Here is a 57,671-nt window from a genome sequence, read left to right as displayed (position 1 = left end):
GACAGAGCAAGCAATGGCCACATTGCAGGTCCGCCCTTTTTAAACAAATCTAGGATATCCACTGTTGTAGGTTTCCTCCTTTCATTTGTAGTACAATTGTCCTGAAGCAGCGATTATTTTAGAGATTAAAGCACAACTATCATAATCGTTTCCCATTCAAGAGTTGAGATGAGTGCAATAACTTACGAGTAGCATCTTCCAGACCAAGTAGGGCGGTTATTCCCACAGGAAGTGTAAGTGATAATTTGCCAAAATTAAAGGTAACTGAAGGTAAAAATCTATGAATCCAATCCAATCACTTTATACTTGGTATCGCAATGTACTTCGGAACCCTAAATACCGCTGGTGGGTAATTTTAGGAACACTGCTTTATTTTGTCAGTCCAATTGATGTTGTTCCAGACTTCTTACCGATTGTAGGAGAAATTGATGATGTCTTTCTATTGACACTGCTAGTTACTGAGGTGTCTGGGCTAATGATTGAAGGCTTTAAACAGCGTAAAGGTCAGGTTGACGCTGAAGTCGCTAGTAATACTCAGGATTCTACCTCTAGCGCGAATGCGAATACAATCGATGTGGACGCTGTTTCTATCAAGTAAAATTTTTCACATTAGAAAACCTGACAACCCCCTCCTTTTTATTTGTCGCAGCTGACAAATGCACTTTTTAGGAAGGGGGATATTTTTTTAGTTATTAATTATTTAATTTATAGGTTGCGTGCTATTGTGTGTTGCTATGTAGTTAAAATATCTACCAAATAGAGGATAGACAATTTTTAACAATTTATTTTTCATAACCTATGACTCAACGCCAAATCATCGGACTGCTACCTGCTGGTGGACAAGCAACCCGGATTTCTCCTTTACCACTTAGCAAAGAGTTATATCCGATTGGTTTTCAAGATTTTGGTGTTAAATCTAACTGGCGTCCCAAGGTTGTTTCTCAATATCTGCTAGAAAAAATGCAACTAGCAGGCATTGATAAAGCATATTTTATACTGCGTTCTGGCAAGTGGGATATACCAGGATATTTTGGAGATGGCACGATGCTTTCCATGAGTTTGGGCTATCTCATTATGGGCTTGTCTTATGGTGTACCTTTCACCTTAGATCAGGCTTATCCTTTTGTTCAAGATGCGATCATAGCCTTGGGTTTTCCTGATATTTTATTTCAGCCTAAAGATGCCTACGTACGAATATTGACACGCCTTGAAGTTAGTAACGCCGATGTCGTCTTAGGATTATTCCCAACTGATAAACCTCACAAAGCAGGTATGGTTGACTTTGACGATCAAGGTAAAGTACGGCTGATAACTGAAAAACCTCCCCAGTCAGATTTGCGATACATGTGGGGTATTGCAGTTTGGACACCTGCTTTCACACTGTTTTTGCACGAGTATCTTATGACTCTTCAGGTAAATAGTAACCTATCGCTGCGACCAGAAATACCGATTGGCGATGTGATTCAAGCTGCCATTAATAAAGGTTTTCATGTAGAAGCAGAAGTATTTGCCGATGGTACTTACCTTGATATTGGTACACCGGATGATTTAGTACGAGCTGTGCGGCAATTTGCGGCTTTGGCTGGTGAGGAAGATAAGCTTAGATGATTTGCTTTAATTCATCCACACTATTCACAGTTTTAATTGCTTGCTGAATTGCCTTTAATCTCTCTAAATTAGATATTTGAGAGATTTCTGGCATTAATTGCAGTCCCTCGCTACCGAATTTTAGCTCTAATCCTAGTTCAATACCAGACAGCATCTCCTGTCGCCGTCCTCGTGCTTCTCCTTCTCTCAAAATTTGCTGATACCAGGGAGATTCGCTTAACACTGCCATATCCCACCTCATGATTTGCTGAACTAATGCACTGTCTAATACGAAGCTAGCAAAAAATGCTAGAACAGTTTCTAACTGATTCAATTGCTCGTCTGCGCGGAGAATTTGCAAAGCTTGCTGTATGGTGTTTTCTTCTGCGCCACCCTTAAGGATTGGTACAAAGGGAAGCAAAGATAGCACGGGTTGTTGAAAAGCTATTTCCACATCGACTTCCCAAAGATTTATTACGCGGTAGTCTTGACGGACTAGTAAACCTGCAAATTCTGATTCATAGCGCGTGGGAATTTCGGCGTCACCTTCTTTGTCTTTAAGGATATTGATAAGTACCGGGTAGGTAGGCAAATCAAATTTCTCTTCTGCTAGTGCAGCGTATGCCCGCATCCGTTTAGGCATTTCCGGCTTGTAGCGTAATTGTAACTCGTTGAGTACGAGAAATTGCCCATATTGGGGACTTTCGGCGCAGATTAATACGTCACTTTCACGGCTAATCCATTGGAATTCTGAGTTGAGAACTTCTTGGGCTGTAATGTCGGGAAGTTGTGTTACCCATTTTACCCAGTTATCAGGTGCGAGGCTGATTAATTTTTTGGTGCTGATGTCAGCGGATTTTGGTATGAGGGAGTTGATGCACTGTTGTGGCGATGACTCATTTTAGTAGGTTATGGGTAAAAAGGCGATCGCCACAACAGTGCATCCGATTACCCCCCGATTTATGCTAATTTTTAAGCAATATTGCTTATTGACAAATGCGCGTCACTTTAAGCCCTAAAATTTAGAGCGTTAACTTTTTGGCGGTAGTCTCTATAAGCCCGGTTAATTGCTTGCATTGCAGCTTTTGCACTAGTAGAGCTATTGACATCAGGATGATACAGCCTTGCTAATCTCAGGTAAGCACGTTTTACATCCTTTGGATTGTCAGTCTTTTCTACACCCAAAACTTCCCACCATTCTCCAGATGGTACAAACTCAAGTATCGATTCATTACTGGCAGAGGTTTGACGCCAAATCTTGATGGTGCCGCTTTTTTCACCACTTACCAGCGTCTTGCCATCATAACTGAACGCAACGGGACTGCATCCAGAAAGAGTTTGTAGTAGTTGCCCAGTTCGTAAATTCCAAATATTAATGATACCGTCTGTGCTGCAACTCGCAAGAGTTTGTTCATCTGGGTTTATGGCAAGAGATACAACTGAAGCTGAGTGTCCGCTAAGAGTTTGGAGCAATTCTCCAGTGTGGAGATTCCACAGTTTAATTGTAGTGTCTGTGCTACCACTAATTAGAGTTTGACTGTCAGGACTGATGGCAACTGTGTTCACTGCTCCTGAATGTCCTCTGATAATATAAGGCTGCCCCCAATTTTTTAAATCCCAAATTCTGATAGTTTTATCAGCACTTCCACTGGCAAGAATTTTGCAATTAGGACTAAAAGCAACAGACAAAACAGCGTAGTCGTGTCCATTCAAGGTACGTTTTACCTCTTTTGTGTATCGTCCCCAAATTTTGATAGTCTTATCAGCACTACCACTTGCCAGGATTTTTCCGTCAGGGCTGAAGGCTACTGAGTAAACAAAGCCAGTATGACTGTAGGGAGAGTTCAAACAAAAGAATGTACCGAGAAATTTTTTTGTGTCTAAATACCAACTGCTGATTTTGCAAGCAACACTCCCACTGACAAGTGTCTTACTATCGGAACTGATAGCAACAGATAAAACCGCCTCTTCAAGCCCCGCGAAAGTGTAAAGCCATTTTCCTGTTTTTAAGTTCCATAGACGAACTGTTGTGTCATTGCTTCCACTAGCTAGGGTTTGGCTGTCGGGACTGATGGCGATCGCATTCACTGCAGCTGTATGTCCCCTAAGAGTGTGTACACATCTCCAAGTTTCAGGTGATACTCCTTTGAGGGATACAACTTCTGTTTCAATCTTAGGAGGAGAAGTTTGAGCTTTTTTGTGCAATTCTTTCTTGAGCATCTGTAACTCATCCTCAACTTCCAGAGCGGCAAATTTTTGATTGAGATCCTCACCAGTCAAAAATGCCTCTAACTCGAACACTGCTGTAGAATAAGCTTCCATCTGCAAAATTTTCTCTTCCATCCTGTCGAAAACCTGTGCTGGTGTTTCTCTTGTTCCGGTTTCGTCTAGCAACTTGGCAATACCGTAGGCGGCGAGTCCAACCACAGCACCAATTCCTGCCATAGAGACTGTGCCAATACCAAAAGCTAAACCTATTTTGGGTGCGACTAATCCCATACCACCAACAACCCCAGAAACACTAGCACCGCCTACTGCCCCAATTCCCATTGCACCATAAGCAGCAGCATCTCCCTCTCCTATTGCCTTAAAAACACCATAAGCAGCTGCACCTACGACAGCGCCAGCACCAACAACAGGAACTGCGCCAATTCCAACTGCTCCAAATCCTCCGGCTAATCCCATCCCGCCTACAGTTGTGGAAACACCAGCACCTGCTATGGTTCCTCCTGCAATAAATGCTGCACCAGTTGTGGAGTTGTGTGTCACTTGTTTTTGTCCTTAGCTTTACTTTTTCAACAAACGCGCTTCTTTACCACGGTTGCAATCTGTACACAGCGTTTGCAAGTTGCTGAGGTTATTACTGCCACCTTTGGAAAAAGGTACAATATGGTCAACTTCTAATTGCACTTGCTGACTACTGCGACCACAAAAAACGCACTTATAATCGTCTTTGTCTAAAACCGACACACGAACTGATGCGGGAATGTGGCGGGAGCGTTTACTACTATCTTGCTTTGCTTGAGCTAGGGATTTGGTAGCAGCAGACTTTTTCACCTTTGGCTTTTTAGATTTATCAGCCTTTTCACTGTTAGCCTGATGAATCAAATCCCGAATAACACCACGCACTAATTTTTGGACAGGATTGAGGGACTGTCTTGTCATTACTTATCAAACAGCTTTTTCAAACCATAAGCAGCTAGTCCAACTACTGCACCAGCTGCTACAACCGGCGCAGCACCAATAGCGACAGCAGTTCCTCCAACTGCTAAACCCATACCTCCAACGACAGCAGAAACTCCGACTCCAACTGCTGCTCCTCCTGCGACTGCACCTATAGCTGTGGCGTCTCCCTCTTCTATTGCCTTCTTAGCTCCATAAGCAGCGGTGCCAACAACTGCACCAGCAGCAGTCACAGGAGCCATGCCAATTGCTACGCCTCCGAAACCTCCAACTAATCCCATACCGCCAACGACTGCGGATACACCAACACCGGCTATAGTTCCTCCAGCTACTAATGCTGTACCTTCTGCTTTATTTTTTAGTTCTTCGTTCTGATTATCTGTCATTATTTGACTTACGTATGCTTAAGTATATTACATCTAACCTAAACAACCAAATTGTTACTGTCCAGGAATAATCAATAAAATATTGTCTAATCTTCTTAAAGTTTGTTTAAAGCGCTCCACTGCTCAGGATAGCAACCCGTTATGGATGAAACCAACACTTTCCTCACTCCCTCACCCAAGAGTGTTTATTCAGAATTTGAAAGTACTATTTTTTACACTTCTACCAAGCTTGGCATAGATGAATTTGAAAATTCCAGACATACCTTGCAGTATAGTCTGGAATTATGTCAACTTATTTACAAGAAACTCTAACAACAATCACCGTGAGCATCCATTCCTAGGTAGACAAGAAAATTAAATAAAAATAGCTTCTAGCTCTGAACAATCTCCTCATATTGAGTTGAATGTGACATTTTATTTCCATTATCCTGTTCCTCATCATCACTGTGGTTAAGAGCGCTATGGTTAGTCTTACTAATCATGTAATCCATGTGTGGTGTCTTAGCACAAACTAGCAGTAGCGCACCCAGAATCAACAGTAAACCACAAATTGATGCAGCCTGAACCCAAGAAATTTCCAGTGCTCCGTGAACAATGACTTCTCGTAGTACAGATACTATTGATACCTCCACTGCTACTCCTACAGCAATACTATGCTCCTGCAAGTAAACCATTAGGAGTCGGAATAATTCGACCAAAATCAACAAAAATAGTATTTTTGCAGTCACTTGTTGATGATTTAATGGCACTGCAAGCTGGGTAAATATCTCCCACAGTTGCATAACCATGTAGGCAAACAAGCCCAAACACAGGACAATCACAATTAAGTCTTGGAAAGCCTCCATGTTGCGAACAATTCGTTGTCTGTCAATCCAGCGATTGTGAAATAAATATTGGCTTTTCTGGCGCTTATGTATTGGTATTTTCATTTTCACCGGCACAACTACAGAGTAAATTAGTCAGTCCACCTAATGTTATTAACAAGAATTAGAGTTTTTTTGAGAATTATGTGAGTGGCAAACCTTGGACAAAAATTATTTGCCATTGCTTGCAAAATATTCCCAAACGATCTTTTTCGTAATTTTCTTTAGGTAAGAAAATCATGAAAAGCTTTTAAAATGTAGCTGGCACAATCTCACAACAGGATGTTTGAGAAGTATTGTTGTCAACAAATACACCATTTAGATTTCCCTTTACCTCCCAACCGCATCCGGGAACATCCTAAATGCAGTGCGAGCCGGAAAGCTCGTGTACTAAGCGCGAGTTTTCCGGCTCGCATTAGGTTCACAAGATTGGAATGCTCCCAAAGCATCGAGGATTTAGGGAACTCGCCGATAAATCTTGGTACAAGACGACACTTTCCAAACATCCTCACAGAGGTGTGGTGGAATAAACATTTTTTATATTTTTTGATAAATTATTTTATACCAAAACTTGGGTTTAATCCCCTTAATGTTATGGCTTGCGCAGGTGCATTTGGTCAGTGTAGCTGAGGTAATATGTTTCACAATTGCCCTGCAAGGCGTAAAGCATTCTGGAGTAAATCCAATTGTTCTATTGTTAGTTGACTCATATTTTTGTTTATTTCAAGGGAGAGTCTTTAATTCACAGCTTTTGCTTTTAGAAGGTGCGTTACCGCAGCGGTAACGCACCCTATACCCACTTCAAACTTAAGCTGCTATATATTGCCCAAACTCTATCAAGAACCTGAACGCCTTGACAATATAACTGGCGCAGTCTCTGGGAGAGGTGTTGTAAAACGATCGCCATGCACTGGCTTTATCTTCATCATAGCGATCGCCCCTTTTCGGATGACTTTCTAACCATGCTAATCGCACGGCGTGACCGATTAACACATCCAAGACGATGTATTCTTCAATTTGTAAGTTGGGGTTGTTGGATGCAACTGCTGCTAATTCCGTCAACGCCTCAATATTAACTTGTCGGTACTCGGGAGATCCAATTTTATTTAGCAAATGTTCTACTTGCAAGGCAAAATTCTTTTCTCCTGCTGTCATTTCTGACAAAATAACTTCGCTATCCAAACGGTTACGGCGTTCTAGTTTATCGCCAATCACCAAGCCTTTGCAATGTTCCATCACCAGCCAAACCTGCTTAAAAAAGTCTTTTGGAACACGTCCTGTTGCTCCCTCAGCTTGGCGGAACCGTCGCCAACCACCTGATGGTACATCTATTTCATCTCCTGAAGCTGGTACCACAGCCCAATCTATGTCACTTTCTTTTTGTTTGAGGTGCAGAGATTCTTGCTGACGTAATAGCTGACTTAAGTTGACGTATTCAAATAATACCTGACGGACTCGTGTTTGAACTTCCGAAGGTGACAGTTGCATTAGATGTTCATAAGCCTCATCTTGAGTAAGATTTAACTCTTGCACCAATTCGCTGGTAATCAACAGAATCATAAAACCAATTCTGAGGGTGAGTAGTCCTTTAAACAGTTCTGGTTCTGTCTTGATCAAAGCACTCAGATAAATCAGAATTTCTTGAGTCAGAACGCGATCGCTTATATCTTCCCGACAATAGTCATTTATTTTCTCAACAATTTCCCTGTGCGACAGAGGAATAGTGATGAGTGAATCTTCGCTGTAAGACTTACCCACAGCAATTTGCTTACCCCGCACCACAATACTTGTCACTACGTCCGACAAGCCGATATCGCTCATTTGTCGCAACCCTGCTGCACGACGCACAACTGCCCAAATGCCGGAATCGCCTGCTTTAGTGTAAACTTCATCCAGCAAATCTGCCACAGTTACGGGATTTTCTGGTCCGCCAAAGCCTGTATCAAATTCTAACCCTTCCAAACGAACCAAAGTCTGCAATAATTCTATTTGCTCGTAGAGATTTTCCGATGAACGCAAAGAGGAGAGCAACAATTCTAAGTTTGTTTCACACTCCATTTGAAATTCTTGAGTATGTTTTAAGGGCCAATTTCTTTCTGGATTGTAAATCAGATACGAGCAGCGAGGCGCAGTATCTTTGATGGAAGATAGAGAATATTCAAAATCGTCTTGAAGAAAATCAATCCGTTGTGTTCCAGCAGTCAACATCAACTGATTAAGACGCCCCAATTTTACCCGTACACCGTTACAAACGCCTTCTTTCAGTTCTTGCATCAGAGCAAGTAATGCCTCACTACCTGTTTCTAACATGGTATGAGTCAACATTAAAGTCAGGATAGGACGCCCTAAATCAATCCAATATTTTTGGATGTAAGCAAGTTCACTTCTGATTTGATAAACCAGAAAATGATAATCAAGAGTTAGGTAAAACACTTGAGAGTCCAAAACCGAGGGTAGAAAAACAACTGTCTCCCCACGAATACGAAAAATCTTAGATGTTGTCAGACTTCTCAAACGTCGCACTGGACGTCCTGTTAAACCAAGTTTATCGTTGCGTCCAACTTGGGTATAAATAGCTGAAAGATCCTCTGCAAGTCGAACCTGAATTGGTTCGACTTGTTTGGGTGTTTGTGTCTCAATTCCATGAACTGCCAGTTTTGCTTGTAAATCTTCATCTTGTGCAAGTAAAGCTATTTGTACGACAGCTTGCTGGTTTTTTCCTACGCATAAATATCTTCCCAAAGGGTCAATATCTCCAACTGCTATCAATCCTTCACTTAACATTTGACCAAGAAAATACAAACTCTGTGCCCATACCAGCGGAACATTTTCGTTAGGTAAACGCGGCTGAGTTTGAGGTGCTAACTTCTCTGCCTCTATAGATTCTTCTGGGAGATAATAAAGTTCTGGAACTAGATGCAAACCATCACGCTCAATCAATAAAGATTCTAAACGCTCTTGGTAATATTTGACTTGTTCTTGTTCACCGCGAAACAAACCATCTAGAAATAAATAGGTGAAAAATAAAGGCCATTCACACTCAATTTGCTCAAATTGTTTGAGTTCTAATGGTTCGTAGTGTAAGCGGTTTTTGTCTTCTAAAACTGTTTGGTGTCCATCACGCAGGAAGCGCTTGCAGCCGTATTTTCCTTCGAGTTTATTGATAATATCGTTGTGGGTACGTTCCCGCAGATCTACATCTTCTACAGCAAATGCTGGAAAACCAATAACGCTCAACAACGCGGCATCGATTTCTTTTGAAGACGATTCTCTAGGTAATAGAGATTCTAGCGTAATCCTGGCACGAGCAATTTCATCTGGCAGCGCATGAATCACCGATGCTTGACAACCATATACACCAAATAAATCCAAACCATTAATCGCTTCCAATGCAGCTTTTGCCATACCTATAGAACTGGCATTCAATTCCGCATTGCCATGATTAATTTTATTACCTCGTTCCCAAATACCGAAATCTGGAGTACGGTACGCTCGTCCAATATAGTAAACCAAATTTTGGACAAAATTCACTTCGTCAAATGTGTAAATGATCTGCAATCCTGAAGCAGTCATTTGCGCCAATATTAGTAGATATATTGATGTGGCATCTAATTGCAAATGTCCCCATTCGTCATCACCAACAACAATATCACCTGTAGAAGTGTTGTACTTGGCATGTAAAGCATCCAACGAAGATTGAGTGTGCTTGAATTGCTCTAATTTAGCGCTTTGGCGCATCATAGCAAATAACAAACCCCGCATCAACTTAACGACGCTGTGTTCTAGCTCATATCTGCGTCCCTTGTCATCATCAACTTTGCGGTAGGCGATCGCCAACCCCCAAACTGCCAGAATGCTGTAAACGTTATCACGTACCCAAGCATCAGTGTAATCTCCGTGGGCAGTTATCGCTGTGCTTGCTGGTAGCAAACCTGTAATTGGGTTTTGACGGGCAAGGATAATTGTCTTGATTTGCTGATAATAACATTCAAGACGAGCTAGTAGTTGAGTGACTGTTTTCATAGTTAATTTGTTACGTTGTTTCCGGAATGCAACCCTGAGACGGTGAAGTAAATTATGTCAGCAAAGCCAAAACTACCTTTGTAGTAGGCACTTGTTTTGTGGCTCGAAATGATAAATTAGTTTTTGTCTCCTATCAAGATACAAACTAGCTTTTCCATTCTTAAAGAAAGATACTCTAAATCTCATTTTTTTTCAAATCTTTATCAGCAACTAGGTAACTTTTTCTTGAGATTGAAATTGGTTTTGTTAATACTCTATAAGAAGAAACTTCTACAGGAAAGTCATTCTACGCAGGAATTCGCTAAGAAATTGTAGTTTGTCAAAACAGAAAAAACATCTTTAATTATTCTTTTTTCAGAATGAGTGCGTTTCTGCTTATACCTAATAACCAAAAGAATTCTCCAATAGTAAAATTTGTTTACTTCCAAGTTAAAAGTCAACGGCAAGACTGAATTGATACCAACGGAGTTATATGCCGATGGCTCACTTGGAAGGATAGTTGTATAAGAACTATAGGACTCGTATTTGATTTTTGACGAAGCTAGGTACACTTTTATTGCTTCTTAAGCGTTAAGCGTCTCTACTTTGTGATTCACCCTAGTGGGAACGGCCACGCCTTACGGTGAGTCCAGCGCTGCGGGAGGGTCTCCCTCGTGCCGGCTCTGGCGTATGCGCAAAGCGCACGCCAGATACCTAGGTCGGGAAAGCCGTCATTCGCACTGGTCTCACCAAATCAAACCGGATTCCTATAAAATTTAGTATTGCTCCTAAAAGCATGCTTCCACTATCTTTGGCTGTGAGAGGTTACTTATAAATGTCTATTACACAGGCTTTTATGGATAATGCCCAACGCCAGATGCTAGCCAACTAGTGCGTCATCCTCCGTGCGTATGCAAGTGAGGAAACTCTAGTCGATCATTGGCTTTCCTTGTATTTGTGGTCTAATAACAAGAAGCGCTATATGTAATAAAAAGTACAGAAATAAAGCCAACTCCAGAAAAAGTACGCGAACGCCGCCTTTGCGATCACAGCCAAAAGTGAGAATTTTTCCAAAAACAATGATATTTAAAACTAGTCTCCAGTAAATCTTTTTACTTGAAAAACTTTCTACTTAAATAAACTTGTACGCTTGACACAGACACTCAAAGTAGTAAAATCTACAGAAATCAATAGGCATCAGGGTGAGAAAAAATTCAACTCAAGTGGAATAGAACTTTCTTTTTCTGACTTTTGATATCTACCAGATTACACTGTTCCAGGCTAGGATTATAAATTAGCGATGCCATTGTATTGGTAATCGATGTTGAATTTCTGAGATTTTATGGACAAAAGTCCACAAGACGACAGTACTAACCTCCTCTGATCTGGCGAGTTTGTCTCCCAGCGCGGGGGAGGCATTTGGAGGTTTTATCATGCTCTTACAAGATGTTCGCAATTCGGCTTTTGACATTGGCGACTTAAATCAACTCAAGTTGGATTTGAATAGTACACAACCCGTAGATGTGGGAGAGTACATTACACAATTGCCCAAACAAGATCGGGCGATCGCATTCCGTTTACTGAATAAACATCAAGCAATTGATGTATTTGAATATCTGCCTCCAGAAGTACAGGAAGAAATCATAAATTCCCTGCATGATGTTCAAGTTGCACAAATCATTGAGGCGATGAGTCCGGATGAACGCGCAGAATTGTTTGATGAATTACCGGCTGGGGTTGTCAAACGTCTATTGCAAGAACTGAGTCCAGAAGAACGGCAAGCAACAGCAACGATTCTCGGCTATGCTGAAGGCACCGCTGGACGCGTGATGACAACAGAATACGTGCGATTGCGAGATGGGTTAACAGTTGGAGGAGCTTTGAGTAAGATCCGCCTCCAGGACGAAGACAAGGAGACAATTTACTACGCCTACGTTACGGACGATAACCGCAAGCTGGTGAGTGTTGTCTCCCTACGACAGCTCCTGTTCACCTTTCCTGATGTTCTCATCACAGATATCGCTAGCACTCGCGTCATCAAAGTCAGAACAGAAACGCCTCAAGAAGAAGTTGCCCAAGTCATGAAGCGATATGACTTAATCGCCGTCCCTGTGGTTGACCGAGAAGAGAGACTGGTGGGTATTGTCACGATTGATGATGTGGTCGATATTTTGGAAGAAGAAGCCACAGAAGACATTCAAAAACTGGCAGGTGTGAGTGGTGGTGATGAACAGGCTTTTTCATCTCCTCTGATAACTCTTCGCAAGCGCTTACCGTGGCTGTTTGGAGTTATGTTGCTTTATATTGGCGCATCTAGTGCGATCGCCCCCTTTCAGTCAACAATTTCAATGGTGCCAGTGCTGGCTGTCATCATGCCGCTTTTCTCCAACACAGGCGGTACTGTAGGTATTCAAGCCTTAACAGTGACAATTCGTGGACTTGGTGTGGGAGAGATCACACCCCAAGATACCTTCAAAATTCTTCGTAAGGAACTTCAAGCAGGACTGGGTACAGCGGTAGCACTAGGACTGACTATGGTTATGCTTTCCTTGATTTGGGCACCACCTCAAGAGCGTTGGGTGTCGTTAGTTGCTGGAACAGTCATGGCAACAAATACTCTTGTGGCTGTCACTTTAGGAACTACATTACCAATGGGCTTGAAGCGACTAAAACTTGATCCCGCCTTGGTTAGTGGACCTTTGGTGACAACGATGCTAGATGCCATTGGTTTTATAATTTTCTTAACCCTGATTTCTACAGCTTTGCATATTTTTCATTTCAAACCATAAGTTAGACAAATCAACAAAACAGGACGCAAAACATTTTCTTGTCTTTGTGATGCGTCTTCTGTGAACTCACTGGAGTTGGTCAAATCTTCTGTGGCTGCTTTTTTGGCCAACGTGATTGTTTTTTCGCTATAACCAACTCAAGTAGCACAACAGTCTAAGATTGAGTCCAGCGGTTTGCTCAACAGTCAATCTTCTCACTGCTAGTGGTGTCTGGAGCAAGCGAAAATCATGCAAATCGACCAACTCAAACCCAATGTCATCGTTACAGGTTCAATCTTCAGCGAACCCGTACAGGTATTGATAATCATCCCGATGGGTGCATCAGTCAAACTCATCGGTCAAGGACTCAACACAAATCAAGTTCATCAACTCATTCTCAATCCTTCTCAAGTAGCACAACTTCAAGCAACTCCAGACAAAGAACCTTTTGATGGTGACTCGCTGCATTTTCGCTTGGGTGTCGAAGCTTTGCGCCTGGGTTTAGCCTACGAATACGATCCCTTTTTTGCCCTCGCCATTGCTCGTGTTGATCCCCTACCTCACCAACTTGAAGCAGTATACAACTATTTTCTTAAACAACCGCGCATCCGTTTTTTACTCGCTGATGACCCCGGTGCTGGTAAAACTATCATGGCAGGGTTGCTACTGAAAGAACTTAAAGTTAGGGGGTTAGTTAAGCGTACTCTAATTATCACCCCTGCTAACCTGACATTTCAATGGCAGCGGGAACTTAAAGAGAAATTTCGCGAAGAGTTTGAGGTGGTTCGTGGTGATGTGCTGCGGGCTAATTATGGTTCTAACCCTTGGAAAGAAAAACATCAGGTTGTCACCTCAGTGTCTTGGGTTTCCCGTATTGAAGATGCTAAAGATAGTTTATTAAGAAGTAACTGGGATTTAGTTATTGTGGACGAAGCGCACAAGATGAGCGCTCATAGTTCAGATAGGAAAACTTTGGCTTACAAGCTGGGTGAAGAACTTTCAAAACACACCGACCACTACTTATTAATGACAGCAACGCCCCATAAAGGTGACCCGAAAAATTTCTGTTTATTCCTCGAACTTTTAGACCGCGATGTATACGGGGATGTCAAAAGTTTAGAAGAAGCAATGCTGCGCAACAGCGCCCCATTTTATCTGCGTCGCACTAAAGAAGCACTGGTTACTTTCCCGGAACCAGAAACAGGTATTGTTAAGAAACTGTTCACTAACCGCAAAGTCGAAACAATTGATTTTCAGATTGATGCGGATGAGTTTGACTTTTACGACGACTTAACAACTTATGTTGATGACCAGTCCATCAAAGCCTCTACTGATGATTCAGCGCGTGGTCGAGCTTTGGGTTTTACAATGGCAATGTTGCAACGTCGTTTCGCCTCCAGCGTTTATGCAGTGCGACGTAGTTTGGAGCGAATGCGAGACAAACGTCAAAGAATATTGGAAGATCCAAAGGCTTATCGCCAAGAGCAGATTAATAAGAAAATACCAGAGGATTTTGATGAACTGACTGAAGAAGAACAGCAAAAAATTCTGGGAGATTTAGAAGGAGTTGTCGCTTCAATTGACCCCATAGCGCTCAAACAAGAAATACTGCAATTAAATAAATTAATCATCCAGGCTAAGAATTTAGAAGAGCGAGAAATTGAATCTAAGTTGGTGAGACTTAAGGAAGTTATTACCCAAAAAGGAATCTTCCAAGACAAGAATATGAGACTGCTCATTTTCACTGAGCACAAAGATACCCTGGATTACTTGGTGGGTAAGTTACGAGACTGGAAATTGTCTGTTACACAGATTCATGGGGGAATGAAAATTGGCGACAGGGACACCCCCAATACTCGCATTTATTCTGAGCGGGAGTTTCGGGAAGATTGTCAGGTGTTAGTCGCCACGGAAGCTGCGGGGGAAGGTATAAATCTGCAATTTTGCTGGTTTCTGATTAACTATGACATTCCCTGGAATCCCGTGCGTTTGGAACAGCGGATGGGACGCATCCATCGTTACGGACAGGATAAGGATTGTTTGATTTTTAACTTTGTTTCTACAAATACCCGTGAAGGGCGGGTACTGTGGAAGTTATTTGAGCGCATCCGCGCCATTGAGGTAGACCTTGACCCGGAGAGAACGGGTAAAGTTTTTAACGTTTTGGGTGATATCTTTCCTGCCAATCAACTAGAGCGGATGATTCGCGATATGTACGCCCACAACTTGACTGAAGATGTGATTAAGAACCGCATCGTCGAGCAGGTGGACACCGATCGCTTTCGGCGGATTAGCGATTCGGCGTTGGAAGGTTTGGCGAAGCGCGAATTAAATCTAGCACCAATTGTGGGTAAGGCTGCGGAGGCAAAAGAACGACGTTTGGTGCCAGAAGTTATTGAGGACTTTTTTATTCAAGCGGCTCCTATTGCGGGAATTCATCCCAAGGAAAATGCGAAAGGTCAAAAAGTTTACCGGATTGGGCGAGTTCCACGGACTTTGTGGGCGATAGGCGATCGCCTCGAATCCCGTTTTGGCAAGTTGGGACATGAGTACAAAAAGATTACGTTTGATAAAAATATATTGACAAATGACGCAACACTGGAATAGGTAACGCCAGGACATCCGTTATTTGAGTGCGTGAGGGATGATGTCTTGGTGCGGGTGCAGGAAGACTTGCGGCGAGGTGCTGTATTTTACGATTTGTATCGTCATCAGCCAGGGAGATTGGATGTGTTCAGTGCGGGAATTTCTGATGGACGCGGGAATAAGCTGCACGAGCGTTTGTATGTGATTCAAACTGAACTGGACGGTACAATGACGGTGCGCCAGCCAACGCTGTTTTTAGATTTGGTTCTTGCGTCGGGGAGTGCGGAGTACAGGGTAAGCGGTGCCGAGTTACCAGATGATAGTGCGCTACCCAGCCGCGATCGCGCAGAACAAGCTTTGATTGAACAGGAGTTAAATCGCTTTTTAACAGAGATTCGGACTCAGCGCCAAAAGGAAGTAGAGACGATTTCTCAGCACATGGAAATTAGCCTCAACACGATTATTGATAAAGTGCAGTGTCAGTTTGCTGAGTTGATTGAGCAAAAAGAATCCGGTTCTAAGGAAGCGGGGTTAGATGGACGCATCAAGCAGTCAGAAGACCGTTTGTTTGAATTAAACGCACGCCTAGAACAGCGTCGGGAGGAATTGCAGCAGGAGGGTAGCTGTACCATCACGGATATTCGCCATCACGGACGTGCTTGGGTTTTACCGCACCCAGAACGCACAACGCCTGAAATTGCGCGGATGGTTAGCAATGATGAGATTGAGCGCATTGCAGTTGAGGCGGTGATTGCATATGAAGAAGCTAGGGGATGGAAGGTGGTGAGTGTGGAGAAAGAAAATCGCGGTTTTGACTTGATTTCGCGTCAACCTCATCCCGAAGATCCACAGACAGCGATCGCCGTGCGGTTTATTGAAGTTAAGGGAAGATCTACAGTCGGTGAGGTGGCGCTGACGACTAATGAGTATAAAACAGCCGAAAGATTAAAACAGGATTATTGGTTGTACGTTGTGTTTAATTGCGCTTCTACCCCAGAAGTTCATCCTATAGAAGACCCAGTACGATTAGGATGGGAGCCGTTGGTGAAGATTGAGCATTATCACGTTTCTGCCCAGAAAATTTTAACAGCACAATAGGTTGTATATTTATGCAAGTACAAACACAAAAACGCTACTACACACCTGAAGAATATTTAGAACTTGAGGAAAAAGCAGAATATAAAAGCGAATACCGCGATGGAGAAATCGTTTCACTGACTGGAGGAACTACAAATCATAATGAAATTGCACTGAATTTAGCAGCTTCCTTAAAATTTGCAGTGAAAGGGCAAAATTATCGAGTTTATATTGGTGATGTACGTTTATGGATACCGCGTTATCGTCAACATACCTATCCGGATGTGATGATAATTCAAGGACAACCTGTTTATACGGGAACAAATACAACTACCGTCATGAATCCTTTGCTGATTGCAGAAGTTTTATCTAAATCGACTAAGAATTACGACCAAGGTGATAAGTTTCTCTATTATCGGTCTATCCCTGAATTTCAAGAATATATTTTAATCGACCAATATCACTATCATGTTATGCAGTATGTAAAAACTGCAGAAGGTCAATGGTTATTTACTGAACTTGAAGGGGAATCTGCAACTTTATCACTTCAAACGATTGATTTTGAAATTCAACTGAGCGACCTTTACGAGCAAGTAGACTTTACTGTCAGCAGTGAAGAAGATTAATTGTTTTAATATTATTAACACATAATTATTAATGTAATGCCGACGACACAATACCCCAAACGCCTCATTGAAGTTGACTTACCCATCAAGCGAATATCCGCCCACGCACGGCGAGAAAAATCAATTCGCCACGGGCATATTTCAACGCTACATATTTGGTGGGCACGACGACCTTTGGCGGCGTGTCGGGCAGTCATTTGTGCTGCATTATGGCCAGATCCTGCTGACCCATTGTGTCCGGAGGCGTTTGTCAGTACGGCAAAAAAGCTGATGTTAAATTGGGCAAAAAATCATCCAGAAAAAGCTAGTGCTGATTCTTTCAATCGCTTAACAGCTATTAATAAAAATCCTCAGTTATTACACGACCCAGTAGAACTTCGCAAGACTCTGCTGGATTTTATAGCTGACTTTGCCAACTGGGACAATTCTACTGATGCAGATTATTTAGAAACCAGTCGTACTTTAACACAAACGGCACATGAAGCATTAGGCGGAATTCCCGGAACAAAACCGTTAGTGGTTGACCCATTTGCTGGTGGTGGGGCAATACCTTTAGAGGCGTTGCGAGTGGGTGCGGATGCGTTTGCTTCTGACATTAATCCTGTGGCGGTTTTGTTGAATAAAGTGGTGTTGGAATATATTCCCAAATATGGGCAGCAGTTGGCTGATGAGGTGCGAAAGTGGGGACAATGGATTAAGGAAGAAGCAGAGAAGGAATTAGCTGAGTTTTATCCTAAAGACCCAGATGGGGCGACACCTATTGCTTATCTTTGGGCGAGGACTATTACTTGTGAAGGTCCTGGTTGTGGAGCGGAAGTGCCGTTAATGCGGTCTTTGTGGTTGTGTAAAAAGAGTAATCGAAATATTGGTTTAAGGATGATTCCTAAACCGGAAGATAGGCGGGTAGATTTTGAAATTATTGAAAAGCAGAAGAGTAAATGGGTAGTTGCTGATAACCCGGAAGTTGAAATAAAAAATCCTAGCTTGGATGGAACTGTAAAAAGAGGTTCGGCTACTTGTCCCTGTTGTGCTTATACTACTCCTGTAGCTTCGGTGAGAACACAATTAAAAGCCCGTCAAGGTGGGACGAATGATGCAAGATTATTTTGTGTGGTGATAACTAAACCCAAAACTCAAGGAAGATTTTATCGCTTACCAAGTGAGGATGATTTAGAAGCAGTAAGAAAAGTAATTGATAAGTTAGAAAAACGTAAACAGGAACATAAAGGAGTATTAAATTTAGTACCGGATGAAATTTTACCAGTAATGAGTGGTGTATTTAATGCGCCCATTTATGGACTTAATACATGGGGTAGTCTATTTAATTTTCGGCAATCTTTAGCGTTAATAATATTAGTAGAACTAGTACAAGATGTAGGAAAACATTTAACAAGTGAGCATGAGCAAGAATTAGTTTCCTCTGTTCAAACTTGTTTAGGGTTAGCTATTGATAGACAAGCTGATAAACTTTCTAGAATTTGATGCTGCCCGGAAAATCGCCCAAGGACTCGGCGCACATTTAGAAAATCTCAACCGCCTAGTAGAAGTTAAAGGCAACAAAGCGCGACTTCTACCTGTATCAGAGCGCACACACTACCTTTTTGGGAAAGACGAAGCCAAAGCACCTACCAAACGTAAAAAGAAAGATGTCAAGCAACTAAGCTTATTTGATATTGCTGGTAGCATAGAAGACGAGAACAATTCTTGGGGTGAAAAAACTGTACCCCCACTAGGAAACACTATATTAGACCGCATTCACCAAAGCATGATTTTATTTGCAGCCGGGCGCAGCGAAGCCCTCAAACGTTTCTTAGTAGAAGAAGGTGCTGGTACTGACCAACGCTTTTGGCGATTAGCTCAAGCACTTTCAGCATTGTACCCCAACGGCACAGACGAGAAACGCTGGGTTGATGGTGTGTTAGCAAGAAAGAAGGGATTGGGATTTTAATTAAGTGGAGCATAACTCTATGACCAGAGTGAGTCTAGATTTACCCGAAGAAGTATTCTCAGCCCGTCGTCTTCCCCCAGATGATTTTGTGCGTGATATGCGCCTTGCTGCCGCTATATACTGGTATCAAAAGGCTGAAGTCTCTCAGGAAAAAGCTGCCCAAATTGCAGGTTTAAACCGCCGCGATTTTCTTTGTGCACTTGCGCGGGAACAAGTAGATGTGTTTTCTGTAGACTTTGATGACTTGCAACAAGAGTTAAAGCGCGTCCAATTTTAGAACAATTGCGTCTATGTGGAATGTATCTTTCTGACCGAGTGATGAATCAAGCACTAGCATTAGTAGGGGAATAAACGATGGCAGCAATCAAACCTTGGTATAAAATCGACGGTTTAATACCTCGTGAAGACTTGCGGGAAGGGAAACCCCTTGATGCTTCTGAGTTTGCTGTCCACCTCGACAAGGTACGAGACGAAACCGCCCCTTCTGATTATAAAGAGCCAGAACGTTTTTTTGACCGTACTTATCTCACTAAATATTTAACCGACCTTGCAGCCCAAGTGGTGCGCCGTCTTTCAGGCGAGAAAACGGAAACTTCGCCAGTGTTCAATCTCGCTACCCAGTTCGGCGGCGGTAAAACTCACGCCCTGACTTTGCTTTATCACTTAGCCAAACACGGTGCAGCGGCTAACAATTGGACAGGAGTCCAGAAAATACTGCAAAAAGCGGGAATTTCATCAATACCAGAAGCTGCGATCGCTGTGTTTGTCGGTACAGAATTTGATTCTATTAAAGGACGCGGTGGTGACGACGGTACACCTCTACGCAAAACACCGTGGGGAGAAATCGCTTACCAGCTAGGCGGTGCAGAAGCTTTAGCTGTGCTTGCTGAACATGAAGCTCAATTTATTGAACCCAAAGGCGATGTCATCCGAAAATTTCTCCCCAAGGATAAACCCTGCCTGATATTAATGGATGAAATTATTAATTATGCTAGTACTTATCGCCGTAAGGGTTTTAATAACTACCTATACAACTTTATTCAAGCACTATCTGAAACAGCGAGAAGTTTAGATAATGTTGTTTTAGTGGTTTCGATTCCTGCCTCAGAGATGGAATACACCACGGAGGATGAAGCGGATGAGCAACGTTTCAAGAAAATGCTCGATCGCGTGGGCAAAGCGATAATTATGTCCGCCGAGTCAGAAACATCCGAAATTATTCGTCGCCGTTTGTTTGAATGGGAACCTGGTGCTGTCACCGCCGATGGCAGAATTCTCTTACCCAAAGATGCAATTAACACCTGCAATGAATACGCTGAGTGGGTAGTTGAACACCGACAGCAACTTCCGAGTTGGTTTCCCCTAGACAATGCTCGTGAAGCTTTTTACACCACATATCCTTTTCACCCAACAGTACTATCTGTCTTTGAGCGCAAATGGCAAGCCTTACCACGCTTCCAACGCACTAGGGGAGTGCTGCGACTTCTGGCACTTTGGGTATCAAATGCTTATCAGCAGGGTACCATTCGCGCACACCGTGATGCTTTAATTAGTTTAGGCACAGCACCACTGGATGACCCCCAATTTCGAGCAGCGGTGTTTGAACAATTAGGCGAAACCCGTTTAGAAGGTGCGGTGACAACAGATATCTGCGGCAAAAGAGATTCCCATGCAGTGCGTCTGGATGCTGAAGCTGTGGACGTAATAAAAAAACCCAGGCTGCACCGCAAAGTCACAACAACGATATTTTTTGAATCTAACGGTGGCTGTACGCGCACGGAAGCCACTGTTCCTGAAATTCGGCTAGCAGTAGCGGAACCGTCTTTGGATATTGGGAATGTGGAAACCGTTTTGGAAACACTTTCAACTGACTGCTATTATCTCTCGATTGAAAAAAACAAATACCGCTTTAGCTTGTCGCCCAATCTAAATAAAATTCTGGCAGATCGCCGTGCTAACGTCCAAGCAGCCAGAATGACCGAACGAGTCAAAGCCGAAATTCAGAAAGTTTTTGTCGCAAGTCTTGGAATTCAACTCGTTTATTTTCCCGAAAATTCCAGTGCTGTTCCCAATCGAGCAGTGCTAACAATAGCTATACTAGCGCCTGAGCATTCCATGCAAGACAGTGAAACTGTAAAATTTGTGGAAACGATGACGCGGGAGTATGGCACATCAGACCGTACTTTTAAGAGTGCCATAATTTGGGCAGTTGCTGACTCTGATGCCCAGCTACGAGAGGAAGCACGTAAGCTGCTTGCATGGGAAGACATCCGCGACGAAGAACGCGAACGACTCGACGACTCCCAGAAGCGCCAGTTGGATGAGAACCTGAAAAAAGCGGAACGTGACTTAAAAGAATGTGTTTGGCGTTCTTACAAAAATATTGCACTGCTAGGTAAAGATAACAAAATCCGCACTATAGACTTGGGCATGGTCACATCCAGCATGGCACGTACTATGGTTGAGTTGATTGTCAACCGTTTGCGTCAGGATGGGGATGTTGAAGATAGTATCAGCCCTCGCTTTATTGTACGCAACTGGTCGCCTGCATTTACAGAATGGAGTACTAAGGCTGTCCGCGATGCCTTTTTCGCTTCACCGCTGTTTCCTCGCTTGTTGAATGGGGATGGGGTAAAGGAGGCGATCGCCCGTGGTGTAAGAGATGGTATCCTCGCCTATGTTGGTAAAACTAGCACTACACACTACGAACCGTTCCAATATCAGTGTACCATCAGTTCCGCCGATATAGAAATCTCTGACGATGTATTCATCATCACCCAAGAGACTGCGGAAGCTTACAAAAAAGCCGAATTGGCTCAAGATGCTGACACACCAATCCCATCATCCCAGACTCAAACGGGGGAAACAAACACTAGCACCCCTGCTACCACAGTCAGCGTGACGACTTCTACAACTCATGTTGTCAGAGATGTTACCACTCCCTATGTCACAAACACTGCTACTCAACCAACAGAAATAACTCCCCCACCTGCTGAAGCGCAAGTGCTGAAGTGGAGTGGCGCAATTACACCTCAGAAGTGGATGAACTTCTACACAAAGGTTCTTTCTAAATTTACTACCAATAAAGATTTGAAATTGACTATAAAAGTATCCGTTTCCGTTGAGGGGAATATTTCTACTCAGAAGATTGAAGAAACTAAAGTGGCACTGCAAGAATTGGGATTGGAGGGTGATATTGAGACGGATATAAATTAAGATTCAATTAAGGGTAAGGTAAGGGTTTGTGTCAGGGGTAATTGATCATACACAAGTTTGCTAAACATCCAAACCAACGACTGTTAACTCAGGTGGATGTTCAACAACAAACTGATAATATACCTCACATTGTGCCTGCGGTGAAAGAGCTAAAGACCATTCCAATATTCCCATCTCGCCAAGTTGAATTTGTGGATTACTACGGTTGAGACGGACTTTAATTTGTTCGTTGCGGCTGATTGGTAATTGTTCAATGACTTTTAAATTTGCTTCTTGATTTTGTAAGTTAGTTATAACTATCCGATAACCATAAGTAATCCTGCGATTGTTGCCAATCAATTTTTTCTCTACCTGACGTTCTACTAAATCACGTTCAATTTTTAAACCTTCATCAATTCCTAAGTTGAGCTTAAACTCTTGCCCTGGCGCAACATTTTCTAATTGAGTTGTTCCAACAAAAGTATTATCTCGAAAAATATTCGCTTTTCCTGGTAATAGAGTGACACAATTAACAGTATTTTTCACATTTGCTTGTAGATAAGCAAAGCTAAGCAAGCGTGGTATTGCTACATACTCAAAACTACAAGGGAAATCGTCGTTAAAAATTGTCGTTTTATGAGGTGTGCCGTCACTGGGAATCTTTCCACTGCTGTTCACCTCAAAAGTGACTGTATTTCCTTGTCTAGAAACTTCTGCAACAACAGTTTCTGCAGTGACCAAATTTTCCTGTAATTGTTCGGTTTCTGATGTTGGATTATCTCCACTAGGAGGAGTAGGCATAGCTGCTAGTCTTTGCATACGCAAAAACTCTGGGGGACGCAGTACGTCAATGTACCAAGGTTCCAGTAATGGTGGTAAAGTTCCCAACCCAGGTTTTGCGGTAGACAAAGTCAGAGATACGTTCGTCCAATCTTCACCGGTACTTTGGGTGACTTCAGCGAGATAGGTAAGATTGATGGAATTGCTGCTTGTATTGACTCGCAAGTCATACAGCGGAGTCCAACTAGCGTAATTGACTACATAACAGACTTCTAGCTCAAACTCTCCAGCACCCGCAGGCTCAATCGCCACACTCAAGGTAAAACTTTGCTTGGGTGATGGTGTTTGTAGTTGTTGCCACTGTTGACGCAGAACCTGTAGCTGCTTGTCTAATTCTTGCTGTTGGACTTTGCACTCCGTTGTCGCAATAGCATACTCGCTGTACTGGCTTCCTAGAAAGTTGAGAAAATCCAAAGTTTCGCTCAAGCTAAGATTTTTCCGCGACAGACTTTGTGCAAAAGGTTCCTCTGTTTTCTCACGTAAACCTTCAATAAACTTTGACTGCAAAGCTAAAGCATCGATTTGTGCTTGCAGAAGGTTCCATTCTGCTTCTAATTGCTGGATTTGCCTTGTCAAATGGCTCAACCGTTCGGCGAAGGGTTCGCAAGAGAAGACTCGCTCTGTGCTGACTCCCAGTAGTTGTACTGCAACTTCACCTCTACCACTAACCCTGACTGACTCAGTTTCTACCGTAACTGGCAGTTGGACAATTTCTAATTCTCGTTCTTGTCCGGTTAGTGCGATAAGCTGGAGGCTTGACGCTTCCTTGATCGCACTTCGTCGTGTCACCAGGGCTTGTTCAGTATACACTATCACAGATACAATCTTGGTTTCTACTGTTTTTCGCACAGCCGATGCTTCCTTAGTTAGTCACTGTCAGTTTTCTCTGATTGTGAATGCTTTTGCTGCTTATTTAATGGTATTGGTGAACTGTCCCTTAACTAAGCGCAGTCTTAAGCCAGATATATCCTCGATGTTTGCTGAAATGGGGAATTGGTAAATATAGCAAGGAACGCTTAACGCTTAACAGGGTTGAAAATCCCGTGATGTACGTATTTTCTCATTAGTTCATGTCTTAATCTACCTGGCAACGGTTATAGTTGATGATCTCAATCCAAAGGCAGATGTTTTAGTGCTTAGAAAATGTTTTTAGCTAAGTCATTAAAAAGAAATTTATACCTCTCTAACTATTTTTGTCTGCGTGAAAAAGACTAGAATTTAGCGTTTGATCTGCAAATTGCTTTGCAGCATCTAATAGATACTCAAAATAGGTACGAGCAACGATAGAGAGTTGCTTACCAGCTAAGTAAACCATGTACCAATTCCGTTGGATGGGAAAGTATTCTACATCCAGAATGGCTAAATCTTTACTTTCTGTCACTAAAGTATGTCGAGACAAAACCGAGATTCCCAAGCCACCAGCAATTGCTTGCTTAATCGCTTCGTTGCTGCCCAGTTCCAGCTTAACCTTCACCATCACTTTCTGATCATCGAATAATTGTTGCACTGATCGCCTTGTTCCTGAACCTGGTTCGCGCATAATAAAAGGTTCATCCGCAAGACGTTCAATCGAAATATTTTTTTCCATTGCCAGAGGATGATTAGCTGGTGCTATAACGACCAAAGGGTTTTCTAAAAATGGCTGGCAATTGACATCTAAATGTTCTGGAACTTGGCTCATGATATACAAATCATCCATATTACTGCTCATACGTTCCAGAATGCCTTGATGATTTGTCACTTGCAGGGCGATATCAATTCCTGGGTAAAGTTGGCAAAATGGACCCAATAAACGTGGTATGAAGTACTTAGCTGTTGTAATGACTGCCAAGCGTAACTGTCCTTGCTTTAACCCTTTTAAATCTGCCACTTTCATTTCAAGTTGGGCAATTGTGTCGAAAATCTGCCGACAAGTGGCAAACAGTTCCCGTCCCGCTTCTGTAAGATAAAGGCGCTTTCCTACCTGCTCAAACAACGGCAACCCAACTGATTTTGTGAGTTGCTTAATTTGCATGGAAACAGTGGGTTGAGTGAGAAAGAGTTCTTCAGCGGCACGAGTAAAGCTACTGTGACGCGCCGCAGCCTCGAACACCTTCAACTGGTGCAGCGTCGCTTGGTTCAAGGGCTATTCTCCTTTAATAGTGATTTTATAGATATAAATCTAGTATCACTGAACACTTGAAATTGATATAGCTTTGCTCATCTAAAAGTTACAAGTGTTGACGCTCTGACTTTATCTAACGGCTCTTGCTGGAGATAGTTGCTTCGGAAATATAAGGCTGATGCTCTAAACATAGATAAATATCTATTAAAACTATTATCATAATGATATTTTCTTTATCATCAGGAAAAGTTATGCTTCAAAGAAGCACTCAACAGCGTAAGACACCTTCCAGCCAAGGTTACAGACCTTGATGCTAAGTAGCTCAAGTTACGAGTTATGAGTGATGAGTGATTCGTCATTTGTGAGCCCGTGGGGTAAGTCCAGCACTGCTTTGGTGGGTAACCCGAAAGAGGGTGACTGGTGAGACCAGCGCTGCACAGAGAAGTACCTTGCGCGGGTTCCCCGCGTTGTGGCAACTTCGGAGAGGGTCTCCCGACCTAGGCGACTGGCGGAGCGCGTTAGCTCCGGCCCCCTTAGGGGCTAGCGGAACCGCTCTTCGCAGTGTGCCCGCAGGGCATAAGTTCTCCCCGATAGCCATAGGGCGTGCCCCCAGGGCGAACGGACAGACCCGGAGGGTCATTTGTAAACCCAAAAGACAAAGGACTCATTATTCAAAGCCAATTTGCTTAATCAGGGAAATGTCTACACAACTGGCTACTCTTAGCTCTTAACTCTTAACTTTTTCACTGGCAGTCATTCTTCGGTCATTTTTAGAGGTAACCTGGTTAAATCTGGCAATTCTACTAACTCTGTTTCTGCGACTTGCTCCTTGATGTTGATAGGTAACTTTAACGGTTGACGTTCTTCTATCCAGCAACTTGCAACTGGCAAGGTTTGCTCTAATTCCTCCAATGGTCTTGGAATGACCATGACTGCGTTCAACTCTCCAATGCGTTCTGCTTCGTACATACCAGCTTCTACTGCCACCGCGACATTTGCCACGGATCCACGAATAATGGCTGTACACAAACCCGCACCAATTTTTTCGTAAGCTGCCAATTGGACATCGGCAGCTTTCAACATGGCATCAGCTGCTCCCACCAACGCTGGAAATCCCCTCGTTTCTACTAAACCAATAGCTTGGTTGCTCAGGCGGTTGTAGCTGTCTTGAGAAAGTGCACTCAGGCGGCTGTTGATAGGCAGTATCACTTCTAGGTTGGGATAAGGACGGGCAATTACCAAGCTAGAAACCAACTGACCAAACTGTTCAGCAGTTTGCACACCAGACTCTACCGCCAGACGTACATCAGCTATCCCACCCCTGACGATCGCAGTACAGTGACCACTGCCAATTTTCTCATATCCAATCAGGTGAACTCCAGCGGTTTTGAGCATCATATCCGCTGTGCCAACCATTGCTGGAAAACTGCGGGTAGACACTAATCCCAACGCACTTTCACTGAGTGTGTCTCGACGGCGCGATGCCTGGATATTGCTTATAGACCTTTGACTGTATGCCTCCATTTCAATTCTCCAGGGTACTCAATTGTTAGTTGCTCTTTGATTGCTGACAACTTAACAATTAACACTTATTCAGCTTCACCGTCAGATATAGGTTTGTTTAAGGATTGCTTATGGGGAAACAACGTAACTAGCAACTTTTGTATGCTTTGTTGCCCATAAATGTAACTACCGATTTGAGAGTCTTGAGTGGAAGCTGGTGGGGATAAGGAAGATGAGGAGGGAGATATGGCAGATGATTCCTCCTTGCCTGCCTGTCCTTTTTGTCTACCTGTCCCATTTTCTGACTCTGTAGTACTGGAAGTAGGGTTAGTTATGGATGATTCCTGAGTTGTTTGTTCCGTTTGTGTAGGAGATTCAGAAATACGGCGACTTGTATCTCCCAGAACAGAACCTGCGGGTAGAACTTGTCCCGGATCAACAGAACAATTAAAAATTGTTGTTGCTGCCCCAATACAAGCATTTGCCCCTATTTTACCTTTACCAACCATCAAAAAACCGGCTCCCAGGTTTGCTCCTGCTTCTACCTCTAGGGTTCCTTCATGGACTTGGAGAATTGACCCCATACCAATACAAACACCCGAACCAATAATTATTTTGCTGTTTGGAGCTGCTTGGAGTATCACACCTGGTGCAAGTACTGCACTTGGATGAATTATCACCTCGCCACTTATGTAAGAATCAAAGTCATAACTTGGGCGCAGTGGCGGCACAGACATGATATGTAACCTCGGAAGCCTTTGAATAGGAGGGAGTGAGGGAACCAGAGAGTAAGGGAGTGACAAGGCAGTGCGCCCTTGGGGGTTCCCCGCGTTGAGTGCACCTGCCGTGGAGTGAGGGAGTAAGTGAGTGGGGGAAGTTTTTCAAATATCTTCGCTCCTGTTCTCCCTTGTCCCCAGCTCTTTTTGTTTGTTTGTCCCTTTGTCTTATGGGCGTTGAATAATTGTTTCCACTATGCGGCGTTTAGCTTTTGGCTCAATACCAATAAGTCGCACGTACTCCCCTTGGTATTGATCTAAATAGTTTTCTAATGCTGCGGCGGCTTGTTGTGCAGAACGAGTCTGAATTTGCCCAGCGCTTGACCACGAATTTATGCGAAAACGTCGCTGGTCTACGTGTTCTACACTAATGTTATACCCACCATTGATGAGTTGCTGTAGCTGTTCTACTACATCGGAACTGAGGCGGTTACTGGTTGCTGTTCCTGTTGCTCTGGCAGAATAATTTACCGGCACCCCCGCTGAAGCACTGCCTGTAGACTTATAACTGTCGGATGAGCCAACTGGACCGTTAGGACGTTGGATAATGCTTTCTAATACGCGCCGTTTTGCCTTGGGGTCAATACCAATCAAGCGTACGTACTCACCTGGATGATTTTCCATACATTGTTCCAATGCGCTAACAGCTTCTCTTGTGGAAGTGACGTCAATGGACTGGCAGCTTTGCCATGAACCTGTACGGAAGCGACGCTCATCTACGTGTTCTGTACCAATTTTATAACCAGAGCCAAGGAGTTGTTGTACTTGGTCTACAGTTTCGCCACTGAGTTTACCACTACCACTGCCGTTGCTGTAGCTATTGCTGTAAGTATTATCGTTATAGCTTCTGTTTGTTTGATTGGTATGACCTTTGAAGTTAGTAGACGGATTATTTACGACTCCATCTGGGCGTTGGATAATGGTTTCTAACACGCGCCGTTTACCCTTGGGGTCAATGCCAAAAAGACGAACATACTCGCCGCTGTGACTGGTCAGACAATCTTCCAAAGCTGCGATCGCCTCACCAACTGACCTTGCTTCTATTGGTGTACAACTTTGCCAAGAGCCAGTACGGAACCGCCGCTGATCTACGTGCTCTGTACCAATTTTATACCCTTGATTTAACAGATAACGTACTTGATCGACTGTTTCAACACCCAAGCTACTTCTTGCCACGTCATTACTCCTTTCAAACCCATTATTGCTTGTATAAGATTTAGTCAATTCCTTCCGAACAGTATTTATACACATACTATCCTCAGCACAGATGTAACCAGAGCGTAATGCCTGATTAATCCCAACGACATGATGAGCAAATTGTTTATCGTTTGCTTGCACATCTGGTAAGCGATCAGCTTGCTGCTGGGTCGTTATTATTGCTCCTGAAGGTACGTATTTACCTGGTGGAATTTCCACATCTTGAATCAGAGCATGCATCATCACGATGCAACCTGCTCCTACTCTGGCGTTGAACACTGTGGAGCGAAAGCCAATGAAGCAATTATCCCCAACATAAGCTGGTCCATGAATGAGCGCCATGTGAGTAATTGATGCACTAGTGCCAATCCATACCGAGTACTCATTTTGGTCATCACCAATGACTCGACCTTGGTCCAACCCATGAACCACGACACCATCTTGAATGTTAGTGTTTTCACCTATGTGAAAGGGTGTACCTTCATCAGCTCTAATGGAAGTTCCCGGAGCAACCATTACATTTGCGCCTACAAATACATCCCCAATAATGTTGGAAAAGGGATGCACAAACGCTGTTTCATGGATGTTTGGCTCAGCTAAACTTTTTGACCACGGGGTTGGGGGTGCCGCCGTGCTGCGGACTACCATCGTTAGATTCCTCCTCTGTTCTCCTTTGTAAAAACTCATTTGTTTACAGCTAATGACCCAACGGGAAAGTCCAACGGGAGAGCCAGTTGCGCCCGCAGGAGGAGCCAGTACAGCAAGCGCGTAGTGTGGTACGAAGTGCCATAGGAGGGGAGCGTCGATTGCGAAGATCGAAGTTCCTCTGAAAGAGACACCCCCGCTCTATGGCGTTCCGCCACGCCTTACGGTGAGTCCAGCGCTGCTTTGCGGGTCTCCCTCCGGAGCCACTTCTGTGCGGGGGTTTCCCCCGTTGAAGAATGTGGCGTCAGGCGACTGGCGGAGCGCGTTAGCTCCGGCCCCCTTAGGGACTAGCGGAACCGTTCGGCACGGAGCCGTGCCCGTTAGGCGCAGCCGTGGCGTTAGCCATAGGGCTCAGGTTCTCCCCGGAGGGCTATCGCAGCGTGACGGTTAGCGCACCGGGCAAGGCAGTGCATAGGTCATCTCCGGAGGGCTTCCCGCAATCTGTCGCAGGTGGCATTTTTCCTCACTTGTATCTAGCGTTGGAAACCCTTAAAGCAGCGTGCGCTGCCCTTACCAGTCCCCAAAGCGGGGGAAACGTTGGTGCATAGCCCTGGCTCACTAATGACTCATAACTATCATGATTATCTAATACTGGTCTTTTTTGCTGTAAATCACGCGGTCTTTAACATGGACTGTATCAATTATTGCCACCACTGCTGCGTCTACTGGACGTTGTTCGTTGCCCAGAACTTGACGGGCGGCACTACCGCGACTAATAAGTACCCACTCATCTACTCCCGCACCCACACTATCAGCAGCTACCTCGTATTCAGGCAAAACTTGTCCTTCTTCATCTACTAATTGCAACAGCAGTAGCTTGACACCTCTTAGACTTGGGTCTTTTTGAGTGCTCACTACTGTGCCGCGAACTTTCGCAATTTGCATGACAGATTATGGTCTTCTGCCGAAAGGACGAATTGCGTTCACATTCTCCCGGAACTGTTCTACATCTTCTGTATAACGAATTGGCAACACATATTCCAGGTTTTCGTGAGGACGAGCAATGATGTGGGTAGACAGCACTTGTCCACCATTGACTCGCTTGACTGATTCAACCCCAGCAGCAACTGAAGCTTGTACTTCCGAAACATCTCCCCGTACAATCACGGTTACGCGACCGCTACCAATTTTTTCGTAGCCTACTAAAGTCACGCGGGCAGCTTTCACCATTGCATCTGCTGCTTCTACTACCGCAGGAAACCCCAAAGTTTCCACCATTCCTACTGCAATTGACATAAGTTTAAATCCTTTGTTTTTAAGATTTGAATACAACCAAAGCCCAATACGACAACCTCAACAATAATTTCAGATTTTTCAAGCCGTCAGCACTTGGGCTGTTGGCTGAAAGCTTGATTCCATGCAGTTGCTTTTTGCCGCTTAGTCCGACCGTTGCACTGCTGACGAAAATCCAAAATTGCTAAGTACGGAACTGCTCCACGGCTTCGGTGTAACGAATTGGCAGGACATATTCCAGGTTTTCGTGAGGACGAGCAATAATGTGAGTGGACAGTACCTCACCGCCATTCACTCTTCTAGCTGCTTCCACTCCAGCCGCAACAGAAGCTTGCACTTCAGAAACGTCTCCTCGGACAATCACAGTCACCCGAGCGCTACCGATTTTTTCATACCCTACTAGAGTAACGCGAGCGGCTTTCACCATCGCATCAGCAGCTTCAACGACTGCCGGAAACCCTTTTGTTTCAATCATTCCAACCGCAATTGGCATCGCATAACTCCCACAAATTTACTGCAATATGTACTCTCAGGTGGAAAATTTTCTACGGGGATGCTCATCTTGAGATCTAAAACCTTTCCCAAATTAAGCATAGAAAAGCTTGGCGTCCCTGACAATATAAATTACCATAATAGTTTATAATAAAATCAATTAATAAAAATTAATATTACTGGATAACGGCAATTCTGCTCAACCGAACTTCACAGATTCCTAGAGCAGACACTTCTGTTTTATAATTTTTTTATACTATCTGTAGCAAACAGGTTAATAAAGGTGCAAATTCTGCCTCAAGAGGAATGACGCAAAACTTAAGGAGTGTTAGGACAGTTCTTCCTTGGCTGTTACTCTTTGTACAGACAATCAGAATAAAGTATATAATTTTTTATTATCTACCTGCTCAAATAGATGATCAAAATCATCTATTTTTGCTGTAAAAATAAAAACAAGTAAGGATAATAAAAAAAATATTATGAATCTTATTAGATTTTTGTTTGTGTTTTAGATACAAACAATGAAATAATTAACTGTAAAAAAACAATGTTTAAAAGTAGAGAGTAGGAGAAATCATTTCCTAAAGTGAAAAAGTAATTCTTGCTCGCAGTTATAAAGGAATATTTGAATGAATCAGATTCTGTTTTCAACAAGTTGGTGTATACCTTTTTATGGGTTAATAGGTGCCCTGTTGACTTTACCGTGGGCAATAGGATTAATTCGGCGCACAGGACCAAGACCAGCCGCTTATATCAACTGGTTAATGACTTTTTTCGCTTTCCTCCACAGCTTATTCGTATTCGTTGATATTTGGAATACAGAATCACAAACTTTTTTGATTAACTGGTTCAAAGCAGGGGATTTTGACATATCCTTCGCTTTAGAAGTTTCGCCAATTACTGTAGGGACAACAGTTTTAATTACAGGGTTAAGTTTACTGGCTTTAACTTACGCCCTTGGTTACATGGAAAAAGACTGGGCGATCGCGCGTTTCTTTGGGCTGATGGGATTTTTTGAAGCAGCGCTGTGTGGCTTAGCTATCAGTGACTCTTTATTTCTCAGCTATGCCCTTCTTGAAATGTTAACTCTTTCGACTTACTTGCTGGTGGGTTTCTGGTATGCTCAACCGTTAGTCGTCACAGCAGCACGAGATGCATTTTGGACCAAGCGAGTGGGAGACTTGTTGCTGCTGATGTCAGTTGTGACGCTCTCTACCATAGCAGGTAGCTTAAACTTTTCTGACTTGTATGAATGGGCGCAGACGGCAGATTTAAATTCAACAACATCAACTTTATTAGGTTTAGGGCTGATTGCAGGACCTGCAGGTAAATGCGCTCAATTTCCGCTACATTTGTGGTTAGATGAGGCGATGGAAGGTCCCAACCCAGCTTCAGTGATGCGAAACTCCTTGGTGGTGGCTGGTGGGGCGTATGTGTTGTTTAAACTACAACCAATTTTAGCGCTGTCGCCAGTCGCATTAAATGCTTTAATCATCATGGGTACAGTCACCGCAATTGGTGCATCGTTAGTGGCGCTGGCTCAAATTGACATCAAACGAGCAATGTCTCACTCCACAAGTGCATACATGGGGTTAGCGTTTTTGGCAGTTGGGATGCAGCAAGGAGGAGTTGCTTTGATGCTGCTACTAACTCATGCCATTGCCAAAGCACTCTTATTTATGAGTTCTGGAGCAGTTATATTTACGACCAATACTCAAGATTTAACCGAAATGGGGGGTCTGTGGTCAAGGATGCCAGCAACCACCACAGCTTTTGTTGTCGGTTCTGCTGGAATGGTGACACTGCTACCACTAGGAAGCTTTTGGGCAATGTTAGGATGGGCTGATGGCTTGGCTTTGGTTAGCCCTTGGGTTGTTGGTGTGTTAGTGGTGGTCAATAGTTTGACGGCATTAAATTTGACACGCCTATTTCGCTTAATATTTTGGGGTCAACCACAACCAAAGACCCGTCGCACTCCAGAAGTAGGTTGGCAGATGGCATTGCCAATGGTAACGCTGACGGTAATGACTTTGTTATTACCCCTGATGCTACAACAATGGTATCTCTTACCTGATTGGGAAAGTATAAATTGGATTGTCGTGACATTGTTAGTATCCTCTGGAGCGCTGGGGATAGGGGTAGGGTCTAACATCTATCTGCACAAAGCTTGGTCGAGATCTAGAGTTCTTACTTGGAGATTTTTGCAAGACTTGTTAGGTTATGACTTTTACATTGACCGACTTTATCATGTGACAGTCGTTAGTATAGTCGCGGTGCTTTCTAAAATTTCAGCATGGAGCGATCGCTATCTGGTAGATGGTTTCATTAACTTAATTGGGTTTGCAACAATTTTTGGTGGACAAACCTTAAAGTACAGCATTTCTGGTCGTTCTCAAGGATACCTGTTGACCATTCTTGTAGGCGTTAGTCTCCTAGGTTTTCTCGTCAGCTGGTCATTAGGCTTACTGAATATCTTGCCATTCTAATCCCTTGTTCTGTGTTCACCTTACCTACTTGTTGCCTATGCTCAGTATTTTGCTTTTGGTATCGTTGCTAGGTGCGGCTTTACTCGGTTTCTTGCCTTTTGGCATGACAGCAAAACTTTCTCGTAGAGTCGCTTTGGTTGTTGCGAGTATCGCTTTCTTGTGGACTATAGTCATTTCAAGCCAGTTTAATCCTGGAGAAATGAATAAACAGTTCACCGAATTCCTACCTTGGATAGATGCGTTAGGATTAAATTATTCTCTTGGAATAGATGGTCTGTCATTACCGTTGCTGCTATTAAATGGCTTGTTGACTTGGATCGCCATTGACAGCACTGACGAAAATATTGCGCGTCCTCGATTTTATTACAGTTTGCTCCTGCTGTTAAACGCTGGCGTGACTGGAGCCTTTATGGCACAGGATCTACTGCTATTTTTCTTGTTTTACGAAATTGAACTGATTCCCCTGTATTTTCTGATTGCGATTTGGGGTGGTGAACGGCGCGGCTATGCAGCGACTAAATTTTTGATTTACACCGCTGTTTCCGGGATAATGATTTTAGCAAGTTTTCTGGGCATGGTTTGGCTGAGTGGATCTTCTAGCTTTGCTTTGGATGCCTTGAATACGAGCGTTTTGTCTGTAGAGACACAAGTCTTACTCTTGCTGGGAATATTAATTGGTTTTGGCATCAAAATTCCCTTAGTTCCTCTGCATACTTGGTTACCAGATGCTCACGTTGAGGCTTCCACACCAATTTCTGTACTATTGGCTGGGGTACTGTTGAAGTTGGGAACTTACGGCTTACTCCGGTTTGGGATGAACTTGTTGCCGAATGGTTGGAGTTATGTCGCTCCCGTTTTAGCAACGTGGGCAGTTATCAGCGTGCTGTATGGTGCATCGTGTGCGATCGCCCAAAACGACATGAAAAAAATGGTAGCATACAGTTCCATTGGACACATGGGCTTTGTGCTTTTAGCCGCCGCAGCTGCAACACCTTTGAGTGTCTTGGGATGCATCATGCAAATGATTAGTCACGGCTTGATTTCAGCCCTGCTGTTTTTATTGGTAGGGATTGTGTATAAAAAAACAGGTACCCGTGATTTAGGAGTTCTTCAGGGACTTCTCAACCCAGAACGGGGTATGCCTGTGATTGGAAGCTTGATGGTTTTGGGAGTGATGGCTAGCGCGGGTATACCGGGAATGGTGGGATTTATTTCCGAATTTATCATTTTTCGGGGCAGTTTCGCAGTTTTCCCAGTCCAAACTCTGTTAGCTATGATAGGTACTGGCCTAACTGCTGTTTACTTCTTAATTCTCATGAACCGTGGCTTTTTCGGGCGTTTGTCTGCACAAGTCGTCAATTTGCCACGTGTCTCTTGGGGCGAGCGTATTCCTGCTGTCGTTTTAGCTGTGCTGATTGTAATTTTTGGAATCCAACCCAATTGGCTTGTGCGTTGGACTGAACCGACAATGACGACGATGGTTAATATACCAACTCCAGTGGCAACAGTATCGTTTGTTAAGGAAAAAACCAAAACTTAAAAGACTGTTCTTAGGTTTGTAAGATGTGCCCAAATACATACTACAAACCTAACTTTTAATATGTATTTTAAGTAGGAGATATAGCAATGGTAAACATAAAAGATAAACCTGTTGACTATCCATTATTTGAATATATCGAGCGATTAGAGTCAGGAGGGGCATTACTTCCTGATACCGAAGAAAATCTGATAGAAGTCGTCGGTATTCTGAAAAGTTACGGCATCGTTTTAGATGCTTACTCTAAAAATCTCATTTATGTTGCTGAACATCAATTTTTAGTATTTTTCCAATTTTGGAAATACTTTAATGGAGACTTTTCTTTTAAGAAACTATTTCGGCATTGGTGGCATGACAGAATAAATTTTGAATATGCCGAATATTGCATGAAAGGCATGATATGGCATGGTGGCGGTGGATTGGATCAATACTTAGATTCAAAAGAATTTGAAGAAAGAGCACAAGCTGTTATTGCAGCAAAATTTAAAAATAATCCTATCATCAAGGGAGTTAACCAACTTTTCCCTGATTTCTTAACAGAACAATTGCGTCTCAGTTCTTACTCCACGGGTTTAGGTCAATTTTGGCGTGTGATGGCTGATATTTTCCTCACTTTATCAGACCGTTATGATCAAGGTGAAATCAAATGTATTCCTGATGTTGTAGAACACGTCAAAGCAGGTTTGGTAGCAGATGCCAATAAGCCTATTACCTACGCCGTTAAAATTCGGGATAAAGTTTACGATATCATTCCTAAATCTGCTGGTTTGACATTTCTTGCAGATACAGCAATCCCTTATGTAGAAGCAGTTTTCTTCCGGGGAACAGCTTTTCATGGCACAGTTTCATATAACGCCCAAGCTTATCAAATTCCCGCAGATCAATCTCGATTTCAATATGGTGCTTTGTATGCCGATCCTTTACCAATTGGCGGTGCGGGTATTCCTCCTACTTTGTTGATGCAAGATATGCGTCATTATCTTCCAGATTATTTGCACGAAGTTTATCAGCGCAGTCGTCGGGGAGAAGATGATTTGCGAGTTCAAATTTGTATCAGTTTTCAAAAGTCGATGTTCTGTGTGACTACAGCGACGATTTTAGGACTTATGCCTCATCCAGTGGATACTCAAAATCCAGATGAGCAAAAAATGAATCGAGTCTTTCTGCAAAAGTGGCTTGATAGGTTAAAGACTTCGCGTTTGGAACAGGTGAACGATCAGTCTAATTTTTGTCTTATCTCTGTACCTAAGATGATGTAGATGGCAAGATTTGGGTTTAGAGTTTTGGAACTGCAGATGAACGCAGATAATTTATCTGTGTTTGTCTGTGTTTCTTTTAGGAAAGGGCTATGCATTCTTTAATCTGTGTCTGATAGTTGGGTGCAAGTTATAAAACAATACGGTTTAGTTAGAGCTAAAAACCTTAAATCGTAGCGGACATTTTTGGGATGCTTGGTGTCCAGAGTCTGAAATATTAAGAATATACAATTAATTCAATCCAGTAAATAGAGTGATCCGCCAAAAGCGTGGGTTTTTTGTTGGAAAGGAACCGTGGTTCCTTGTAAAAACCAAGCATTCTTGCCGAGGTGCATAAGCCGATCGCACTTGCCGCTAATTAATGATATAAGGACTATTTCTGAGGTGGCTAATGGATAGTTTGCATAAAAAGCTTGTCGATTGGGGTAAACCTTTGGCTGTTGGGCGAAAGCTGCTGATGCCAACTGCTATTTTACTTGCCCTAATAGGAATGCTCGCAGCTTTTGCAAACTTATATCCCTTTGAAGGGATTGGCGAGTGGACTGGCATTGGGAAAAACTCAAATAAATCAGAAACTATAGAAGCGGAATTTAATCCCAAAACAAAAGAAATTATTAAGTTGACGTATAGAACCCATTTGACATCTTTACATTTCTGGATTAAAGTACTCACGCCCCTTTAATCCAATGCTGATGGCATATTCTAGCGACCTCACTGACTCTGAATGGACAATTCTTGAACCCCTGTTGTTCCAGAGATTACCCAAAAAGAAACGGACAAGACCGTCTAATTGGACAAACAGAGAAATTCTCAATGGCATCCTCTATCAACTTAAGAATGGGTGCAACTGGTCTGATTTGCCCCTCGACTTTCCGCCTTATTCAACCGTCTATTGGCACTACAAGCAGTGGCGAGCAGCAGGTGTGTTTGAAACACTGATGAACACACTACATGAGCAGGTGAGAGAACAGATAAAAAAAAACCGAGGTGGACAACCTTGATCATCATTGACTCTCAAGCAGTCAAGAACACCTGCAATGCCAGTGTGGACTCGAAGGGCTTTTGTTTCTACAAATCAACCAACGGGATTAAAAGGCATCTAGCCGTTGATATCCTGGGGTTTCCCTTCTTTACCCATTGCACTAAAGCAAACATTACAGATGATGCTGGATTGATTGAGATGTTAACACTAAACATCGACTACTTTAGGTCGAAACCAGTCAATATTCCCAAGATTACCATCCTTCTTGATCATGGTTATCACATCGACTACTTGATTGAGGAATAAGAGTTGGTGTATCCCCAAATCATGGCGAAGATCCAGTTTGAGCTTTCAAAAAAGCCCTCTAAACAGGAGAAGCGGGCACAAGGCAAATCTGGATTTGTGCCAGCAGTCGCTCGTTGGGTGATTGAACGATCAAATGCTTGGATGGAGCGGTGTAAGAGTCTAGTTAAGAATTTTGAGCGAACGTTGTCTCATGCGACGACCAAGATCAACCTCTGCTTTGTCAGACTGATGCTCAAGCGGCTTGCATCTTCTTCTTAAGATCTCAAATGGGCTCTATAAGGAAACCGAGAACTTTCAATCTGCCAAGACATTGTGGGATTGGTTGCTGTTTGGTGGTGCGATCGCTATTCCTTTTGCAATATTTTATTTTGAGCGAAGGGAACAGAGGCGATCTGAGAAGCGTACCGACGAGGAAAGAGAAATAAGTAGCTCAAGCTAATTAAACGTGAAATGTCATTGCGAGTGGAACGCAGTGGAACGAAGCAATCGCAAGAATCGTATCTTATGTTTTTTTATGTTGACCTACTTAGCAGACAACAATTTACGTGAGCAGGCACTAGAAGCATATATGGACCGAATGTCAGAGCTATTGATTGATAAGCAGTGAAAAGAGCTAATTAGTAAAAAACTAGAACAAGAAAACCTTGAAAGCCTGTTGATATCAGTGTAGGCGATCGCTCCAGTCAAGAAAAGCTAATTCTTCATACTTTCACAACCTTTAGAGTTCTCAAACTTGTATCAGCACAACCGCTGATAAATCCACCCAACTCCTGAATATGTTGTAAATACTCTAAAGCATATGGGGAAATAACTTCTCCAGGCATCAAGATGGGAATTCCTGGTGGATATGGACAAATAATTTCCGCACAAATGCGTTCTGAGGTTTCTTTGAATGGTAAGGTTTCTGTAGGAGCAAAAAAAGCTTCACGAGGTGAAAGATGTATGGAATTTCCTGTGATACTAAACAAATCCTTGCTTTCCCTCATTAATAAAGAGTAGGCAGGAGATGAAGTTTTTCGATACTCTTTACTGAGGGTAGTAAAAGCTTGCACAAGTTGTTCAATATCTTTTTGGGTGTTACCTAAACTGATGATGAAAGTCAGATGTTGTAGTGATGAAAATTCAGCCGTAACACTCAGCTTGTCATTAAGAATTTCCTCCGCTTCAAAGCCAGTCAAACCTAAGCCAGAAACAGTGACGGTTAATCGGGTTTTATCTAAAGCAACAAAACCAGGTGATGTCTCATTAACAGGGATTTCCAAAACCGATAAACCGCGAATTTGGTTGATACGAGTTCTCGCTTCTTGGGCTAGTTCCAATGTGCGAGACATCAACTCTTCACCATAAAGCGCCATCTGTTGACGCGCTGCATCCAGAGAAGCTAAGAGTAAATAACTAGGACTCGTGGATTGTACGAGTTGTAAAGCTTTATTAATACGGTCAATATCTATCCTGTTGCCTTGAACATGCAACATTGATGCTTGAGTCAATGCGCCTAGTACTTTATGTATGGATTGTACGCTGATGTCAGCACCTGCGGCTAAAGCTGGAGTGGGTAGTTGGAGATGAAAGGCGAAATGTACACCATGTGCTTCATCCACAATTAAGGGGATGTTATGTTGGTGGGTGAGAGAAGCTATCGCCCTCACATCTCCACACACACCGTAGTATGTGGGGTAAACCATAAATACTGCTTTCGCATCAGGATGCTGTTCTAAGGCAGCTTGTACAGCCGTGGGAGTGATACTGTGAGCAATATCTAAAATTGGATCATATTCTGGATGGATAAAAATTGGGATAGCGCCGGAGAGAATTAAACTTGCGATCGCACAAGAATGAACATTCCGAGGCAAAATGATTTTATCTCCTGTATTGCAAGTTGCAAGAATTGCCGCTTCAATTCCACAGGTAGAACCATTGACAAGAAACCAAGTTTGTGAAGCGCCAAAAGCTTCAGCCGCTAGCTGCTGCGCTTGCTGAATAACGCCATTTGGTGCAAAAAGGTTGTCTAATTCTGCTAATTCTGGCAAGTCAGCACGAAACACTGCTTTGCCAAAAACATCAGTTAAGGATTTGGAAATCCCTTGTCCTCGTTTGTGTCCTGGGGTGTAAAAAGGAGCATGAGGACGTTCTGCAGTGGCTTTTAAGGAGTCTAATAAAGGTATTTGGTTTTGATTGAGCATTTTGACATTTTTTATAGATGTAACCAAATGTGGCAATCATGATAGAACCAAAGCATAGTTAGGAATAGCCATATCGGAAGATGTCGCCAGCATCTGTTGTCATCTAGGTTAGTAAAAGTCGAACGATTTCAGTGAACATACCATGATTTATCCCAATCCTGGATCCTTACCCGAACCACAAACTCCAAATCCATTACCAAATCCACTACCAAATCCTGAACCGTCACCAGAACCAAGAATTCCCCAGCCCATACCATCACCAGTTCCAGAACCAGTTCCAGCACCAGTTCCAGAACCAGTTCCTACTCCCATTCCGCAACCAGTTCCAGCACCTATTCCCCAACCAGTTCCAGCACCTGTTTGAAACTCCTTGCCAGTAGTTTTGTTTTAAGATAGCGTTTGGTACCAAATCCAGAATTTTAAATCTAAGATGCTACGAGCCGGAATTGTCGGACTCCCCAACGTTGGAAAATCGACTTTGTTTAATGCCGTGGTTGCCAATGCCAAGGCAGAAGCAGCCAACTTCCCTTTCTGTACTATAGAACCGAACGTCGGTGTTGTCTCTGTGCCGGATGAACGGTTAAATGTTTTATCGAAGATTTCTTCCTCAAAACAAATTGTTCCGGCGCGTGTTGAGTTTGTAGATATTGCCGGTTTGGTTAAAGGTGCAAGTCAAGGTGAGGGACTAGGTAACCAATTTCTCTCCCACATCCGGGAAGTTGATGCAATTGTTCATGTCGTGCGATGTTTCGAGAATGATGATATCATTCACGTTGCTGGTTCAGTTGAGCCAGCACGAGATATTGAAATCATCAATTTAGAGCTTGGTTTAGCCGATTTAGCACAAATTGAACGGCGGATTGAACGCACCCGCAAACAAGCTCGTACTAGTAAAGAAGGACAGATTGAATTAGCTTTGCTGGAAAAATTAGCTGCTGCATTAAATGAAGGGAAATCAGTACGGCAAGTTAGTTTGACTGAAGAAGAAGCCGAGATTATTAAACCACTAGAACTGCTTACCAATAAACCAATCATTTATGGTGCCAATGTGTCTGAAGATGAATTGGCAACGGGTAATGAATACGTAGAAAAAGTGCGAAAAATTGCATCAACTGAAAATGCACAAGTTGTCGTCGTTTCTGCCCAAGTTGAATCGGAATTAGTTGAATTACCAGAGGAAGAACGATCTGAATTCTTGGCCTCTTTGGGTGTAGAAGAAGGCGGTTTAAAATCTTTAATTCGCGCTACTTACACTCTGTTAGGTTTGCGTACTTACTTCACCACAGGAGAAAAGGAAACTCGTGCTTGGACGATCACAGCAGGAATGTCAGCACCACAAGCAGCCGGTGTGATTCACAGCGATTTTGAACGAGGATTTATTCGGGCAGAGACTGTTGCTTATAAGGATTTAGCCACAGCAGGTTCAATGAATGCTGCCAAGGAAAAAGGGCAAGTACGCAGTGAAGGAAAAGATTATGTCGTCCAAGAAGGCGATGTGATGTTATTCCGATTTAATGTGTGATTTTGTTGAAATTAAAGTAAATATAAACCCGGTTTCTTCAAGAAACTGGGTTTATTAATTAGGCTTGAGAACTAACTCCATATATATCCTAGACGTCAGTCATTATCAAATAAATAACAAAATAACATGCTTGAAATTCCAGTTATTGACTTTTCTCCCTTCACCACTGGTAAAGCAACAGGGAAACAAACTGTCGTTCAACAAATCTATCAAGCGTGCCATGAAATAGGATTCATGTACTTAAAAAATACAAACATATCACATAACTTAATTAACCAAGTACTTAAACAAAGCAAAGACTTCTTTGATTTACCTTTAACAGTAAAGCAACAGTTAGCTTGGACTAATGAATTTAGCAATCAAGGTTACGTTGGTTTTGAAAGAGAACGGCTTAACCCCAACAACCCAGGAGACTTGAAAGAGGCGTTTAATATTGGTAAACAAAAGCTAACAGATATAGATGTAACACATAGATTATCTTCTCCTGCAAAAAACCCTCATATTCTCAACTTTTACCAAGCTTGTACAGAACTTGCTAACAAGGTGTTGCAAGCGATCGCTTTGGCTTTAGAATTACCAGAAGATTTTTTTGCCACAAACCATAACCAGCAAAATCATACTTTGCGACTGCTGCACTATCCATCTTTATCCCAGACACCCAAACTACGACAAGTTCGCGCTGGTGAACACTCCGACTATGGCAGCATTACCTTGTTATTTCAAGATGAAGTTGGGGGCTTGGAAGTACGAACAGTATCAGGAAAGTGGATTGCAGCTTCACCAATTCCTCATACTATCATTGTCAACACTGGCGATTTAATGGAACGCTGGACAAATCACGTGTTTTGCTCAACCAAGCATCGAGTGATGATTCCAAATGATGATACACTCAAGCAGTCAAGGTATTCTGTAGCATTTTTCTGTCATCCTAATGACAATACAGAAATTGTTTGTTTAGAAAGCTGTCAAAGGGATAAATCACCTATTTATCCCCCTATTCTTGCAGGAGAATATCTTTTGAGCCGTTTACAGGCAAGCTATTAAGCGGTTCTTGAATAACACCTACCACCTGACAAAACGTCCGCCTTATTTCCTCCTTCTCACTCTATCAGTTCGCCCATATTAAAATCTATTCTTATCCAACCTTTGAGTCTTCGTAAATTGTCGAAAATGAGCAAGGGAATCTGCCAGTGATGTACCATCAGGAAGGGTAAGGGATCACTCACCTCAAAAATTGCTTCTTTCCCTCGCAAAATGTTTGCTACCCAAGTTTGCAGTTGCTTAAACGATCTAATCTCATTCAGCCGCCAAACTTCGTGGTACAGCCAATAGGTTGGCTTACTATCAGCAAGAGGCTGCAAAGATTCAGCCAGAGGTTCTTTACCAAGATAGGCATCCGCTACTCCTGGATGATTGTAAAACATAGTAATGGCGGAGTGAGTACGGGGGTTACACTCAATCGCGTAAACAATTCCGTCTTCTGCCTGGATGAAGTCAAACGAAAGTTGCCCGGTTTTTCCGAGTTCTTTGGTAAAATGACTCGCCCATTCCATTATTTCTAGCTGATCAACGTTTTCGTAGTTGACTTGAAAGGCGGATGACTCACAGCAGCAGTACATTCTTGACTCTCCATCTCGTGCGGTAGTGTGAGTGCAGTATTCCTTTCCAGGGATGAATTCCTGCATAATCCAGGGGTTTTCCTCACTGATAGGCAGACTCTTGACAAATGCTGCTGTTTCTGATTGTGTATTGCAAGGTAGCTTGGTAAGATTCAAGCGACGTATTTGATCGTAGGGGATGCTTTTAAGAATGTATTTGCGCTTCTCCTGAGAAAAGTCAAAGTTGATGACTTGTTCGGGATCGGTAATTTTGAAAGATTTGGGGACTGATAAACCGAACGATCGCGCTGTTTCAGCAAAGGCAAACTTGTCATCCAGAATCTTGGTGACATCAGCATCAAAGTGGAAAAACTCTACATCGTCTGGTAATGGTGGCTTGCCGTGAGAGTCATAGTGGATGACGGAAAAAATGGCTACGGGGATAAAAAAGTCGATCTTTTCTTTTTTGGCGATCGCGTGTAGGGTTTCAACGTAGCCTTCTAAGTCTTTGCTTGGATCGGGAACGGTATAAAAGCCTGCAACAGAGTTAGAATATTTATTACCGCTTGGCCAGAATTTCTCGATGTCAATTATAATAACCCGATGCCCTGCAGCATGAAATGAACGCGCTAGCTGAAGAGTTTTCGTCATTCTCGCGCCAGCGATCAAGATATTTTTGGAATTGGGGTTGACAACAATTGACTTGCCAAATGGTTGCTTGAGAAAATTCCACAATAGTGAAGTCAAAACGACGATGCAGTTTAAGGGAAATGCGATCGCCAGTAATACAAGAGTGCCCAAGTTTTGGAACACTATAAAAATCTGCTCCTTCATAATTATAATTGTGACATGATAGTGGAATCTGTGGCTGGTAGTTTATAAAAATGAAGTGGACAAACAGATGCGATCCTGCCAGTAAACTTACTATCACTTAGGGGTTGCAGAGATAGAGGTTTTATATTTTACATCTTCTCCAAACTGTATGAGTTTCCCGATGTTAAAATCAATCCTCACCCAAGTTTTTAAGGAGCGCAAACTATCGAGTAATAGTAAAGGAATGTGCCAGTGATGTACCATTAAGAACGGTAGTGGATCGTTAACTTCAAAGATTGCATCCTTTCCTCGCCTAATATTTTTAAACCACTTTTGCAACTGCTTTAATGATCTAATTTCATTAAGTCTCCAAAGTTCGTGATAAAGCCAATAAGTAGGCTTACTATCACTCAAAGGTTGCAGAGGTTCAGCTGAAGGCTCTTTACTAAGATAGGCATCGGCTAAACCAGGGTGGTTGTAATACATTGTAATCGCAGAGTGAGCCCGAGCGTTGCACTCGATCGCATAAATCGTCCCATCTTCCGCCTGAATGAAGTCAAAACAAAGTTGTCCAGTCAGTTGTAGTTCTTTAACAAAATGACTCACCCACTTTTGAATTTCTGGGTGTTCAAAGTTTTCGTAATTGACTTGAAAAGCAGATGATTCACAGCAACAGTGTACCGTTAATTCACCGTTTCTCACTGTATCGTGAGTACAGTATTCTGTTCCGGGAATAAACTCTTGCAATATCCAAGGGTTATCTTCACTAATTGGCTTACTTTTAACATAAAGCGCCATTTTGTCGGGACAATCCATTGGTAGCTTAGTTAAATCCAAGCGTAAAACAGAGTCATAAACAATACTTTTGAGAATGTACTTGTGCTTTTCGTTGGAAAAGTCGAATTTAAGAACTTGTTCGGGATCTGTAATTAAGAAGGTTTTCGGGACAGATAGCGAGAGTGAGCGTGCTTTTTGGGCAAACGTAAACTTGTTATCCAGCATACTCATTGTATCAGCATCGAAGTGGAAATTCTCGCAATAGCCTGATAAAACGGGCTTACGCTCGGAGTCAAAGTAGCTGGCAGCAAAAATGCCTACCGGGACAAAAAAGTCTATGTTTTCTTTTTTGGCGATCGCACGCACGGCTTGAGTATAGCCCTCCTTGTCTTCGTGCGAGTCCGGAACTGTGTAAAATCTAGACACAGAGTTAGAAAATCGATAACCACTGAACCAGTATTTGTCCAGATCGAATAAAATGACTCGATGCCCCGCCGCATGAAATGATCGCGCCAGCTGAAGGGTTTTGGTCATTCTACCACCACCGATCAAGATATTTCTCGGATTCTCGTTTAAAACCACTTGTTTGCTAAACCGTCGGCTGAAAAAATTCCACAGCAGCGATGCGAGTACGACGGTGCAGTTAAAGGGAAATGCGATCGCCAGTAATGCAAGAGTGCCCAAGTTTTGGAACATTGCAAAAATCTGTTCTCTCATAGTTGTAATTGTGACATGATAGCGGAACCAGTGGCTGGTGGCGAGTCAGAGGTTAAGCGGACAAACAGATGCGCTCCTTGCCTTGTTAAGACGACGATGCAGTTGAAGGGAAATGCGATCGCCTCCCCATTTTTGGCTCGCTCCTCTGGCTGCTTCTAGCTTGTGGAGTTTTTCTAATGCTGGTCCCAATTCTACACGAATTTTGCAACTGGGGCGCTCGCAAAACGTCGAACACTCAAGTAATACCATGTCCGCCTAATTAGTTATAATTCGGTGCATCTGTGCCAAAACCTGAAAACTCTTTCTCCGGTGCTCCCTACCCCCTGCTCCCCAAGAGCCTTAATGATAAGTCTTTAACCGGACACGATATAATATCAAATCCGTTTGTATCGGAATTATTTTTCCTTCCTCTTTCTCTGTGTCCTCTGCGCCTCTGCGGTTTTTTTATCACTCAGATGCTACCGGATTTGATATAACTCCCAAGCGGTTATTGAATAAACTTCTTGCAAAAGTCAAATTTCTGAAAATCAAACCACAGATATGCACAGATAAATTATTTGCGTTCATCTGCGGTTGTAAATTCATTGATCATATTTGCAAGAAATCTCATAGTTGAAGTATATCTAAAGGCATACAGAACGCACAACTCAGAATCAATTCTCGCTTACCGAGTTCTGCGTTCTGAATTGCTTTAGAAGGTGAAAGTGGTGCGGAGTACGCCTACAGTTGTTGTATCGTTTCTACTATTTCCTTCAGGATTGAACAAAACAAATGCTCCAGGAGTAATGCTGATATTGTCACTCACTTTAAAACGATAGTAAGCTTCTAAATGATAAGGAACAGCCCGCCGCTCACCATCAGGAGTCAGTCTAGCATCACCATCTGCAGAAGTCCGATAAAGTGGCTGTCCAAAAATAAGCCCCGCATTGTTTCCTGGTTTAAATAAATCATTAAAGTGCAATCCAACCATCCAACTTGTGAAGGTGGTAGAAGCATTAACACGCCCAGAAGAATCATCAACAAACATTGCTGCACCGTAGCCAGAGAAAGCAACTTTTGGAGACAAACGCCAAGTTACTGTACCGCCAACAGAGTTTAGTTCAACAGGTATTCCCAATGGAACACCAGCCAAAGCACCAATCTCACTACTGATTAATCCTGTACCCAGGAAGTTGATTTCGTGATAGCTGTGGGCATAGTTTAGAGCAAGATCTATGGAACTACTTGGTCTAAAGGTTACTTGTGTTGCGATAACACTACTACCCCCAAAGACGCCTGCTCCCAAGGGTGTGCCAGAAACTCCCGGCAGGATATCTGCGGCTGAAGTAGGAATATTTGCATTTACACTGCCATACAAAGCTCTCACATCGAACTGCTTTGATATGTCAAAAATGAATCCCGCAGCCGATGCCAAACCAGTTCCCGAAGTACCACCGGAGACACGTACCACGGGGTTCAAACCTGCAAAGCGAGAAATCGCTTCTTGTCCTTCACCAGAAAAAGGTATGATGCTAGGAAAGGCATCCGACACTTCCGCTGCAGTCCCAGCAAACAAAGTTAATTTTTTAGCGACGGGAAAGATATAAAGCAGCTTATAAAGCTCAATGTCATTGCTACCAGTGCTCGACAAAGTTTTAGGATCAATGCCAGGAAATTGTGGTTCAAAACCGACACGAGCGCTACTAGAACTCAGTATAGGCGAAGCTAAGCCCAAAGATTCTTGAATGCTACCACTACCAGTTAAACCGCCTGAAAAGTTATAAGCTTGCAAACCAGTAATTAGTGAGTCTTTGCCTGTGAAGCTCGTGGTGAGATTCAACCGCACTCTATTTGTGAGGATGATATTTGGATCTTTCCTACCAGGAGCGCCTCCCGTGGCACCAATGCCTGCTATAATGATCTCACCACTCAGTTTAGTGGTTGTAGAAAACTGATTAGCTTGCAATTCGGCTGTGCGAGCTTCTAAAACATCTACCCGACCTCGCAGTGTCGCCAGTTCTGCGGCGAATTCTTGTTGCAGTCTCTGCAAGGTGGCTAAATCCTCTCTTCTTACCAAATCAGCAGTCGCAGTGGCAACAAGTTCGTTGACTCGATTGAGACAGGCGTTTAAGCCAGCAGCAAATTCATAGCGAGTCATCGCGCGATTGCCTCGATAAGTGCCATTCGGATACCCAGCAATACAACCGTAACGCTCAACTAGAGATTGCAGTGCTTGAAACGCCCAGTCCGTAGGCTGTACATCAGATAATTGCGATACAGATGTGACTTGTGCTATCACATTTGATGCAGGGACTCGATTTGGAAATTTTGCAGTTAGCCCTAAATTGTTGCTTTCCTGCTTCTGATTCAAAGTAGGTGAACCTTGTTGTTTGCTATCCGTAGATACAACGAATTTTCTCTGACTCTGGCTGTCTTTTAGTGTGTCATTAACACTACTTGTACTTTCAGTTACAGTACTGCTGTTTTGTGATAGTTGTTCTACCGTGTAATTGATTTTAGATGTGTTATTAGCAATATCTGGATTCGGTATTACTTGTGCAGATAATGGTCTGGCAATTAAACATAGAAAACTGGCTCCGCTGGCAGAAGCTAGTAAAAATCTTCTCATGGCAACCCCCACACACTGAAATAGAGAAATTTAGACTGCGATCTAAAAAAAACAATCGTTAAGTAAACTTAAGGCAAAAATTGCAACACGGTATTGCTTATTTTGCCTTTCTTGTCCCTCAAAAAAAGTTTTCTTTTAGTGAACTTACCAATCAATTTATGAGTAATTATCGCAAGTGTTTAATTATCATAAATCTATTTATGTCAAAAATAGATATAACCTGTTATTTGTAATTTTTATAATTATCATTTGATCAAGTCTTGTCCCATTTATGATAATGGGAAAGTTTGTATTACAAATTACAAAATCTGACTATACCTACTTCACACAAAAGTTTACTGTATGTTTGCGGTATTTTTTTGATATGAATTGTATATTATTTGTAAATTTTTATCAAATTTTGAGAAATCTTTAAATAATTCTAGATTAAAAAACCTAGTGTTTTTACTATAACGAAAGTTTAAAAGATAACCTATGCTTCAGACAGAGGGATAGGGTGAAGATCTTTTTATCATTTTTTGATACAGAGGTAGATTTTATGTAGCTTTCGTAAAAGTAGCCTGAGAATTACGGAATCGCGATAGTTCCTTTTGTATCTCTGATCAAGAGTCTCGCAACACAGAGAAGCAAACTAAATATTAAGAGGATTTTATGAAGCAATATCTGAGATTTGCCAAGCGGTTTGGGCTACTGTTTACTCCCTTGGTAGCGACTTCTGTGCTTTTCACCTCACCCAGTCAAGCTGCTACTTTTGCTTTTTCTGATGGAGAATTAAATTTGACAGATTTCAATGGAATTCTTTCCACAGAATTTAACAGCCGCAATCATGGTGAGACTGAAGGTATTGCTATGGGTAAGAATAGTTTTGTAAGCTTGGAAAATTATCTAACCGTAGAAACGTCAGATTCTCCACTAAGAGCATTTACTGATGTTGCTAGTACAGTGAGTGGTGAAGGTAGAAACTACACAGGAGTTGTACAAAGCGATTCGGAAATTGTTGCTAATTTTGATATAGATGCTGGTAAAACCTTTTCTTTCAATTTCTCCTCTTTTCTAAATTTAGGGACACAAATAGATGCATCTCCAGTAGAGAATGCTCAAGCAAAAGGCGATATTGCCTTTTATCTGTTCGATACTTCAGATATACCAGAAGAAACTCTTTCTGACATTCTTATTGATTTATTAGACAATCCAGACAGCATCAAGAAAAGTCCGCTTTCTTTCTTTTCTATTAGTGGAAATATCAATACTCTTGGGAATGATTCTTTGAGCTATCAGAATAGTTCAGATATTACCTTAACCGAGAATTATAAAGAAACTGATTTTGAAGGAAATGAAGAATACACTCTGGCTGAGTATCAGGGCTTTTTCCAACGCTATTTTGAAAAACAAACAAATCTTACTTTGATTGCGACTAGGAGAAGTCAGGCAAGAGTGACAGCACCTGAACCTTCAACGAGTTTAGCTTTAGTACTATTTTTGGGATTACTAGCTATAGCTAAAAAAGGTAGATTTAGAGCAAAGATTTTAAAGGACTCTTCAGGAATGAAGATGGTTAAATTGTAGATATAAATGACGTCAAGCTCTATACTAACAAATTTGCAAAGAGGTTTTTTTCATGGCTACTCCAAACACAGTTACTTCTGAACCCTCCGTGTCACCTACTCAGGCGGCGACTTCTGCTCTTTCCTATGGAGATTTCTTTTTAACAAACTTGAGTCAAAGCTTTTCCACTGTGAATAGTAACAATCAGGCTGATACTTCAGCTCATGCGGATGGTGGTACAGCGACTGTTTACAATAATGCAGTCGTGGAAACTGACGATACAGTAGTATCGACTTTTGCAACTAGTTCAGCTTCGGGTGAAAATAGAGATTATTTTGGATTCGCAGAAACTAATGCAACTATTGTTGGTAATTTCTTGATCAATGCAGGAAATACTTTATCTTTCAATTTTACATCTGCCTTAGATTTAGAAGCATTAATAAATGCGGGACAGAAAATAGAGAATGTTAGCGTAATTAGGGAAGTTTCCTTCTTTTTATACGATACTTCTGATATACCGAAACAAACTCTTCCAGACTATCTTGCTAATTTATTATCCAATCCAGATAGTATTGGAAAAAAACCTTTAGTGTTCTTTTCTCTATCTGCAAGTTTAAACACGTCCGGGAATGATAACTTTTTGACAAGCAAGAAAAACGAAAATGTGACAATCACCTCTGAATTGAAAGATTCTAATTTTGCCGGAAGTCAAAAATTTGCTAGTACTTTTGTTCGTGGTTCTGTAAAACGCTCTTTTAATAATCAAGCAAATATCACTTTAATAGTTTTGAGAAGGGGTCAAGCCAGAGTTGCCGTGCCAGAACCTTCACCTACCTTAACTTTAAGCTCAACAAAGCCTAAGTTACTGAGCGTTCCTACCCAAGCAAGAGGTCAAAATGCGACTTCAAATCGTTCTTCAGATAGAAAGACTATGAAGGTGACTGTTGGCAAATAATTCCGGTAGCATGACAATCTCATGATTAAATTGGTTAGAGTTGGAGTAGCACCAAGGAGGGAAAATATCTTTTAAGTCTGTTCATAAAGATATTCAATGAAAACCTACGACTGGATTGTTATTGGTGCTGGTATTACGGGTGCTGCACTCGCCTACGAACTGGTAAAAAAAGACTGCAAAGTGCTTTTACTAGAGCAATATGCAACGCCACACAATGCAACTCGTTATAGTTATGGTGGTTTAGCGTTTTGGTCTGGTACCACTCCACTCACTCGCCAATTGTGCGACGAAGGTATCGCACGTCACCGCATTCTGTCGCAAGAGTTGGACGCTGATACTGAGTTCTGGGAGCTAGATTTATTGTTGACCATTTGGGCCGATACAGATCCAGCAAGCGTGGCGGCGTCCTACACTCGTTTTGCTATCCCTCCCAAATTACTCAATCCAAAAGAAGCTTGTGAATTAGAACCTCTGTTGAATCTGGAGGCTATAGCGGCTGCTTTAACTGTCAAACACGGTCACATCCATCCTGGAAAAACCACCCAAGCTTACATTAACGCCTTTTTGCGTGCAGGCGGTGAAATGGCGATTACCCAAGTTGTGAAAATACTGCCAAAAGCAGTGACAACAACAAAAGAAACATACAACACTGCTAATACAGTAGTGTGTGCTGGTGGATTGAGCCGACAGCTGCTCAAATCATCAGGCGTTTCTACCAAGCTGTATTTCACTCACGCAGAAATGATTGAAACTCCGCCTGTAGATATACAACTGCGTACCATAGTCATGCCAGCAAATCTTAAAAGGTTCCAATTAGAAGCAGATTCTACTAAAAATGACGAATTATGGAACCAATCAGGTCTTGAGCTAGTACCACCTATCTTAGATGCAGGCGCAGTTCAATTTCAAGATGGTAGTCTTCGCCTTGGGCAAATCAGCCGCGCCATCACAGATCCTCACGCCAATGTTGACTCCAAGCAAAGCGAAGCTGAGTTAAGAGCAAGCATCGGAAAAATTTTACCGAAATTAAACAAATTACCGGGAACTTGGCACCATTGTTTGGTGTCATTCAGTAATGATGCACTTCCCTTGATTGGTCTCATCCCAGAGCGCGAAAGCGTTCACGTCTTTTCAGGTTTTAACAATCCCCTTGTGATTGTGCCTCCTCTGGCACAACGCTTTGCTAATTGGGCCTTTGGAATGAAAGACGAAATTATTACCAAATTGTCCCCTGTTCGCTTTCAAAACTTGTCCTAGGGCTTATAATAAAAACTAATGCTTAAGCCACTTGCTACAAGTACTCAGCAAAATAGGAATTCCTTTTTATAACACTCACAACTTTAAATGTAGAATCTGTTGGTAGTGTTTGCTGGGATAAGGTCCTGTTCCTCTACCACCGCTTTGACTGCATCAGACGCAGCAAGAGCTTCGACACCAGCCGCAGAAATTTCAACAGGAATTGTCCCTAAAACATCAGGACTTTCAGCTAACTGTGTGCCTCCAAAGTCCTGAATGATTTTGCGTATGTAATCTAGAGCTTGTTTGGCTGAGTTGCGTATCCCTTCCATCGCTGCTTTGCGTTCAGCACGTGACTGCCGCAAGCTTATCGGCTTATCCAAATTTTCTAGCTTTAAAAATACTATGACGCTAACCTTCTGTTGAGGCGCTAGATTATTAAGCCGACACGCAAACTCAGAACTAATTTTGTTTTTGCCATTATGATACATGATGCACTTCCCTGATAGTCCTCAACTAAGAGCACTCAAAGCTTCCAGGGGTTGGAGTAAACCCCAACCCCATCTATTATCCGGACGACGACCAGATCCCCCTGGATGTTTTGCCGTTTCCTTCAGTACATTCATGATATCTGTTACAGTTGCTGTTGGCTTAGCTGCCATTAGTAAAGCTGCAACGCCTGCAACATGTGGAGTTGCCATAGAAGTGCCATCCATATAGTTATATTCGTAGGTTCCGTGAGGTGTTCTCGTCGGCGGTATACAGGAGTAAATCTGAGCACCTGGGGCAACAACATCTGGCTTTGTCACCACACCATTTGGCTCGTCTCCAGGAAAGACGAGACTCGCTCCGCTACTAAAGAATGCGACATCAACCTTGTCTAATGGCAGTTTTTCTATTGCACCCACACTGAAGGCATTATAGGCATTGCCAGGTGAGCTAGTGTTACCGTGGTTTTCGTTGCCGATCGCGACTACAGGTAAAATACCATACTGCGTCACCAATATGTCAAGTACTTCAGCAAACAAAGGTTCGTAGTAACTTAAACCAAGGGACATGTTGATAATATCAGCCCCTCTTTCGATCGCCCAAGAAATACCTTCCAATAAGGTTCGTAAAGTCGTATCTCCGATCAGAACACCACCAACTAGCAAATTAGCTTGCGGCGCAACGCCAATAGAGAGACCCTTTGGGGTTTTACCTCCGGCGATCGTGCCACAAACATGAGTTCCATGCTGTCCAGAGTCAAAAGCTGGCTTGGCATTAATCCGCCGACCAAGTGGATCAATGACCACAAACTCTTTGACTCGTTTTTCGAGTGCTGGATGGGCAGCATACACCCCTGTATCTAGTACCGCCACATTGATGTTCTCGCCCGTGGTTGTCTCCCATAATTTAGGAATTTCAAGCTGTTTTAATCCCCAAGTGACGTTGTCTTTGTTTTCTTCGGTGAATAGCTCAGAATACTCGACTTTCCGGGGTTGGATGAGATGAATTTTTTGATTTGGCAGAATAGCAACCACATTAGGTTGTTCCACCAGGGCTTCTAGCGTCCTGGGAGTCACTTCAACTGTCGCCATTGGCATTGCGCCAGAACCGATAGTAGAAACCTCTAAAGGTTCATTTTGATATCCCATGTCTTCTGTTGCTTCCTGGTACTGATCAAAAAGCTTTGCAGCTACTTGACTAGTAGCCCGCTTTTGAACCTCAAGCAACCTATTTTTTAGTTCACGCAAACGACCTCGTGGCGGCAAACCTTCAACTGGTGGCGCTTTGTAGATCACAATCGCATCGCGCTTGTCATCCCGCCCCATCTCGGCAAGAAATGGCTCGAAAGCTGGCGATATCTTATTTTCTGGATTCATTGCGATCTACCTCTTCTTCAATTTATTTTCATCGGCTTAGTTTTTTACCATAGTGTGATTGCGGAATTTTGACTCTATCTACTGTATCATTTTTTCAGACAAATCTTCCCCGCTCAGGTATCCTGGCAAGGAAAGATGTGCAAACTGTCTGCAAATAGAACCCCGCTTTGCCAAAAAGCCACTATGGAGATGGACGAAATTCTCGTCCATGTGTCTCTCACCTGCTTCTAAAAATAGCAAAAATTTAAATATTATGAACTTTTGATATTTTTTTTTAGGTTTGTGTCGGAAATATGTTATTCATTAACTCTTCAATTCTACTCAAGCAAAATAAAGTATTTAAATTTAGGACTAATATTTGATTTTTGAAAAAAACTCCGTACGCTTTTATTGCTTCTTAAGCGTTAAGCGTTAAGCGTTAAGCGTTCCCTGCCTCTACGAGTCAATTCACCAAATCAAATCGGATTCCTATAGTACTCAAATAAGTAAATATAAAAGTATTGAGGGTGCTATAAACTTTCAAAGTCGTTAAGTCTGATCGTAAATTAAAGGGTTAGGTGACCCCTACGTCTTCCGTCCCGCCCAACTTTCCAAGACGAATTTTGAATTTGAATTTTGAATTGTTATAGCAGTTGCCAGGTAGATTAGGACATCCACTAATGAGAAAATACGGAAACCACGGGACTTTCAAGGCTGCTCCCTGCTATATCTGCCACCCTTTATTTGATATAGTGCTGCATTTGTACTTCTGTATCAATTTTTTCTGAAGCCAAAAGCTCTGCGGCTTCTTGTAAAAGGTGATTTTGTTCTTGTTGAATTTCCTCTAGTCGAGTAGAAATCTCTACCAATCTTTGTTGCTTATCCTTGTGAATTTGTGGAGAGATTGTAGGTAGTACAGTTGGTATACTATCAGTGGTTTTTGTATCGGTCAGTTGCTTAAAGGCCAAGTTACCAAGTTTGGTAAATGATACAAAGCTGAGCTTTGCAAAAGCTTGGAGTAATTTCAAAGGAACTTGCAAAACTGATAAACTGGCTGACTCAACTATACGACCAATTGCTTTGATCAGGCTCCAAGTAACAGCAAGGGCAAAAAGCAGAACCACTAAACTGATGATTGGGTGGTTAGCCGCCCAACCAAGAATTTGAACCAACCGCAAAAGTGTAGGATGTTGCTCAAACCAATCACTCATAGCAGAAGAAATAGCTGTTTGAACCGCCACAGATGTTGTATTTTTGACTTGATCTGCTGATTGGAATGTTTGTTCAACAGAAGTTTTAGCTTGCTCAAGGGTTGTCGTCAGTGTATCAACAGTGCGATTAGTTACTTGAGATGCCCTTTCCTGCCAAGACTCGCCAATTTGTTGTGCTGATGTCGTTAAATAGTTAACGCTCTGGTGAACAAAATCTTTCGTCTGCTGAAAACCTAGACTGATTTCTTTATAGAATTCGGCTAGAAGTGTCATAGAGTATTTCACAACGGACACTGAAAGCAAGATGATGAATTGATGAACTTGCTTCCATGTAAGCAAAAATTTGTTCGGTTGATTGTAAACTTTAGGCGATAATGTATTCTATCCCTAGATAGAAATGCATTGATAATAGCTGTTTGTATTTGTCCATTCATCTTTACTTGTAAGGTTGTTGTCACAGCCTTGTGAAATCATTGAGTACTCTCAAGAATTAGTGCAGTATATCTTTAAACAGAGTGAATTCTCTACTTAGACAAAAAAATGACAATTCTTTCTTGATTGAAAATGAATTATCATTCCTAGGTTAGAAGCTAAAGACAAGTACTATTTGTTACAAATTAAATAGAGATGATTTGAAATAGTAAGCGTTCAGCACTTGTAAACATAATACCCATGCACTTAAGCCAGGAGTTTTTTCTAGGGAACACCGACCTTAGCTTTTACGTCAAAATACAAGAAACAGATACCCCCAGTCTTTTACCAAACTGATATGCCTTAGTAAAATCTTTTAACCTCCGGATAAGCAATTTCTGCTAATTCATGCAAATTAGTAAGTTTTGTCTTTATTAACATAATAACAACACACTGTTACACACATAATTAAGATAATTGTCTTCCATGTGAAGATTCACAACTTAGTTTACCCTAGCATTTCATATGTTATGGGTATGACACTTTAGTAAAAAGTCTTATACTGCCTATTTTTGACTAAGAAACACTTTTTTTGAGCTATACACTGTCACAAACCCCATGAATGTCATTATCCGTTCGCTGAGTGTATTCAGCCTGTCTGTGTCTGCGTTAGCAGCCATACCATATGTTGCAAGAGCTATTGAAACTTCAACGACTCCCAAACAGACAACAACACAACAAAATCTTTGTTCATCTGATACCAGGGAGAAATCGCTGTCTTCAGCAGTAGATAAGCAAAGCCCTTCTCCATTTTCCAACCTGGCAAAGGCAGGTTTTACACAGAAGCCAGATGGATCCTGGGTTTGTTATGTCAAAGATCAAACAAAACAGAAGCGCTATTACACTTTGTTCAAAGTGCAACAAGTGAATGGAGCGCTAGTTGCTAGTTCCTTCCTAGAAAATGGCACTCTGAGCGAGGGACAGGACGTTCGCAGCTTGGACTTGTTCATGAGCCTGATTTCAAACTATACGAATACAAACCAAGGGGATCGTCAAGGTATCCAAAGGTATTTAGAATCCTTTATAACTCTCGTCAAGCAAGGAAAAGTGCCTCCGTCAGGTCGAGGGTATCTTTTTGATGTAGCAAGCCGTGGATTTGTCCTATATCAGCCTATTACAGGGCAACTTCAGGGCACAGCAATCACGATTAACATCAACTCGCCTCAAAATTTAGATTCTTCTCCAGTCTCTCAGGCGAAATCCCTTGGAGGGAGAGTGTAGAAAAATTCAACATTCAAAACGAAATAAAAAAAACCCTCTCAAATAATCTTTTTGAATTAGAAATTGGTTTTTCCTCAATTCCCTACTGCCTTATTAACTGGAGGTTCATCTTGTTTAAATCTCGTATTACAAAAAGTCTTATCGCGTTCTCATCCTATATGGCGGCAATACTGAGTGGGCCTCAACAGGCTTTGGCTCAGCTCAATATTGGGCATTACGGTGTCCAGCCAGGACTGGAGTCAAATTATCTTCGGTATCAACTCTCCGGCCAGGATTTGAGTAAAATGCGAGTCATTCCTGGATGTGACGTGGGATTTGGTGCTGCTTGTAACAAGTCTGGAGCAGTACTACAGCAATTAGTCGAATCTAATAACGGACCTAGTTACAACGACCTCTTGATCCGAGCCGCTGGAGGACAGCAAAACTTTCAAAATTTTGCTTCTTACTACGGAAATAATCCTAATCTTGAGCAGATACCGTACACCTCGTTCTGGCAGAACGACGACCCTCACATAATGGATGGATATCGGTATACTCTTGGGCAAACAGTTAGTCGGACACCCCAAGCAGGTTTGGGACAGGTTACCAAGAACTTTTACTGGGCACCCGAAGGATCTGGAAACTCGCTTGACCCTCGGAGTGGCTTACTGAATTTGAAATACTCCTATGGTAGTTTGCTGTTGCAAGAGGTAGCAAAAATTCCTAATTGGAAGCAGCAGATTCAGGCTCAAGATTTGCCGCCAGATGTCAAGCAGTATTACGTCAGTAGGGTCTCTCAAGGGTTGCGTGCGTTGAAGAGTGGCAATGAGGAGCAACTAGAAGGGAATCTTCTTAATGTCCTCTCCTCACCATACTCTCCAGAGGGAGCTCCGTTTAATCGTCCAAATGCTGGTATTCCTGGAGACTTTGACCAGATTGTTGGGCAAGGTCTTCCAGGAGATGTCGTTGTAGGGGGACTGCCAATATTGCCTGGGGGAGACGTGATTAGCCAAGAATTTGCTCCTATTCCCGAAGCAGATGTTGTCACACGAGGCGGAGGTGGCGGGTTCCCATACTGGGCACTAGCTGGAATTCCGTTAATTCTTCTACCTTTTCTTTTGGGTGGTGGAGATGATAATTCTTCAAGAAATGTAGCTGAAACTCCTCCGGGGGGTGGCGTAACTCCTCCGGGGGGTGGCGTAACTCCTCCGGGGGGTGGCGTAACTCCTCCGGGTGGCGGCGTAACTCCTCCGGGTGGTGGCGTAACTCCTCCGGGTGGTGGCGTAACTCCTCCGGGGGGTGGCGTAACTCCTCCGGGTGGTGGCGTAACTCCTCCGGGTGGTGGCGTAACTC

49 protein-coding genes (1 of these 49 running past the window's edge) are annotated in these 57,671 nt (G+C 42.6%); 26 read left to right on the top strand and 23 right to left on the bottom strand.

The annotated features are described in order from the left end of the window. Positions 1–62 carry the 5' end (the start) of a MotA/TolQ/ExbB proton channel family protein gene (locus tag AC5JM2_RS30830; protein WP_495839167.1) on the bottom strand. The gene continues 721 nt to the left of window position 1, outside the view, so only the first 62 of its 783 coding nucleotides appear in the window; the start codon lies at positions 60–62; its stop codon lies off the left edge, out of view. Between the two features lie 218 nt (positions 63–280). On the opposite strand from AC5JM2_RS30830, the gene AC5JM2_RS30825 reads away from it, so the two are divergent. Together AC5JM2_RS30825 and AC5JM2_RS30820 are read left to right on the top strand one after the other, a co-directional pair. Then, positions 281–598 carry a YkvA family protein gene (locus tag AC5JM2_RS30825; protein ID WP_495839166.1) on the top strand — a complete coding sequence of 106 codons (318 nt, stop codon included), beginning with the start codon at positions 281–283 and terminating at the stop codon, positions 596–598. A 200-nt stretch (positions 599–798) separates the two neighbouring features. Next, complete coding sequence (locus AC5JM2_RS30820) at positions 799–1,608, top strand: sugar phosphate nucleotidyltransferase (protein ID WP_495839164.1); 810 nt, start codon at positions 799–801, stop codon at positions 1,606–1,608. Here AC5JM2_RS30820 and AC5JM2_RS30815 read toward each other — a convergent pair. The 6 genes from AC5JM2_RS30815 to AC5JM2_RS30790 all read right to left on the bottom strand — a co-directional run bounded on the left by AC5JM2_RS30815 (position 1,601) and on the right by AC5JM2_RS30790 (position 10,042). Then, the gene (locus AC5JM2_RS30815; RefSeq protein WP_495839255.1) at positions 1,601–2,452 is read right to left on the bottom strand and encodes an Rpn family recombination-promoting nuclease/putative transposase; all 852 of its coding nucleotides are present in this window, start codon (positions 2,450–2,452) and stop codon (positions 1,601–1,603) included. The genes AC5JM2_RS30820 and AC5JM2_RS30815 overlap by 8 nt on opposite strands. A gap of 143 nt (positions 2,453–2,595) precedes the next feature. Continuing rightward, the gene (locus AC5JM2_RS30810) at positions 2,596–4,356 is read right to left on the bottom strand and encodes a WD40 domain-containing protein (RefSeq protein WP_495839162.1); all 1,761 of its coding nucleotides are present in this window, start codon (positions 4,354–4,356) and stop codon (positions 2,596–2,598) included. Positions 4,357–4,374: 18 nt separating this feature from the next. Beyond that, entirely contained in the window at positions 4,375–4,752 is a 378-nt protein-coding gene (locus tag AC5JM2_RS30805) for an HNH endonuclease (RefSeq protein ID WP_495839160.1), read from the bottom strand. After that, positions 4,752–5,156 carry a hypothetical protein gene (locus AC5JM2_RS30800; protein WP_495839158.1) on the bottom strand — a complete coding sequence of 135 codons (405 nt, stop codon included), beginning with the start codon at positions 5,154–5,156 and terminating at the stop codon, positions 4,752–4,754. The genes AC5JM2_RS30805 and AC5JM2_RS30800 overlap by 1 nt, the downstream gene beginning before the upstream one ends. Positions 5,157–5,527: 371 nt before the next feature. Continuing rightward, positions 5,528–6,085 (bottom strand): phosphate-starvation-inducible PsiE family protein, encoded by a 558-nt coding sequence (locus AC5JM2_RS30795; RefSeq protein ID WP_495839156.1) that lies wholly within the window; start codon positions 6,083–6,085, stop codon positions 5,528–5,530. Positions 6,086–6,826: 741 nt separating this feature from the next. Further along, positions 6,827–10,042, bottom strand: a complete 3,216-nt coding sequence (locus AC5JM2_RS30790; protein ID WP_495839154.1) for a phosphorylase b kinase regulatory subunit alpha/beta — start codon at positions 10,040–10,042, stop codon at positions 6,827–6,829. A 1,412-nt stretch (positions 10,043–11,454) separates the two neighbouring features. On the opposite strand from AC5JM2_RS30790, the gene mgtE reads away from it, so the two are divergent. From mgtE to AC5JM2_RS30750, 8 genes are all read left to right on the top strand, one after another. Continuing rightward, a complete protein-coding gene (gene mgtE, locus AC5JM2_RS30785; protein WP_495839152.1) occupies positions 11,455–12,810 on the top strand; it encodes a magnesium transporter in 1,356 nt (451 codons plus the stop codon). Positions 12,811–13,038: 228 nt separating this feature from the next. Beyond that, positions 13,039–15,396, top strand: coding sequence for a DEAD/DEAH box helicase (locus AC5JM2_RS30780; protein WP_495839150.1), 2,358 nt, complete (start codon positions 13,039–13,041; stop codon positions 15,394–15,396). Positions 15,397–15,426: 30 nt separating this feature from the next. After that, positions 15,427–16,473 carry a protein NO VEIN domain-containing protein gene (locus tag AC5JM2_RS30775; RefSeq protein WP_495839148.1) on the top strand — a complete coding sequence of 349 codons (1,047 nt, stop codon included), beginning with the start codon at positions 15,427–15,429 and terminating at the stop codon, positions 16,471–16,473. A gap of 11 nt (positions 16,474–16,484) precedes the next feature. Beyond that, positions 16,485–17,078: a Uma2 family endonuclease gene (locus tag AC5JM2_RS30770; protein WP_495839146.1), complete on the top strand. Its 594-nt coding sequence runs from the start codon at positions 16,485–16,487 to the stop codon at positions 17,076–17,078. Positions 17,079–17,114: 36 nt separating this feature from the next. Further along, entirely contained in the window at positions 17,115–18,560 is a 1,446-nt protein-coding gene (locus tag AC5JM2_RS30765; protein ID WP_495839144.1) for a DUF1156 domain-containing protein, read from the top strand. Then, positions 18,526–19,026 carry a hypothetical protein gene (locus AC5JM2_RS30760; RefSeq protein WP_495839142.1) on the top strand — a complete coding sequence of 167 codons (501 nt, stop codon included), beginning with the start codon at positions 18,526–18,528 and terminating at the stop codon, positions 19,024–19,026. Before AC5JM2_RS30765 ends, AC5JM2_RS30760 begins: the two co-directional genes overlap by 35 nt. Positions 19,027–19,045: 19 nt before the next feature. After that, on the top strand, positions 19,046–19,303 hold the full coding sequence (locus AC5JM2_RS30755; protein WP_495839140.1) for a UPF0175 family protein: 258 nt from the start codon (positions 19,046–19,048) through the stop codon (positions 19,301–19,303). Between the two features lie 77 nt (positions 19,304–19,380). Further along, positions 19,381–22,242: an ATP-binding protein gene (locus AC5JM2_RS30750; protein ID WP_495839139.1), complete on the top strand. Its 2,862-nt coding sequence runs from the start codon at positions 19,381–19,383 to the stop codon at positions 22,240–22,242. Positions 22,243–22,302: 60 nt separating this feature from the next. Here the strand turns inward: AC5JM2_RS30750 and AC5JM2_RS30745 are convergent, their stop codons facing one another. Next, entirely contained in the window at positions 22,303–23,877 is a 1,575-nt protein-coding gene (locus AC5JM2_RS30745; RefSeq protein ID WP_495839137.1) for a mucoidy inhibitor MuiA family protein, read from the bottom strand. 10 nt (positions 23,878–23,887) lie between these two features. Between AC5JM2_RS30745 and AC5JM2_RS30740 the strand changes: the two genes are divergently transcribed. Then, positions 23,888–24,061 carry a hypothetical protein gene (locus tag AC5JM2_RS30740; RefSeq protein ID WP_495839135.1) on the top strand — a complete coding sequence of 58 codons (174 nt, stop codon included), beginning with the start codon at positions 23,888–23,890 and terminating at the stop codon, positions 24,059–24,061. 183 nt (positions 24,062–24,244) lie between these two features. Here the strand turns inward: AC5JM2_RS30740 and AC5JM2_RS30735 are convergent, their stop codons facing one another. The 7 genes from AC5JM2_RS30735 to AC5JM2_RS30705 all read right to left on the bottom strand — a co-directional run bounded on the left by AC5JM2_RS30735 (position 24,245) and on the right by AC5JM2_RS30705 (position 31,072). Further along, positions 24,245–25,183, bottom strand: a complete 939-nt coding sequence (locus AC5JM2_RS30735; RefSeq protein WP_495839133.1) for a LysR family transcriptional regulator — start codon at positions 25,181–25,183, stop codon at positions 24,245–24,247. 735 nt (positions 25,184–25,918) lie between these two features. After that, positions 25,919–26,689, bottom strand: a complete 771-nt coding sequence (ccmO, locus tag AC5JM2_RS30730; RefSeq protein ID WP_169268259.1) for a beta-carboxysome assembly protein CcmO — start codon at positions 26,687–26,689, stop codon at positions 25,919–25,921. 65 nt (positions 26,690–26,754) lie between these two features. Then, complete coding sequence (gene ccmN / locus AC5JM2_RS30725; RefSeq protein ID WP_495839131.1) at positions 26,755–27,405, bottom strand: beta-carboxysome scaffolding protein CcmN; 651 nt, start codon at positions 27,403–27,405, stop codon at positions 26,755–26,757. A 207-nt stretch (positions 27,406–27,612) separates the two neighbouring features. Next, the gene (gene ccmM, locus AC5JM2_RS30720; RefSeq protein ID WP_495839129.1) at positions 27,613–29,289 is read right to left on the bottom strand and encodes a beta-carboxysome scaffolding protein CcmM; all 1,677 of its coding nucleotides are present in this window, start codon (positions 29,287–29,289) and stop codon (positions 27,613–27,615) included. A 642-nt stretch (positions 29,290–29,931) separates the two neighbouring features. Continuing rightward, positions 29,932–30,231 (bottom strand): beta-carboxysome shell vertex protein CcmL, encoded by a 300-nt coding sequence (gene ccmL / locus AC5JM2_RS30715; RefSeq protein WP_495839127.1) that lies wholly within the window; start codon positions 30,229–30,231, stop codon positions 29,932–29,934. Between the two features lie 6 nt (positions 30,232–30,237). After that, entirely contained in the window at positions 30,238–30,582 is a 345-nt protein-coding gene (locus tag AC5JM2_RS30710) for a carbon dioxide-concentrating mechanism protein CcmK (protein ID WP_010995041.1), read from the bottom strand. Between the two features lie 181 nt (positions 30,583–30,763). Beyond that, on the bottom strand, positions 30,764–31,072 hold the full coding sequence (locus tag AC5JM2_RS30705) for a carbon dioxide-concentrating mechanism protein CcmK (protein ID WP_015209255.1): 309 nt from the start codon (positions 31,070–31,072) through the stop codon (positions 30,764–30,766). Positions 31,073–31,700: 628 nt separating this feature from the next. On the opposite strand from AC5JM2_RS30705, the gene AC5JM2_RS30700 reads away from it, so the two are divergent. From AC5JM2_RS30700 to AC5JM2_RS30670, 7 genes are all read left to right on the top strand, one after another. Beyond that, entirely contained in the window at positions 31,701–33,557 is a 1,857-nt protein-coding gene (locus tag AC5JM2_RS30700; protein WP_495839124.1) for an NAD(P)H-quinone oxidoreductase subunit F, read from the top strand. A 37-nt stretch (positions 33,558–33,594) separates the two neighbouring features. Further along, positions 33,595–35,097: an NADH-quinone oxidoreductase subunit M gene (locus AC5JM2_RS30695; protein WP_495839122.1), complete on the top strand. Its 1,503-nt coding sequence runs from the start codon at positions 33,595–33,597 to the stop codon at positions 35,095–35,097. Positions 35,098–35,183: 86 nt separating this feature from the next. Continuing rightward, the gene (locus AC5JM2_RS30690; protein WP_495839120.1) at positions 35,184–36,353 is read left to right on the top strand and encodes a CO2 hydration protein; all 1,170 of its coding nucleotides are present in this window, start codon (positions 35,184–35,186) and stop codon (positions 36,351–36,353) included. Positions 36,354–36,741: 388 nt separating this feature from the next. Next, positions 36,742–37,032, top strand: coding sequence for a hypothetical protein (locus AC5JM2_RS30685; RefSeq protein WP_495839118.1), 291 nt, complete (start codon positions 36,742–36,744; stop codon positions 37,030–37,032). A gap of 10 nt (positions 37,033–37,042) precedes the next feature. Further along, the gene (locus tag AC5JM2_RS30680) at positions 37,043–37,351 is read left to right on the top strand and encodes a transposase (RefSeq protein ID WP_495839117.1); all 309 of its coding nucleotides are present in this window, start codon (positions 37,043–37,045) and stop codon (positions 37,349–37,351) included. Beyond that, positions 37,348–37,638 carry a transposase gene (locus AC5JM2_RS30675; protein WP_495839115.1) on the top strand — a complete coding sequence of 97 codons (291 nt, stop codon included), beginning with the start codon at positions 37,348–37,350 and terminating at the stop codon, positions 37,636–37,638. The genes AC5JM2_RS30680 and AC5JM2_RS30675 overlap by 4 nt, the downstream gene beginning before the upstream one ends. Before the next feature lie 3 nt (positions 37,639–37,641). After that, a complete protein-coding gene (locus tag AC5JM2_RS30670) occupies positions 37,642–37,896 on the top strand; it encodes a transposase family protein (protein WP_495839113.1) in 255 nt (84 codons plus the stop codon). 443 nt (positions 37,897–38,339) lie between these two features. Here AC5JM2_RS30670 and AC5JM2_RS30665 read toward each other — a convergent pair whose 3' ends face one another. Next, positions 38,340–39,821: an aminotransferase class I/II-fold pyridoxal phosphate-dependent enzyme gene (locus tag AC5JM2_RS30665; protein ID WP_495839111.1), complete on the bottom strand. Its 1,482-nt coding sequence runs from the start codon at positions 39,819–39,821 to the stop codon at positions 38,340–38,342. 142 nt (positions 39,822–39,963) lie between these two features. Between AC5JM2_RS30665 and AC5JM2_RS30660 the strand changes: the two genes are divergently transcribed. The 3 genes from AC5JM2_RS30660 to AC5JM2_RS30650 all read left to right on the top strand — a co-directional run bounded on the left by AC5JM2_RS30660 (position 39,964) and on the right by AC5JM2_RS30650 (position 42,387). Further along, a complete protein-coding gene (locus tag AC5JM2_RS30660) occupies positions 39,964–40,185 on the top strand; it encodes a hypothetical protein (protein WP_495839109.1) in 222 nt (73 codons plus the stop codon). Positions 40,186–40,251: 66 nt separating this feature from the next. Further along, positions 40,252–41,343 carry a redox-regulated ATPase YchF gene (ychF, locus tag AC5JM2_RS30655; RefSeq protein ID WP_495839107.1) on the top strand — a complete coding sequence of 364 codons (1,092 nt, stop codon included), beginning with the start codon at positions 40,252–40,254 and terminating at the stop codon, positions 41,341–41,343. 126 nt (positions 41,344–41,469) lie between these two features. Then, positions 41,470–42,387, top strand: a complete 918-nt coding sequence (locus AC5JM2_RS30650; RefSeq protein WP_495839105.1) for an isopenicillin N synthase family dioxygenase — start codon at positions 41,470–41,472, stop codon at positions 42,385–42,387. A 56-nt stretch (positions 42,388–42,443) separates the two neighbouring features. Here the strand turns inward: AC5JM2_RS30650 and AC5JM2_RS30645 are convergent, their stop codons facing one another. The 4 genes from AC5JM2_RS30645 to AC5JM2_RS30630 form a co-directional block, all read right to left on the bottom strand. After that, positions 42,444–43,775: an ATP-grasp domain-containing protein gene (locus AC5JM2_RS30645; RefSeq protein ID WP_495839103.1), complete on the bottom strand. Its 1,332-nt coding sequence runs from the start codon at positions 43,773–43,775 to the stop codon at positions 42,444–42,446. Between the two features lie 93 nt (positions 43,776–43,868). Next, complete coding sequence (locus tag AC5JM2_RS30640) at positions 43,869–45,248, bottom strand: ATP-grasp domain-containing protein (protein ID WP_495839101.1); 1,380 nt, start codon at positions 45,246–45,248, stop codon at positions 43,869–43,871. Between the two features lie 45 nt (positions 45,249–45,293). After that, positions 45,294–45,497, bottom strand: a complete 204-nt coding sequence (locus AC5JM2_RS30635) for a hypothetical protein (RefSeq protein ID WP_495839099.1) — start codon at positions 45,495–45,497, stop codon at positions 45,294–45,296. 442 nt (positions 45,498–45,939) lie between these two features. Then, positions 45,940–47,856, bottom strand: a complete 1,917-nt coding sequence (locus AC5JM2_RS30630; RefSeq protein ID WP_495839097.1) for an iron uptake porin — start codon at positions 47,854–47,856, stop codon at positions 45,940–45,942. Between the two features lie 702 nt (positions 47,857–48,558). On the opposite strand from AC5JM2_RS30630, the gene AC5JM2_RS30625 reads away from it, so the two are divergent. From AC5JM2_RS30625 to AC5JM2_RS30615, 3 genes are all read left to right on the top strand, one after another. Next, positions 48,559–49,422, top strand: a complete 864-nt coding sequence (locus tag AC5JM2_RS30625) for a hypothetical protein (protein WP_495839095.1) — start codon at positions 48,559–48,561, stop codon at positions 49,420–49,422. 169 nt (positions 49,423–49,591) lie between these two features. Further along, complete coding sequence (locus tag AC5JM2_RS30620) at positions 49,592–50,356, top strand: hypothetical protein (protein ID WP_495839093.1); 765 nt, start codon at positions 49,592–49,594, stop codon at positions 50,354–50,356. A gap of 96 nt (positions 50,357–50,452) precedes the next feature. Next, positions 50,453–51,613, top strand: coding sequence for an NAD(P)/FAD-dependent oxidoreductase (locus AC5JM2_RS30615; RefSeq protein WP_495839091.1), 1,161 nt, complete (start codon positions 50,453–50,455; stop codon positions 51,611–51,613). Between the two features lie 83 nt (positions 51,614–51,696). Here the strand turns inward: AC5JM2_RS30615 and AC5JM2_RS30610 are convergent, their stop codons facing one another. From AC5JM2_RS30610 to AC5JM2_RS30600, 3 genes are all read right to left on the bottom strand, one after another. Next, on the bottom strand, positions 51,697–52,083 hold the full coding sequence (locus AC5JM2_RS30610; protein ID WP_169265679.1) for a hypothetical protein: 387 nt from the start codon (positions 52,081–52,083) through the stop codon (positions 51,697–51,699). A gap of 21 nt (positions 52,084–52,104) precedes the next feature. Then, the gene (locus AC5JM2_RS30605; RefSeq protein WP_495839089.1) at positions 52,105–53,457 is read right to left on the bottom strand and encodes a S8 family serine peptidase; all 1,353 of its coding nucleotides are present in this window, start codon (positions 53,455–53,457) and stop codon (positions 52,105–52,107) included. Between the two features lie 719 nt (positions 53,458–54,176). Next, positions 54,177–54,920 carry a hypothetical protein gene (locus tag AC5JM2_RS30600; RefSeq protein WP_495839087.1) on the bottom strand — a complete coding sequence of 248 codons (744 nt, stop codon included), beginning with the start codon at positions 54,918–54,920 and terminating at the stop codon, positions 54,177–54,179. 756 nt (positions 54,921–55,676) lie between these two features. Between AC5JM2_RS30600 and AC5JM2_RS30595 the strand changes: the two genes are divergently transcribed. Together AC5JM2_RS30595 and AC5JM2_RS30590 are read left to right on the top strand one after the other, a co-directional pair. Next, the gene (locus tag AC5JM2_RS30595; RefSeq protein ID WP_495839085.1) at positions 55,677–56,339 is read left to right on the top strand and encodes a hypothetical protein; all 663 of its coding nucleotides are present in this window, start codon (positions 55,677–55,679) and stop codon (positions 56,337–56,339) included. Positions 56,340–56,449: 110 nt separating this feature from the next. Beyond that, the coding region (locus tag AC5JM2_RS30590; protein WP_495839083.1) for a hypothetical protein at positions 56,450–57,671 on the top strand (1,222 nt) is incomplete at its 3' end.

This window comes from Brasilonema angustatum, assembly GCF_059505445.1.
This window is presented reverse-complemented; position numbering and strand designations above follow the sequence as displayed.

What these genes read in the sequence shown, in the direction of transcription:
- AC5JM2_RS30825 (WP_495839166.1), top strand. Translation starts at nt 281, where the DNA reads ATGAATCCAATCCAATCACTTTATACTTGGTATCGCAATGTACTTCGG.
- AC5JM2_RS30820 (WP_495839164.1), top strand. Translation starts at nt 799, where the DNA reads ATGACTCAACGCCAAATCATCGGACTGCTACCTGCTGGTGGACAAGCA.
- AC5JM2_RS30805 (WP_495839160.1), bottom strand. Translation starts at nt 4,752, where the DNA reads ATGACAAGACAGTCCCTCAATCCTGTCCAAAAATTAGTGCGTGGTGTT.
- AC5JM2_RS30800 (WP_495839158.1), bottom strand. Translation starts at nt 5,156, where the DNA reads ATGACAGATAATCAGAACGAAGAACTAAAAAATAAAGCAGAAGGTACA.
- AC5JM2_RS30795 (WP_495839156.1), bottom strand. Translation starts at nt 6,085, where the DNA reads ATGAAAATACCAATACATAAGCGCCAGAAAAGCCAATATTTATTTCAC.
- AC5JM2_RS30790 (WP_495839154.1), bottom strand. Translation starts at nt 10,042, where the DNA reads ATGAAAACAGTCACTCAACTACTAGCTCGTCTTGAATGTTATTATCAG.
- mgtE (WP_495839152.1), top strand. Translation starts at nt 11,455, where the DNA reads ATGCTCTTACAAGATGTTCGCAATTCGGCTTTTGACATTGGCGACTTA.
- AC5JM2_RS30780 (WP_495839150.1), top strand. Translation starts at nt 13,039, where the DNA reads ATGCAAATCGACCAACTCAAACCCAATGTCATCGTTACAGGTTCAATC.
- AC5JM2_RS30770 (WP_495839146.1), top strand. Translation starts at nt 16,485, where the DNA reads ATGCAAGTACAAACACAAAAACGCTACTACACACCTGAAGAATATTTA.
- AC5JM2_RS30765 (WP_495839144.1), top strand. Translation starts at nt 17,115, where the DNA reads ATGCCGACGACACAATACCCCAAACGCCTCATTGAAGTTGACTTACCC.
- AC5JM2_RS30755 (WP_495839140.1), top strand. Translation starts at nt 19,046, where the DNA reads ATGACCAGAGTGAGTCTAGATTTACCCGAAGAAGTATTCTCAGCCCGT.
- AC5JM2_RS30750 (WP_495839139.1), top strand. Translation starts at nt 19,381, where the DNA reads ATGGCAGCAATCAAACCTTGGTATAAAATCGACGGTTTAATACCTCGT.
- ccmO (WP_169268259.1), bottom strand. Translation starts at nt 26,689, where the DNA reads ATGGAGGCATACAGTCAAAGGTCTATAAGCAATATCCAGGCATCGCGC.
- ccmN (WP_495839131.1), bottom strand. Translation starts at nt 27,405, where the DNA reads ATGTCTGTGCCGCCACTGCGCCCAAGTTATGACTTTGATTCTTACATA.
- ccmM (WP_495839129.1), bottom strand. Translation starts at nt 29,289, where the DNA reads ATGGTAGTCCGCAGCACGGCGGCACCCCCAACCCCGTGGTCAAAAAGT.
- ccmL (WP_495839127.1), bottom strand. Translation starts at nt 30,231, where the DNA reads ATGCAAATTGCGAAAGTTCGCGGCACAGTAGTGAGCACTCAAAAAGAC.
- AC5JM2_RS30710 (WP_010995041.1), bottom strand. Translation starts at nt 30,582, where the DNA reads ATGTCAATTGCAGTAGGAATGGTGGAAACTTTGGGGTTTCCTGCGGTA.
- AC5JM2_RS30705 (WP_015209255.1), bottom strand. Translation starts at nt 31,072, where the DNA reads ATGCCAATTGCGGTTGGAATGATTGAAACAAAAGGGTTTCCGGCAGTC.
- AC5JM2_RS30700 (WP_495839124.1), top strand. Translation starts at nt 31,701, where the DNA reads ATGAATCAGATTCTGTTTTCAACAAGTTGGTGTATACCTTTTTATGGG.
- AC5JM2_RS30695 (WP_495839122.1), top strand. Translation starts at nt 33,595, where the DNA reads ATGCTCAGTATTTTGCTTTTGGTATCGTTGCTAGGTGCGGCTTTACTC.
- AC5JM2_RS30690 (WP_495839120.1), top strand. Translation starts at nt 35,184, where the DNA reads ATGGTAAACATAAAAGATAAACCTGTTGACTATCCATTATTTGAATAT.
- AC5JM2_RS30685 (WP_495839118.1), top strand. Translation starts at nt 36,742, where the DNA reads ATGGATAGTTTGCATAAAAAGCTTGTCGATTGGGGTAAACCTTTGGCT.
- AC5JM2_RS30680 (WP_495839117.1), top strand. Translation starts at nt 37,043, where the DNA reads ATGGCATATTCTAGCGACCTCACTGACTCTGAATGGACAATTCTTGAA.
- AC5JM2_RS30665 (WP_495839111.1), bottom strand. Translation starts at nt 39,821, where the DNA reads ATGCTCAATCAAAACCAAATACCTTTATTAGACTCCTTAAAAGCCACT.
- AC5JM2_RS30660 (WP_495839109.1), top strand. Translation starts at nt 39,964, where the DNA reads ATGATTTATCCCAATCCTGGATCCTTACCCGAACCACAAACTCCAAAT.
- ychF (WP_495839107.1), top strand. Translation starts at nt 40,252, where the DNA reads ATGCTACGAGCCGGAATTGTCGGACTCCCCAACGTTGGAAAATCGACT.
- AC5JM2_RS30650 (WP_495839105.1), top strand. Translation starts at nt 41,470, where the DNA reads ATGCTTGAAATTCCAGTTATTGACTTTTCTCCCTTCACCACTGGTAAA.
- AC5JM2_RS30645 (WP_495839103.1), bottom strand. Translation starts at nt 43,775, where the DNA reads ATGAAGGAGCAGATTTTTATAGTGTTCCAAAACTTGGGCACTCTTGTA.
- AC5JM2_RS30640 (WP_495839101.1), bottom strand. Translation starts at nt 45,248, where the DNA reads ATGAGAGAACAGATTTTTGCAATGTTCCAAAACTTGGGCACTCTTGCA.
- AC5JM2_RS30635 (WP_495839099.1), bottom strand. Translation starts at nt 45,497, where the DNA reads ATGGTATTACTTGAGTGTTCGACGTTTTGCGAGCGCCCCAGTTGCAAA.
- AC5JM2_RS30630 (WP_495839097.1), bottom strand. Translation starts at nt 47,856, where the DNA reads ATGAGAAGATTTTTACTAGCTTCTGCCAGCGGAGCCAGTTTTCTATGT.
- AC5JM2_RS30615 (WP_495839091.1), top strand. Translation starts at nt 50,453, where the DNA reads ATGAAAACCTACGACTGGATTGTTATTGGTGCTGGTATTACGGGTGCT.
- AC5JM2_RS30610 (WP_169265679.1), bottom strand. Translation starts at nt 52,083, where the DNA reads ATGTATCATAATGGCAAAAACAAAATTAGTTCTGAGTTTGCGTGTCGG.
- AC5JM2_RS30605 (WP_495839089.1), bottom strand. Translation starts at nt 53,457, where the DNA reads ATGAATCCAGAAAATAAGATATCGCCAGCTTTCGAGCCATTTCTTGCC.
- AC5JM2_RS30600 (WP_495839087.1), bottom strand. Translation starts at nt 54,920, where the DNA reads ATGACACTTCTAGCCGAATTCTATAAAGAAATCAGTCTAGGTTTTCAG.
- AC5JM2_RS30595 (WP_495839085.1), top strand. Translation starts at nt 55,677, where the DNA reads ATGAATGTCATTATCCGTTCGCTGAGTGTATTCAGCCTGTCTGTGTCT.